The 55040-nt window shown below is 60.9% G+C and carries 56 protein-coding genes and 7 pseudogenes (1 of these 63 running past the window's edge); 38 read left to right on the top strand and 25 right to left on the bottom strand.

Annotated features, from left to right (window positions below; translation table 11 throughout):
* Positions 1–80, bottom strand: partial view of a BrnT family toxin gene (locus tag NKH60_RS25295; protein WP_352771283.1) — the 5' portion only. 223 nt of this gene lie to the left of the window's left edge; 80 of the gene's 303 nt are visible here — the first part of the coding sequence; the start codon lies at positions 78–80; its stop codon lies off the left edge, out of view.
* A gap of 369 nt (positions 81–449) precedes the next feature.
* Positions 450–815, bottom strand: a complete 366-nt coding sequence (locus NKH60_RS25290; RefSeq protein WP_352474899.1) for a hypothetical protein — start codon at positions 813–815, stop codon at positions 450–452.
* A gap of 25 nt (positions 816–840) precedes the next feature.
* On the opposite strand from NKH60_RS25290, the gene NKH60_RS25285 reads away from it, so the two are divergent.
* From NKH60_RS25285 to NKH60_RS35195, 4 genes and pseudogenes are all read left to right on the top strand, one after another.
* A complete protein-coding gene (locus NKH60_RS25285; RefSeq protein ID WP_352771281.1) occupies positions 841–1503 on the top strand; it encodes a sensor histidine kinase in 663 nt (220 codons plus the stop codon).
* A pseudogene (locus NKH60_RS25280) lies at positions 1500–1631 on the top strand (DNA-binding response regulator); the annotation flags it as partial. The gene NKH60_RS25285 and the pseudogene NKH60_RS25280, both read left to right, overlap by 4 nt.
* 647 nt (positions 1632–2278) lie before the next feature.
* Positions 2279–3271: a LacI family DNA-binding transcriptional regulator gene (locus tag NKH60_RS25275; RefSeq protein ID WP_352474894.1), complete on the top strand. Its 993-nt coding sequence runs from the start codon at positions 2279–2281 to the stop codon at positions 3269–3271.
* Between the two features lie 44 nt (positions 3272–3315).
* Positions 3316–3715, top strand: a pseudogene (locus NKH60_RS35195) (GlcG/HbpS family heme-binding protein); the annotation flags it as partial.
* A 43-nt stretch (positions 3716–3758) separates the two neighbouring features.
* On the opposite strand, the gene NKH60_RS25265 reads toward NKH60_RS35195, so the two are convergent.
* On the bottom strand, positions 3759–4790 hold the full coding sequence (locus tag NKH60_RS25265) for an L-idonate 5-dehydrogenase (RefSeq protein ID WP_352618595.1): 1032 nt from the start codon (positions 4788–4790) through the stop codon (positions 3759–3761).
* A 14-nt stretch (positions 4791–4804) separates the two neighbouring features.
* The gene (locus tag NKH60_RS25260) at positions 4805–5725 is read right to left on the bottom strand and encodes a 2-hydroxyacid dehydrogenase (RefSeq protein ID WP_352873737.1); all 921 of its coding nucleotides are present in this window, start codon (positions 5723–5725) and stop codon (positions 4805–4807) included.
* A gap of 172 nt (positions 5726–5897) precedes the next feature.
* Here NKH60_RS25260 and NKH60_RS25255 point away from each other — a divergent pair, with 172 nt between their 5' ends.
* From NKH60_RS25255 to NKH60_RS25220, 8 genes are all read left to right on the top strand, one after another.
* The gene (locus NKH60_RS25255; protein ID WP_352771297.1) at positions 5898–6635 is read left to right on the top strand and encodes an SDR family oxidoreductase; all 738 of its coding nucleotides are present in this window, start codon (positions 5898–5900) and stop codon (positions 6633–6635) included.
* Positions 6604–7182 (top strand): gluconokinase, encoded by a 579-nt coding sequence (locus NKH60_RS25250; RefSeq protein ID WP_352873727.1) that lies wholly within the window; start codon positions 6604–6606, stop codon positions 7180–7182. Before NKH60_RS25255 ends, NKH60_RS25250 begins: the two co-directional genes overlap by 32 nt.
* Entirely contained in the window at positions 7179–8063 is an 885-nt protein-coding gene (locus NKH60_RS25245) for an NAD(P)-dependent oxidoreductase (RefSeq protein ID WP_352873725.1), read from the top strand. The genes NKH60_RS25250 and NKH60_RS25245 overlap by 4 nt, the downstream gene beginning before the upstream one ends.
* Positions 8064–8145: 82 nt before the next feature.
* Entirely contained in the window at positions 8146–9642 is a 1497-nt protein-coding gene (locus tag NKH60_RS25240; protein WP_352873723.1) for a sugar ABC transporter ATP-binding protein, read from the top strand.
* A gap of 19 nt (positions 9643–9661) precedes the next feature.
* Positions 9662–10717 carry an ABC transporter permease gene (locus tag NKH60_RS25235; protein WP_352450612.1) on the top strand — a complete coding sequence of 352 codons (1056 nt, stop codon included), beginning with the start codon at positions 9662–9664 and terminating at the stop codon, positions 10715–10717.
* 29 nt (positions 10718–10746) lie between these two features.
* Complete coding sequence (locus NKH60_RS25230) at positions 10747–11682, top strand: SMP-30/gluconolactonase/LRE family protein (RefSeq protein WP_352850914.1); 936 nt, start codon at positions 10747–10749, stop codon at positions 11680–11682.
* 73 nt (positions 11683–11755) lie between these two features.
* Entirely contained in the window at positions 11756–12871 is a 1116-nt protein-coding gene (locus tag NKH60_RS25225) for an ABC transporter substrate-binding protein (RefSeq protein ID WP_352450614.1), read from the top strand.
* 132 nt (positions 12872–13003) lie between these two features.
* A complete protein-coding gene (locus NKH60_RS25220) occupies positions 13004–13339 on the top strand; it encodes a hypothetical protein (protein ID WP_352474892.1) in 336 nt (111 codons plus the stop codon).
* 64 nt (positions 13340–13403) lie between these two features.
* Here NKH60_RS25220 and NKH60_RS25215 read toward each other — a convergent pair whose 3' ends face one another.
* The 3 genes from NKH60_RS25215 to NKH60_RS25205 all read right to left on the bottom strand — a co-directional run bounded on the left by NKH60_RS25215 (position 13404) and on the right by NKH60_RS25205 (position 14688).
* Entirely contained in the window at positions 13404–13697 is a 294-nt protein-coding gene (locus tag NKH60_RS25215; RefSeq protein WP_352873720.1) for a histidine kinase dimerization/phospho-acceptor domain-containing protein, read from the bottom strand.
* A gap of 317 nt (positions 13698–14014) precedes the next feature.
* Positions 14015–14443, bottom strand: coding sequence for a type II toxin-antitoxin system VapC family toxin (locus NKH60_RS25210; protein WP_352873718.1), 429 nt, complete (start codon positions 14441–14443; stop codon positions 14015–14017).
* On the bottom strand, positions 14443–14688 hold the full coding sequence (locus NKH60_RS25205; protein WP_023722247.1) for a type II toxin-antitoxin system VapB family antitoxin: 246 nt from the start codon (positions 14686–14688) through the stop codon (positions 14443–14445). The genes NKH60_RS25210 and NKH60_RS25205 overlap by 1 nt, the downstream gene beginning before the upstream one ends.
* A 603-nt stretch (positions 14689–15291) precedes the next feature.
* Here NKH60_RS25205 and NKH60_RS25200 point away from each other — a divergent pair.
* The 6 genes and pseudogenes from NKH60_RS25200 (at position 15292) to NKH60_RS25175 (ending at position 18491) form a co-directional block, all read left to right on the top strand.
* The gene (locus NKH60_RS25200; RefSeq protein ID WP_352873716.1) at positions 15292–16527 is read left to right on the top strand and encodes a pilus assembly protein TadG-related protein; all 1236 of its coding nucleotides are present in this window, start codon (positions 15292–15294) and stop codon (positions 16525–16527) included.
* Between the two features lie 26 nt (positions 16528–16553).
* Positions 16554–16973, top strand: a complete 420-nt coding sequence (locus NKH60_RS25195) for a TadE/TadG family type IV pilus assembly protein (protein WP_352474371.1) — start codon at positions 16554–16556, stop codon at positions 16971–16973.
* Positions 16963–17106: pseudogene (locus NKH60_RS25190) on the top strand (TadE/TadG family type IV pilus assembly protein); the annotation flags it as partial. The gene NKH60_RS25195 and the pseudogene NKH60_RS25190, both read left to right, overlap by 11 nt.
* Positions 17107–17139: 33 nt before the next feature.
* Positions 17140–17367 (top strand): hypothetical protein, encoded by a 228-nt coding sequence (locus NKH60_RS25185; RefSeq protein WP_352474378.1) that lies wholly within the window; start codon positions 17140–17142, stop codon positions 17365–17367.
* Between the two features lie 631 nt (positions 17368–17998).
* Positions 17999–18286, top strand: coding sequence for a PilZ domain-containing protein (locus NKH60_RS25180; RefSeq protein ID WP_352474370.1), 288 nt, complete (start codon positions 17999–18001; stop codon positions 18284–18286).
* Positions 18279–18491 carry a hypothetical protein gene (locus NKH60_RS25175; protein ID WP_352873714.1) on the top strand — a complete coding sequence of 71 codons (213 nt, stop codon included), beginning with the start codon at positions 18279–18281 and terminating at the stop codon, positions 18489–18491. The genes NKH60_RS25180 and NKH60_RS25175 overlap by 8 nt, the downstream gene beginning before the upstream one ends.
* A 97-nt stretch (positions 18492–18588) precedes the next feature.
* On the opposite strand, the gene NKH60_RS25170 is transcribed toward NKH60_RS25175, so the two are convergent.
* Positions 18589–18756 carry a hypothetical protein gene (locus NKH60_RS25170; RefSeq protein WP_352474376.1) on the bottom strand — a complete coding sequence of 56 codons (168 nt, stop codon included), beginning with the start codon at positions 18754–18756 and terminating at the stop codon, positions 18589–18591.
* Positions 18757–19125: 369 nt separating this feature from the next.
* On the opposite strand from NKH60_RS25170, the gene ligD reads away from it, so the two are divergent.
* Positions 19126–20904 (top strand): DNA ligase D, encoded by a 1779-nt coding sequence (gene ligD, locus NKH60_RS25165; protein WP_352873712.1) that lies wholly within the window; start codon positions 19126–19128, stop codon positions 20902–20904.
* Positions 20905–20978: 74 nt separating this feature from the next.
* Here the strand turns inward: ligD and xth are convergent, their stop codons facing one another.
* Entirely contained in the window at positions 20979–21767 is a 789-nt protein-coding gene (gene xth, locus NKH60_RS25160) for an exodeoxyribonuclease III (protein ID WP_352873710.1), read from the bottom strand.
* Between the two features lie 603 nt (positions 21768–22370).
* A complete protein-coding gene (locus tag NKH60_RS25155; protein ID WP_352873708.1) occupies positions 22371–22739 on the bottom strand; it encodes a hypothetical protein in 369 nt (122 codons plus the stop codon).
* A 256-nt stretch (positions 22740–22995) separates the two neighbouring features.
* On the opposite strand from NKH60_RS25155, the gene NKH60_RS25150 reads away from it, so the two are divergent.
* Positions 22996–23217, top strand: a complete 222-nt coding sequence (locus tag NKH60_RS25150) for a KOW domain-containing RNA-binding protein (protein WP_352873706.1) — start codon at positions 22996–22998, stop codon at positions 23215–23217.
* Between the two features lie 489 nt (positions 23218–23706).
* Here NKH60_RS25150 and NKH60_RS25145 read toward each other — a convergent pair whose 3' ends face one another.
* The gene (locus NKH60_RS25145) at positions 23707–24129 is read right to left on the bottom strand and encodes a KTSC domain-containing protein (protein ID WP_352474364.1); all 423 of its coding nucleotides are present in this window, start codon (positions 24127–24129) and stop codon (positions 23707–23709) included.
* 540 nt (positions 24130–24669) lie between these two features.
* Here NKH60_RS25145 and NKH60_RS25140 point away from each other — a divergent pair.
* Together NKH60_RS25140 and NKH60_RS25135 are read left to right on the top strand one after the other, a co-directional pair.
* Positions 24670–24888, top strand: a pseudogene (locus NKH60_RS25140) (aminoglycoside phosphotransferase); the annotation flags it as partial.
* A 2-nt stretch (positions 24889–24890) separates the two neighbouring features.
* A pseudogene (locus tag NKH60_RS25135) lies at positions 24891–24971 on the top strand (carboxyl transferase domain-containing protein); the annotation flags it as partial.
* 362 nt (positions 24972–25333) lie between these two features.
* Here NKH60_RS25135 and NKH60_RS25130 read toward each other — a convergent pair.
* Complete coding sequence (locus NKH60_RS25130; RefSeq protein ID WP_352474362.1) at positions 25334–26560, bottom strand: pilus assembly protein TadG-related protein; 1227 nt, start codon at positions 26558–26560, stop codon at positions 25334–25336.
* 1242 nt (positions 26561–27802) lie between these two features.
* Between NKH60_RS25130 and NKH60_RS25125 the strand changes: the two are divergent.
* The 5 genes and pseudogenes from NKH60_RS25125 (at position 27803) to NKH60_RS25105 (ending at position 32608) form a co-directional block, all read left to right on the top strand.
* Positions 27803–28260 (top strand): annotated as a pseudogene (locus NKH60_RS25125) (cupin domain-containing protein).
* A gap of 833 nt (positions 28261–29093) precedes the next feature.
* Positions 29094–30236, top strand: a complete 1143-nt coding sequence (locus NKH60_RS25120) for a Fic family protein (RefSeq protein WP_352873703.1) — start codon at positions 29094–29096, stop codon at positions 30234–30236.
* Positions 30237–30658: 422 nt separating this feature from the next.
* Positions 30659–30907 carry a plasmid stabilization protein gene (locus NKH60_RS25115; protein WP_352455498.1) on the top strand — a complete coding sequence of 83 codons (249 nt, stop codon included), beginning with the start codon at positions 30659–30661 and terminating at the stop codon, positions 30905–30907.
* Positions 30904–31317 carry a type II toxin-antitoxin system VapC family toxin gene (locus NKH60_RS25110; RefSeq protein ID WP_352873701.1) on the top strand — a complete coding sequence of 138 codons (414 nt, stop codon included), beginning with the start codon at positions 30904–30906 and terminating at the stop codon, positions 31315–31317. The genes NKH60_RS25115 and NKH60_RS25110 overlap by 4 nt, the downstream gene beginning before the upstream one ends.
* 226 nt (positions 31318–31543) lie before the next feature.
* Positions 31544–32608, top strand: coding sequence for an AI-2E family transporter (locus tag NKH60_RS25105; protein ID WP_352873699.1), 1065 nt, complete (start codon positions 31544–31546; stop codon positions 32606–32608).
* 114 nt (positions 32609–32722) lie between these two features.
* Here the strand turns inward: NKH60_RS25105 and NKH60_RS25100 are convergent, their stop codons facing one another.
* Complete coding sequence (locus tag NKH60_RS25100; RefSeq protein WP_352873736.1) at positions 32723–33712, bottom strand: Tim44 domain-containing protein; 990 nt, start codon at positions 33710–33712, stop codon at positions 32723–32725.
* A gap of 353 nt (positions 33713–34065) precedes the next feature.
* On the opposite strand from NKH60_RS25100, the gene NKH60_RS25095 reads away from it, so the two are divergent.
* The 5 genes from NKH60_RS25095 to NKH60_RS25075 all read left to right on the top strand — a co-directional run bounded on the left by NKH60_RS25095 (position 34066) and on the right by NKH60_RS25075 (position 38937).
* Entirely contained in the window at positions 34066–34785 is a 720-nt protein-coding gene (locus NKH60_RS25095) for a FadR/GntR family transcriptional regulator (protein WP_352873697.1), read from the top strand.
* A 14-nt stretch (positions 34786–34799) separates the two neighbouring features.
* The gene (locus NKH60_RS25090) at positions 34800–36005 is read left to right on the top strand and encodes a mandelate racemase/muconate lactonizing enzyme family protein (protein ID WP_352503248.1); all 1206 of its coding nucleotides are present in this window, start codon (positions 34800–34802) and stop codon (positions 36003–36005) included.
* Between the two features lie 39 nt (positions 36006–36044).
* Positions 36045–37028, top strand: a complete 984-nt coding sequence (locus NKH60_RS25085; RefSeq protein ID WP_502895713.1) for a sugar ABC transporter substrate-binding protein — start codon at positions 36045–36047, stop codon at positions 37026–37028.
* 194 nt (positions 37029–37222) lie between these two features.
* Positions 37223–38203: an ABC transporter permease gene (locus NKH60_RS25080; protein WP_352873695.1), complete on the top strand. Its 981-nt coding sequence runs from the start codon at positions 37223–37225 to the stop codon at positions 38201–38203.
* 2 nt (positions 38204–38205) lie between these two features.
* Positions 38206–38937, top strand: coding sequence for an ATP-binding cassette domain-containing protein (locus tag NKH60_RS25075; RefSeq protein ID WP_023678772.1), 732 nt, complete (start codon positions 38206–38208; stop codon positions 38935–38937).
* A gap of 52 nt (positions 38938–38989) precedes the next feature.
* Here the strand turns inward: NKH60_RS25075 and NKH60_RS25070 are convergent, their stop codons facing one another.
* The 8 genes from NKH60_RS25070 to NKH60_RS25035 all read right to left on the bottom strand — a co-directional run bounded on the left by NKH60_RS25070 (position 38990) and on the right by NKH60_RS25035 (position 48602).
* Positions 38990–39988, bottom strand: a complete 999-nt coding sequence (locus tag NKH60_RS25070) for a sugar-binding transcriptional regulator (RefSeq protein WP_352775279.1) — start codon at positions 39986–39988, stop codon at positions 38990–38992.
* Between the two features lie 97 nt (positions 39989–40085).
* Positions 40086–41141 carry a hypothetical protein gene (locus NKH60_RS25065; protein WP_352873693.1) on the bottom strand — a complete coding sequence of 352 codons (1056 nt, stop codon included), beginning with the start codon at positions 41139–41141 and terminating at the stop codon, positions 40086–40088.
* Positions 41142–42224, bottom strand: a complete 1083-nt coding sequence (locus NKH60_RS25060) for an ABC transporter ATP-binding protein (RefSeq protein WP_352831915.1) — start codon at positions 42222–42224, stop codon at positions 41142–41144. It lies immediately after the preceding gene.
* A gap of 77 nt (positions 42225–42301) precedes the next feature.
* On the bottom strand, positions 42302–43627 hold the full coding sequence (locus tag NKH60_RS25055; protein WP_352873690.1) for an iron-containing alcohol dehydrogenase: 1326 nt from the start codon (positions 43625–43627) through the stop codon (positions 42302–42304).
* Positions 43620–45149, bottom strand: coding sequence for a xylulokinase (locus NKH60_RS25050; protein WP_352873688.1), 1530 nt, complete (start codon positions 45147–45149; stop codon positions 43620–43622). The genes NKH60_RS25055 and NKH60_RS25050 overlap by 8 nt, the downstream gene beginning before the upstream one ends.
* A 65-nt stretch (positions 45150–45214) precedes the next feature.
* Positions 45215–46744, bottom strand: coding sequence for an ABC transporter substrate-binding protein (locus NKH60_RS25045; protein ID WP_352873687.1), 1530 nt, complete (start codon positions 46742–46744; stop codon positions 45215–45217).
* A 47-nt stretch (positions 46745–46791) separates the two neighbouring features.
* Positions 46792–47691, bottom strand: a complete 900-nt coding sequence (locus NKH60_RS25040) for a carbohydrate ABC transporter permease (protein ID WP_352620264.1) — start codon at positions 47689–47691, stop codon at positions 46792–46794.
* Positions 47691–48602 carry a carbohydrate ABC transporter permease gene (locus NKH60_RS25035; RefSeq protein WP_352474341.1) on the bottom strand — a complete coding sequence of 304 codons (912 nt, stop codon included), beginning with the start codon at positions 48600–48602 and terminating at the stop codon, positions 47691–47693. The genes NKH60_RS25040 and NKH60_RS25035 overlap by 1 nt, the downstream gene beginning before the upstream one ends.
* Before the next feature lie 417 nt (positions 48603–49019).
* Between NKH60_RS25035 and NKH60_RS25030 the strand changes: the two are divergent.
* Positions 49020–49145: pseudogene (locus tag NKH60_RS25030) on the top strand (major capsid family protein); the annotation flags it as partial.
* A 98-nt stretch (positions 49146–49243) separates the two neighbouring features.
* Positions 49244–49462, top strand: coding sequence for a hypothetical protein (locus tag NKH60_RS25025; protein ID WP_352474340.1), 219 nt, complete (start codon positions 49244–49246; stop codon positions 49460–49462).
* A gap of 626 nt (positions 49463–50088) precedes the next feature.
* On the opposite strand, the gene NKH60_RS25020 is transcribed toward NKH60_RS25025, so the two are convergent.
* Entirely contained in the window at positions 50089–50481 is a 393-nt protein-coding gene (locus NKH60_RS25020) for a hypothetical protein (protein ID WP_353016357.1), read from the bottom strand.
* 812 nt (positions 50482–51293) lie between these two features.
* Positions 51294–51521: a hypothetical protein gene (locus tag NKH60_RS25015; protein ID WP_352850935.1), complete on the bottom strand. Its 228-nt coding sequence runs from the start codon at positions 51519–51521 to the stop codon at positions 51294–51296.
* Between the two features lie 305 nt (positions 51522–51826).
* On the opposite strand from NKH60_RS25015, the gene NKH60_RS25010 reads away from it, so the two are divergent.
* From NKH60_RS25010 to NKH60_RS25000, 3 genes are all read left to right on the top strand, one after another.
* Entirely contained in the window at positions 51827–52294 is a 468-nt protein-coding gene (locus NKH60_RS25010; RefSeq protein WP_352474337.1) for a hypothetical protein, read from the top strand.
* A gap of 639 nt (positions 52295–52933) precedes the next feature.
* On the top strand, positions 52934–53176 hold the full coding sequence (locus NKH60_RS25005) for a DUF982 domain-containing protein (protein ID WP_352745827.1): 243 nt from the start codon (positions 52934–52936) through the stop codon (positions 53174–53176).
* A 497-nt stretch (positions 53177–53673) separates the two neighbouring features.
* Positions 53674–53874, top strand: coding sequence for a hypothetical protein (locus NKH60_RS25000; protein ID WP_352850937.1), 201 nt, complete (start codon positions 53674–53676; stop codon positions 53872–53874).
* On the opposite strand, the gene NKH60_RS24995 is transcribed toward NKH60_RS25000, so the two are convergent.
* Positions 53854–54141, bottom strand: a complete 288-nt coding sequence (locus tag NKH60_RS24995; protein WP_502902746.1) for an exopolysaccharide biosynthesis protein — start codon at positions 54139–54141, stop codon at positions 53854–53856. The genes NKH60_RS25000 and NKH60_RS24995 overlap by 21 nt on opposite strands.
* A gap of 226 nt (positions 54142–54367) precedes the next feature.
* The gene (locus NKH60_RS24990) at positions 54368–54553 is read right to left on the bottom strand and encodes a hypothetical protein (protein ID WP_352873740.1); all 186 of its coding nucleotides are present in this window, start codon (positions 54551–54553) and stop codon (positions 54368–54370) included.
* Here NKH60_RS24990 and NKH60_RS24985 point away from each other — a divergent pair.
* On the top strand, positions 54502–54780 hold the full coding sequence (locus NKH60_RS24985) for a DUF4142 domain-containing protein (protein ID WP_352873681.1): 279 nt from the start codon (positions 54502–54504) through the stop codon (positions 54778–54780). The genes NKH60_RS24990 and NKH60_RS24985 overlap by 52 nt on opposite strands.
* The last annotated feature ends 260 nt before the right edge of the window (positions 54781–55040 follow it).

The following is a 55040-nucleotide window of genomic DNA, read 5'->3' as shown; positions in this document are numbered from 1 at the left end:
CTGACGTCGTGCTTGTCGATGCTCTTGCGGGCGTTGCCCGCATCCCAGTCGGAGCCGGCAATCCGTTCCCATTCGATCATCACTGTATATTGCCATAATATACACGGATTTCAAGCTCCGTCAGGCGTGAGCGCTCCGCCCAGCAGATTTGGACAGCGTGGGGAGAGGAAAATGGGGGGCAAGGAAAACCCGCTCGCTGATCGGTCGGACCGGTGGCGCTGACGCTCAACCGCCAGCCTCGCAATCCCGGCCGCGTCGTCCGGCCAGGGCTGAAAGCCCCGCTTGGCCTGCCGGGCAGGGAAGCTCACCAGGCAATTGCACCGGCCCGCCCGCTCCGCGGGCCGGGTGATGTCTTCGGAAAGAAGACGAGAAAGGACCGGTGAAAAGGCCGCGTCCGCAACCCTCCAGGAGCATTCCAATGGAACTGAAATTCGTTGATCCGCGCTCGCTCAAGGACAATCCCGACAAGGCGCGCCGTTCCAAGTCCAGCCCGCAGGCCCCCTGCTGCTGGCGACGATCAAGGCTGTTGGCATCGTGCAGCCGCCCGTCGGGTGCGCTCCGGTCGGGACAATCCCGAATACGACATCAGGCTTCTCATGGCTGATGGCAGGATTAAACACGTCAGAGTATTCGGCCGCGTGATAAAGCACGATACCGGTCGACTGGAATGCGTTGGCGCGGTTCAGGACGTGACACAAAGCCGGCTGTTGGCGCAGGCGCACGACAAACTTAGGTCGGAACTCGCCCACCTCACGAGGATAATGAGCCTCGGCGCAATAACGGGCTCGATCGCGCATGAGGTCAATCAGCCTCATTACCAATGCCAGCACGTGCCTTCGCATGCTGGCGGCCGACCCGCCAAACATCGAGGTCGCGCAAGAAACCGCGCGCCGCACCATCCGCGACGGCAATCGTGCGGCGGACGTGATTGCACGATTGCGCGCGCTTTTCAGCAAACGGCCCCCAACGATCGAACCAATTGATCTGAACGAGGCTGCGCGAGAGGTGATTGCACTGTCGTCCGGCGATCTTCAACGAAACCGGGTGGTGCTGCACACCGAGTTCGCCGACGGGCTTCCGCCGGTCGGCGGTGACCGGGTCCAGCTTCAACAGGTAATCATAAACCTGCTGCGGAACGCTTCCGATGCGATGAGCGGCGTCGATGACCGCGCGAAGCAGCTGGTGATCAGAACCGAATTGGACGAAGACGATCACGTGCACCTCTCCGTACAGGACGCCGGCGTTGGTTTCGGGCCGGAAGGAACGGCGCGCCTCTTCGAGGCGTTCTATACAACCAAGAGCGAGGGCATGGGGATCGGGTTGTCCGTCAGCCGCACCATCATAGAGAGCCATAACGGACGCCTGTGGGCTGAACGGAACCGTGGCCCGGGTGCTACGTTCTCATTCTCCATCCCGGAGTACTTCGGGGAAGGGCTTCGCGAGGTCGGCACCGTGCGCGCATCGGCTATGGGCAATGCGCAGAGTTCAGCGGGGATTCGATGAAAGTTGTGCAACCACTCGTGTCTGTCGTCGACGACGATGAATCCGTGCGCGAGTCCCTGCCAGACCTGCTTAGAGCGTTCGGTTTCAACGCGAAGTCGTTCTCCTCGGCGGAAGAGTTTCTAACCTCCGACAATTCGGCAGATAGGCCTCGTTATGCCCGCGGGATCCTGGTCGGCGGGGTCATCGCCGCCGCCGTCGGCAACGATCTGGTGCTGGCGCATTCCCATGATCCGCTCAAGACGGCCTAACCTAAGTCCTGATCCTCACTGGCGGACCGGCGATCTATCTGCTCGGGAGCGCCAACTACATGAAGGCGGTCTATCGTGTGGTCCCGGCATCCCAATGGCGGGCGTTCCTGCCCTGCTGCTCCTGATCCCGTCGCCTACACCGTCGACTTGCTCACTATGGGCTGGCTGACAGAGCTGGCGCACCCACGCCCGGCAGGCATCGAAGAAACGGTGTCCGGTCCTGTCGGGCGGACCTCATTCGGCAATCGTCGTCGGCAGTAGAGCCAAAGTGTGATCGCGGACCAAACCGGTGCTCATGACCATGTTTACGCTTGGGCCGTATGTGGCTGTTGTCTTTTGATATGGTATCGATAACATGCCTTGCGTGAAGTTGATTCCAACGGGTGGTTCATGAGCGATGCCGGACGCCGCAGAGACCTTGTGCCCGAGTGTCCAGCGTTTTGCTTGGGCACATCGCTGCCGGCTGGTGGAGCGGCATGATGGCCAAGGCAGCCTCATCGAGACCGGGCGAGAGCCACGCCCCGACGATGGTCGACGTGGCGCGGCGGGCAGGTGTGTCCACCATGACGGTTTCACGCGCCCTGAAAGAGGGCAGCCTCGTTTCCAAGGCGACGCGGGAAAAGATCATGGTCGCGGTCAACGACCTCGGCTACGTGCTCGACCAATCGGCCGGCAGCCTGTCCTCGCGCAAGACTGGATTTGTTGCCGCGATGGTTCCATCACTCAACAATTCCAACTTCGCCGATACGGCGCGCGGCATAACGGATGAACTGGAGAGCACGGGACTCCAGCTTCTGCTCGGCTACACCGACTATACGGTCGAGAAGGAGGAAAAGCTGATCGAAGCGATGCTCCGTCGGCGGCCCGAAGGCATCATTCTGACCGGCGGCGCCCATACGGAGCGCGCCCGCCGGCTTCTTAAAAACGCGGGCATCCCTGTAGTCGAAACCTGGGAGTTGCCGGCGAAACCCATCGATCAGGTGGTCGGATTCTCCAACGAAGAGGCGATGGGGCTTCTCGTCAAGACGCTGGCCAGAAAAGGCTACAATAAATTCGGTTACATCGGTGGCACGACCTCGCGCGACACGCGCGGCAGCCAACGGCGCGAAGGCTTTGTCAGAGCCATTGAGGAGCTCGGCCTGCCAACCGGGCGCCTCGTTTCCTTTGGCGTGCCGCCGATATCCATCGAGCAGGGAGGCCAGGCCGTCGTCAGCATGCTGGAGCGCTGGCCGGACACGCAAGCCGTACTCTGCGTTTCGGACCTTTCGGCCTTCGGCGCACTGATGGAATGCAAGCGCCGGGGCATGCGGATCCCGCAGGACATCGCCATTGCCGGCTTCGGCGACTACGAGGTAGCCGCCTTTTGCCATCCCGGCATCACCACCGTGAATGTCGACTGCTACGGCATCGGGCAACAGGCCGCCCGCAGATTGATCCAGGTGATCCGAGGCGACGAGAAACGACACGGCGAAGAAATCGTCCTCACAAGCTATCGCGTCGTCGAGCGCGAAAGCACCTGAGCTCCTGCATCGATTCAAACGCAGCGAAGGGCAGCCCAGCAGCGATGTTTCGCGAGACCATCACCCTCACGCATGACGGTGCCTTGAAAGCCGGAGCAGCGCGCGCCGTCACGATGGGCGTCGCAATGTCTCGTGGTCGTCGATGCGAGCGGCGAAGTCCTCGCCAGTCTGCGCATGGATGGCGCGCGGTTCCTCAGCATGCGTACGGCGCAGGCGAAGGCGCGCACCGCAGCGTCAATAAACGCCGCTACTGGCGGCATGGCGTTCGAAGCGGCGCTCTCAGCCGGTATCGCATCGCAGGGCGGCGTGACCAATTTGCCCGAGGGCTTGCCGATCCGCTTCGGCGGACGCCTTGCGGGCGGCATCGGCGTCGGGTCGGGAACTGGCGAGCAGGATTTCGATGTGGCACACGCCGCCTTGGCGGCGGTTGGCGCCGACGTGATTTCATGCGATGTGCCGATGCGCCTCCAGCGCAACCGAAGGATCTTCAGAACGCGATCTGAACCTTCATGGATTTGTTTCGGTCACCGGCGATGTCGAAAGCCGCGACCGCCTCGTCGAGAGGATAGATGCCCGTCAGTAGCGGTTTGACATCCACCCGGCGGCGATTGATCAGGTCGACGGCGATCCCAAACTCCTCGTGGAAACGGAAAGTGCCCCGCATCTCGATCTCTTTCGCGACGACGAGGTTCTGCGGGATCGACAGATCGCCGCCGAGACCGAGCTGCACGAGCACGCCGCGCGGCTTCAGGACATCGAGCCCTGCACGCACCGCGCGTTCATTGCCGGAGGCCTCGAACATCACGTCGAAACTACCCTTGTCGACATTGTAGGCGGCGAGCTCTTCGCTGTTTGTCGCGACATTGATCGTCCGGTCGGCACCGATCTCCAGGGCCTTCGCCAGCACGCCCTCCATGACATCGGTGGCGACGATCTCGCGCGCGCCGTGGGCTCGTGCGGCGAGGATGCAAAGCGCGCCGATCGGCCCGCAGCCGGTGACCAGAACCCGCTTGCCGAGCAGCGAGCCGGCGCGGTTCATGGCATGCAGCGTCACCGCGAAGGGCTCGGCGAAAGCGGCTTCGTTGATGGAGATGTGGTCGGCTATTCTGTGGCACTGCCACGCCTCGGCGATCAGGCGCTGGCGGAAGGCGCCCTGGATGTGCGGCATCGGCATGGCGCTGCCATAGAAGCGCATGTCGAGGCACTGGTTCTGCATGCCTTGCAGGCAGTAGCGACAGGCATTGCAGGCTCGGCTGGGCGAGATCGCCACGCGATCGCCGACCGCAAGTGTGGAGATGCCGTCGCCGAGGGCCCGCACCGTGCCCGCAACCTCATGGCCAAGAATCATGGGTTCACGAAGGCGGATCGCGCCGAAGCCGCCATGGTTGTAATAATGCAGGTCCGAGCCGCAGATGCCGCCAGCCTCGACCGCGATCTCGACCTGTCCGGCGCCAGGGGAGCCCGGATCGGTCTCCTCGATCCGCAGGTCTTTTGCCGCGTGGATGACGATCGACTTCATGATGTGATCCCTTCTCAGACGACCGGTGTCAGCAAGGTCTGTCCGCCGAAATGGGCCGCGAGATTATCGCGAACGAGCTGACCCATGGCCTTGCGGGTTTCCACCGTGCCGCTGGCGTGGTGCGGTTGCAGCACGACGTTGGTAAGCTTCAGGAAGCGCTCGTCGATGGTTGGCTCGTTCCAGAACACGTCGAGCCCGGCACCCTTGATGGCACTGGATTCCAGGGCCGCGAGCAACGCGGTCTCGTCGATCGTGCTGCCGCGCGAAATATTTATGACGATACCGTCTGCTCCGAGCGCTGCCAGGATCGACGCATTAATGATGTGTTTTGTGCTTTCGCCGCCGGCGAGCGTTACGATCAGAAATTCGCTGTCGCGCGCCAGTTCGACCAGATCGCCGACAAAAGCATAAGGAAGATCGTCGCGCTTGCGGTTGTCGAAATAGGAAATCGTGCAGTCGAATGCAGCGGCGCGCTTCGCCACCGCCGCACCGACGCGGCCCATGCCGACAATGCCCAGCCTTTTTCCACAGACACGCGTGACCAGCCCCATATTGCCCTTGCGCCAGCTTCCATCGCGTACATAGGCGTCGGCCTGCGGGATTTTTCGCGCCACGGCGAGCAGCAGCCCGATCCCGATATCGGCTACGTCCTCGGTCAGCACATCAGGTGTATTGGTGACACGAATGCCGTTCGCCCTGGCATAGGCAAGGTCGATGGCGTCGGTGCCCACGCCGTAGCAGGAAACGATCTCGAGCTGCGGCAGCTTTCCCATCAGCGCAGCACTAGCTCCAAGCTCGCCGCGCGTAGCGATGGCGCGGATCGCGCCGGCGTGGCTTGAGAGCAACGCGTCCTTGTCCTCGGACTGCCAAAGTTTGTGGACGCGATACTTCGCCTCAAGATCTGCCATGTCCCAATCCGGATAGGGACCTGTCATCAAAATGTCGGTCACGGCATCATCTCCTGTGCGGATTTATTTTCCATTGACTATGTTATCGATAACATCCATGTCAATAGGGACTGGCGGCGCTGCGCTGCAAATCGTGGCCGCTTCAGGAAACATTGCTCAGGAGGAGCATTTGGGCAGTTCATTGTTCGATTTGACCGGCATGCGGGCGCTGGTCACCGGCTCGGGACAGGGGATCGGCCTGGCGCTGGCCGAGGGGTTGGCGCAGCACGGCGCCGAAATCGTGCTCAACGGACGCAGCGCCGAAAAGGTCAAAACAGCTGCGGATGCACTGACAGCGAAGGGACACAAGGTCCATAGCGCCGTCTTCGACGTCACCGATCATGCTGCGGTGGCGAACGGCGTCGCGGAGATCGAGGCGACGATCGGCGCCATCGATATCCTTATCAACAATGCCGGCATGCAGTTCCGAATGCCGCTCGAGGATTTCCCCGCCGACAAATGGGAGGAACTCTTGCGCACCAACATCTCCAGCGTGTTCTTCGTGGGACAAGCGGTGGCGCGGCACATGATCCCGCGGCGGCGCGGCAAGATCATCAATATCGCCTCGGTGCAGAGCGAACTGGCACGGACGAACATTGCGCCCTATACGGCCACGAAAGGCGCTGTGCGCAACCTGACGCGCGGCATGTGTGCCGATTGGGCGAAGCATGGCTTGCAGATCAATTCCATTGCGCCGGGTTACTTCAAGACGCCGCTCAACCAGGCGCTGGTCGACAATCCCGAGTTTTCAGCCTGGCTGACCAACCGCACACCGGCGGGTCGTTGGGGCGATGTCGGCGAACTGGTCGGCGCGGCGATCTTTCTGGCTGGACCGGCCTCATCCTTTGTCAATGGACACACGCTCTATGTCGATGGCGGCATCACAACCTGCCTCTGAGTCCTGGTCCATCGTCGTGATGGGTGTCAGCGGCTGCGGCAAGACCAGCATTGGCATCGCGATCGCGGCTCGTCTAGGGCTCGCTTTTGTCGAAGGCGACGCGCTGCACCCGCGCGGGAATGTCGAGAAAATGTCGGCGGGCATACCGCTTGCCGACGAGGATCGTTGGCCTTGGCTGGACCTGTTGGGCGCAGCCTTGCGCCATGCCCATGAGGAAGGACGCGGGCTCGTCGCGAGTTGCTCGGCGCTGAAGAAATCGTATCGCGATCGTCTTCGCCATGGTGCCATTGGGCCGGTGCTTTTCGTATTTTTGGACGGTTCACGTGCGGTGTTGCAAGCCAGGCTCGCCGAGCGCCGCAGCCACTTCTTTCCGCCGGCGCTGCTCGACAGCCAGTTCGCCACACTGGAGCATCCAGGCGACGAGAAGCTGGTGGTCACAGTGGACATCGAGGCGCCTGTCGACACGATTGCCGATAGAGTGTTGCAGGGTCTGGGTGCACTTGGGGTCAGCCCTGTCAGCATCAAGGAAAAAGGCACGTTGAGATGACGCAACCAACAAAAGTCGCCGTTGTCGGTGCCGGCATCATGGGGTCGGCGATCGCCACACGCCTGATCGAGACCGGGCAAGCCGTAACGGTATTCGATCTGGACAAGGTCAAGGTTGCAGCGCTGACTGCCAAGGGTGCGGCTGCCGCCGCGTCGGTGGCCGAAGCAACGCGGGCGAGCAGCTTCGTCCTCCTCAGTCTCAACCATGCCGATATCGTGCGTTCGGTGGTGTTCGGCGATGCAGGTGTCGCTGCTGCCGCGTCGTCGGAAAAGCTGCTGATCGACATGTCGTCGATCGATCCCGTCGACACCGCGCAGATGGCCGGGAAGCTGTCAGCCGAGACCGGCATGAAATGGCTCGACTGCCCGCTTTCGGGCGGCGTTCCCGGCGCGCTGGGCGGCAGGCTGACCGTCATGGCGGGTGGCGAGGCTGAAGACTTCGAACAGGCGCGCACGGTGATGCGGCATCTCTGCACCAACTACACACTGATGGGGCCGAGTGGGGCAGGGCAGACGACAAAGCTGATCAACCAGCTGTTCTGCGCCGTACTGTTCCAGGCTGTCGCCGAAGCCGTGAAGCTTGCCGAAGCCGGCGGCGTAGACCCGAAGGCAATCCCCGCGGCACTCAAGGGCGGGCGGGCCGATTCCAGCATCATGCAGGAATTCATGGCAAAATTCGCTGCCCGGGATTTTTCAGCCACCGGCCGCATCGACAACATGCTGAAGGATCTGGATTCGCTGCAGGCCTTCGCGCTGAAAACCAAGACGCCGATGCCGATGACCGGGCAGGTGGTCGAGATCCATCGCCTGCTCTGCGCCGCTGGATTGGGGCCGAACGATTCGGCCGAGATGATGCGTCTGCTCGACGGCAAGACCAGCTGATCCGTTGGCCTTATTCTTTGATGCTTGACGCCTAGAAATGTTATCGATAACATCATTTGGGCGATCTCGGGAGGAACGCATTGTGACCGAGCAAAAACTGATCGAGTTCAAGTCAATTACGAAGGAGTTCGGCGGCACCCGCGCGCTCTCCGACGTGACGCTTGATCTGCACAAGGGCGAGATCCTGGCGCTGCTCGGCGAGAATGGCGCCGGCAAGTCGACGCTGATCAAGACGCTCGCCGGCATCTATCGGCCGGATGGCGGCCAAATCCTGTTTCGCGGCGAGCCCTACCATCATCGCCCGCCGCGGCCGAACCAGCGCCAGCCCGTCGCCTTCATTCACCAGGATCTCGGTCTTATCGAATGGATGACGGTCGGCGAGAATGTCGGCCTGGCCCAAGGCTTTTCGCTGCGCTCCGGGCTCATCGACTGGCGATCGACCGAGGCGAGGGCGCATGAGGCGTTAAAGCTGGTCGGCTGTGACTTCGACCCGACGACACGCGTTCAGGATCTGACGCGTACAGAAAAATCGCTGGTCGCCATCGCTCGCGCCTTGGCTACCGAGGCCGATGTGCTGGTGCTCGACGAGCCGACCGCCAGCCTTCCCGCCGACGAGGTCGAGCGGCTGTTCGACGCCATCCGTCCGCTCAAGCAGCGCGGCGTCGGCATGATCTATGTCTCGCACCGCCTGGATGAAATTTTCCGCATCGCCGATCGCGTCGCCGTGCTGCGCGACGGCAGGCTGGTCGGCGAGAAGAAAGTCGCCGACACAAAACCGGACGAACTGGTCGAGATGATCGTCGGCCGTCCGGTCAGCCAGGTTTTCAGCAAGGCTCAAACGCAGGCCGGCGAGACGATCTGCGCCGTGCGCGACCTGGTCTGCGCCGGTGCCGGCCCGGTGACTTTCGACGTGCGCAAGGGTGAGTTGCTCGGCCTGGTCGGCCTGCGCGGCGCCGGGCAGGAACTGGTTGGCCGGGCGCTGTTTGGCTGCCAGGCCTTTTCCGGCACGGTGACGATCCGCGGGGCTGTGCCGGACCTGTCCAGCCCGATCGCGGCGATGTCGTCCGGCATCGGCCTGATCGCGCGTGACAGGACCGAAGAATCAATCGCTGGATCCTTGTCGATCCGTGAGAACAGTTTCCTCAATCCCGGCGCCGGCAAGCGCGGCCTGTTTTCCTTCCTTGCGCCTCACAAGGAGGCTGCGCTGGCGCAGGCGATCGGCAGTTCCGTCGGGCTGCGCCCCAACGATCCGAACCTGCCGATAGAGGCGCTGTCGGGTGGCAACCAGCAAAAGGTGGTCGTCGGGCGCTGGCTGCACACCGGGCGTACATTGCTGATCGCCGAGGATCCGACGGCCGGCGTCGATGTCGGCGCCAAGGCTGAGGTCTACCGGCTGATCGGCCGCGCGCTTGAAGCCGGCCTCGCCGTCGTCGTGGTGTCGACCGATTTCGAGGAGATTGCCCACATCTGCCACCGCGCTTTGGTGTTTTCGCGAGGACGGATCGTTCGCGAACTCACTGGCAAAGACCTCACCACATCCGCCGTGATCACCGCGGCATCGGCTTCCGAAGCCGCCTGATCTTTCTGGGAGCGAACTCATGCAATCGATCGAATCCAGCGCCCTCGAACCGACCCGCGGCGAGATGGCTGATTTGTCCATGGGGCAGAAGGTCATCCGGCTGCTGCCGGTCTACGGACTGGTGATCCTGACGGTGTTGCTGATCCTGTTGTTTTCGATCCTGCTGCCGAACACGTTCCCGACGCTGCTTAACCTGCGCTCGATCATCTCCGACAAGGCGATTATTGCGCTGTTGTCGCTGGCGGCGATGATCCCGATGGCGTCGGGACGCATCGACCTCACCGTCGGCTACGGCATTGTGCTGTGGCACATCCTGGCCATTAGTCTGCAGACCATGTTCGGCATTCCGTGGCCGCTGGCAGTGATGATAGTGCTGGTTCTCGGCGCCGCGACCGGCTTCCTCAACGGCCTGCTGGTCGAAGTCGCCCGCATCGACTCTTTCATCGCCACGCTGGGCACCGGCACCGTGCTCTATTCCTTGGCGCTTTGGCACACTGGCGGCCGGCAGGTTGTCGGCGTGTTGCCCAACGGCTTCTACGCGCTCAACGGCACGATGGTGTTCGGGCTGCCGATCACCGGCCTCTACGTGCTTGGCATCGCCGTCGCACTGTGGATCATCCTCGAATATCTGCCGATCGGCCGCTACGTTTATGCCATCGGGGCCAACCCGAAGGCGGCTGCTCTCAATGGCATTCCGGTGCGCCGCTTCGTCATTGGGGCGTTCATCTCCTCGGGCTTCCTGACGGCGCTGACAGGAGTGTTGCTCGCCTCCAAGCTTCGCATTGGCCAAGCCAGCGTCGGACTGGAGTATCTGCTGCCGGCTCTCGTCGGCGCCTTTCTCGGCTCGACCACGATCAAGCCTGGACGAGTCAACGTCTGGGGCACGATGACGGGCGTCATCATCCTGGCGGTCGGTATTTCCGGCATTCAGCAGTTCGGCGGCTCGTTCTTCGTCGAGCCATTGTTCAACGGCGTCACGCTGCTTGTCGCCATAGGCATTGCCGGCTACGCGCAGCGCAAGCGCGGCGCAGCGCAAAGAAACAGGACCAAGACCGTCGCGCAGCCCTCGAAGTGACAAATCGAGCCAAACCCGTGGATCATGGAATGAACGACTACGAGGTTCTCGACGATCGGTTCGGCAAGCTGATGATCGGGCATGCCAAGCTCGAACGGCTATGGACCGGTAGCCGTTGGGCGGAAGGACCGGTGTATGTCCCCGCCGCAAGGCATTTGCTGTGGTCGGACATCCCGAACGATCGGCTGCTGCGCTACGACGAAAGCGATGGTTCCGTCAGCATCTTCGAGGCCCATTGTAACTACCAGAACGGCCACACACTCGACCGCGAAGGCCGCGTCGTTGCTTGCGAGCATGGCGGGCGCCGTGTCTCCCGGCTCGAGCATGACGGGCGTTGGCAGACGCTTGTCGAAACCGTTGCAGGCAAGCGGTTCAATTCACCCAATGACGTGGTGGTCAAATCCGACGGTACGATCTGGTTCACCGACCCGGTCTACGGCATCGAAAGCCACTACGAGGGCAAGATCGCCAGAGCGGAGATCGGCGGCTCCCATGTCTACCGGTTCGATGAGCTTTCGGGCGAGGTGAGCGCCGTTGTCACAGATATGGTGCAGCCGAACGGCCTGGCTTTTTCGCCCGACGAGACGATCCTCTATGTCTCGGACAGCGGCGCCAGCCATGTGCCCGGCCTGCCGCGCGCGATCAAGGCCTATGACCTTGCCGCCGATGGCCGCTCGGCGCTTGCAGGCGGCATCTTCGCCGAGTGCGGGGCTGGCCTCTTCGATGGTTTTCGCGTCGATCGCGACGGCAACATCTGGGCCTCCAGCGCCGACTCGGTGCGCGTCCATGCACCGGACGGAACCCTGATCGGCCGTATCCTGGTTCCCGAGCTCGTTTCCAATGTCTGTTTCGGCGGTCCCAAGCGCAACCGCCTCTACATCACCGCTCAGACATCCCTCTACGCCATCTACGTCAACGCACATCCGGCCGGTGTTGGTCCGGTGGCGGGCGACATCAGCCGGTGACATGTCGCCAACTCCAATCGAAAGCCGAGTTTGAAAGACCATGCAATTTCTTGAAACCAAGGGAGGTACCAACATGCAACGCAGAACATTCCTGAAATCATCCGTCGCCTTGATGGCCATGACAATCGCTGCTCCTGTCCTGTTCGCCGGCCAGGCACGGGCGGACGCCACAGCCGACGCCATGGCGGTGGTCCAGAAATATGCGCAGAAGGTCACGGCCTGGGATGGCCCGACCACCGGTCCGAAGGCGCAGCAAGGCAAGACGATCGTCGTGCTCGCCGGCGACCTCAAGAACGGCGGCATCCTGGGCGTCACCAACGGCGTCGAGGAAGCAGCCAAGGCGATCGGCTGGGACGTCAAGGTGATTGACGGCGCCGGCTCGATCGGCGGCCGCACCGCTGCCTTCGGCCAAGCCATGGCGTTGAAGCCGAATGGCATCGTCATCAACGGTTTTGACGCGGTCGAGCAGGCGCCGGCGCTGGAACAGGCCAAGGCCGCAGGTATCCCGTTGGTCTCCTGGCATGCCGGACCGGTGATCGGGCCCGACGAGAAAAGCGGCGTGTTCGCCAACGTGTCGACGGATGCCATGCAAGTCTCCACGGCCGCGGCCGACTGGGCCTACGCCGATGCCAAGGGCAAGCCCGGCGTCGTCATCTTCACCGATTCGACCTATGCCATCGCTATTGCCAAAGCCGACAAGATGAAGGCGGAGATCGAGCGGCTGGGCGGCAAGGTGCTCGAATATGTCGACACGCCGATCGCCGAGACTTCGCAGCGCATGCCGCAGCTGACCACTTCGCTGCTGCAGAAATACGGCGATGCCTGGACGCATTCGCTGGCGATCAACGATCTCTATTTCGACTTCATGGGACCCTCACTTGCCGCCGCCGGCAAAGCCGGTACCGACGCGCCGATCAATGTCGCCGCCGGCGACGGTTCGGAATCGGCCTATCAGCGCATTCGCGCCGGTCAGTTCCAGAAGGTGACCGTCGCCGAACCGCTCAACTTGCAGGGCTGGCAATTGGTCGACGAGCTGAACCGCGCCATCGCTGGCGAAAAATGGTCGGGCTATCTGTCGCCGCTGCATGTGGTGACGGCCGACAATGTCGAGTTCGACGGTGGGCCGAATAACGCATTCGACCCCGGCAATGGCTACCGCGACGCATACAAGAAGATCTGGGGCAAGTAGGAGCCCGGCGATGCGGGCGCAATACGCGATGCGCCCGCATCTCATTCGCACGACAAATCCACGGATTGCACCGCGACCTGCCCTTGCCGGCCGGCGGCCATCCCAAGCGCAGAAAATCAGGAAACCCTCGCCATGATCATTCGCTACGCCCTGTTCGAAGGCGAAATCCACCCCGGACGCGAGAGCGAATTCCGGCGCTTTGTCAGGGAAAGGCTAGTGCCGTTGTGGACGCAATTCCCTGGAGCCGAGGAGGTGCGCGTTCTGGATGGCACGGCACGGGATGAGGGCGCCCCCGTCTATGCCATGGCGCTCGCCATCCGTTATCCCGACATGGACGCCTGCAACAAGGCGCTGCATTCCGACGTTCGCTTTCAGAGCCGCGATGTGACCGGAGAGCTGCTCAAGATGTTCACCGGCCGTGTGCATCACCATGTTTTCGAGGCCAACGAGTTTCCAACCGCTCGATAGGATGATCAAAAAAGCTTCACACGACATCGCCGACGCACGTCCAAAACTGGACACCAACGGCATCTTAGACGGGTTCACGCGTCGGCGGTGGACCAGTCCCCAGGGCTGCCAGAACTCGCCGCCTTTTCGCTCGTGCCAGCGGCTCGACAGCCGTAACGGTCAATCGAACAATCTGCGCGACGGAGTAGTCCTCGATCGCCAGCGTGAGCTGGCCGGCTTCGATCTTGGAAAGGTCGAGTACGTCGTTGATGAGCCCGAGGAGGTGGCGGCCGTTTGCATGCACGCGCGCGACGGTCGTCTTCGCCTTGTCCGGGAGTTCGCCGTAGATGCCGTCGACCAGCAGTTCTGTGAAGCCCAAGACTGAACGCGGTATCCTGAGCTTCGTGGCTCATATTCGCGAGGAACTGGGACTTGTGGCGGCTAGCTGCCTCCAGCTCCCGGCCTTTCTCCTCGATCTCGCGGAACAGCTTGGCATTCTGGATCGCGAGCACCGATTGGGCTGCGAAGGTCTCCAGCAGATGGACAACTTGCTCATGGAAGGCACCTGGCTTGTGGCGCCTGACGACCAGTGCACCTACGATCTTGTTGCGTTTAGCCATGAAAGACGACGATTCGCCCAAAGCATGCAAAAGGGGCCCATCGGCTCTCGCGCCGCGATGCAAGGCCAGGAAAGCCTTACGCCAGATCAGTTTGTGAAAAGTCATTGCCCTTGTAAAGCAGGGCAAGCCGATGAGCCTTCGCGCAGGCGTAGGCAAAACAATCGCCGAAATTGAGATCGGCTTTGTGCCCGACTGCTTTGCCGTATTTCATGCTGGCTTCGATCGCCCGGTCGCCGATGTCGCCGGATATCGTGATTTCCTTGCCGGCGATCTCGATCAAAAAGGCGTCGACGGTATCACCGGCTTGCGCCAGCATGTTGGCCGTGGGCTTGGCGTTCTTTTTGATGGCTTCGGCCGACGCTCGCGCGAGTCCCTGGACTGCCTCGAACCGGACGAGCGGGGAGATATACAGCGGCTTGGTCGCGGCCGCGAGCCGCTTTTCCAGTTCTTCCGCGCCAGGTTCCTCGTTCAGAATGGCAACGATCACCGAGGCATCGACGAACATTAGTCGTCGCTCCACATTTGGTCGGTGAATTTCTTCATATCGAAATCAGGATTGGCTGGCCCGATCCGCCGCGCCATTTCCTTGACTTTGGCAAGTCTCTCGCGCAGCGGGACGCTGCCGCGGTTGCGCTCGATCTCGTGGCGCAAGGCAGTTCTGACGGCCTCGGTCTTGCTGCGCGCGTTGGTAATCTGCTGCAGCTCGACGGCCATGGCATCGACGTCGGGATCGCGAATGAAGAGCGGCATTTGTATATCCTCTGAGTGATATATGTATATCATATCGGAGATATACTCGCCAGCGAATTCGCGAGCGGCGGTTTTGATAAGGAGGGAGGGAGGAATCCAGCTCGCGAAAATCCGTCGGGAGGGTCGGTTCTGGTGCTCAGTCCTTGGAATTGCTCGGCGTCTGAAACACGTCGCTCCGGCCATGTCACTGTCAACGCCCACATGCCCAAGGCGTATCGACGCTGCGTGCGCCGACGCATGCGCATCCCAACATCCGCGGCAGTAACTATGACCAGTGAAGGAAAGGAAGAAAGAATGCTGAAAACCCAGCACTTGATCAGATGCATGCCCTCGGGTTCGCCGGCATGGCGGCCGCCTGCGGGAGCTTGCCGAGCAGGACAGTGCTGGCGACCTAAGTCGCGACGAGTGGCTCGGCCTGATGCTCGATCGCAGCTCCAACTGATCCGCACGATTAGAAATGCAAATCTGCATTACCATCAATAGCAGAGGCCCGCGTTGTCGAGCAGTTGCCCCGGAGCTCGTGCCGGCCGCCCAAGGAGCGTACCGGTAAAATGGAGTGAAATCCTTAGCCGTTCCTTCATTCATCCCGGCTTTAATACTTCCATGGAATGGGGTGGCCGTATCTTGAGGCGGTTTGTTAGCCGTCAGCGACAAACAGGCGAGAGCGGCAACATTGCTACTATTTTTGCCCTGTCGTTGCCGATTGTCGTCGGCGCAGCGGGTCTCGGTATCGAGACCTCCTACTGGTATTTTAGCAGCCTGAAATTACAGGCGGTGGCGGATGCGGCGGCCTATGCTGGCGCTTTGGAAAAGGTTTCGGGATCTGACAAGCCAACGATTGTCTCCGCCGCGACACTGTCAGCGACGACGAACGGCTGGGACCCGTCAACAGGCACAATCGAAATCTTCACGCCCCCGTCCTCTGGCCCGAATGTCGCCCAAAAGGCCGTCGAGGTCATCGTCCATCAGAACCTCGATCGGTTTTTTACATCGATATTCACGCAAAACCCGGTCGGCGCACGGGCAAGAGCGGTGGCTCTTATCACGGCTGCTTCAAAGGCCTGCCTTACGGCGCTCGATCCTTCCGCTTCGAAAGCGGCGCTGTTTTCCGGCAGTTCCAACCTCAAACTGACCGGCTGCGTCATAATGTCGAATTCGATAGCCGCGGACGCCATCAAGCTTCAGGGATCGGCAAGCCTTCAGGTCGATTGCCTAATATCGGCAGGCGGTGTTTCGTTGAGCAACCCCGTGACGACCGTCTGCGCCAGTCCGATAACCCAAGCGTTGCCCGCTGCCGATCCTTTTGCCGACTTGCCGGCGCCACCGGCCACGAACCCCTGTCAAAACAGCAACCAGTCGACGTTGCAACCTGGAACATACTGCAGGGGGCTCAGCTTGAGCGGCAATGTGACGCTCTCGGCCGGGGTATACGTCATTCAGGGAGGAGATTTCAAAGCGAACTCGAATGCAAATATTTCAGGCGAGGGAGTCATCATCTATCTGGCCGGCAGCGCGGGCGTCAGCATGAACGGCACGGCCACCGTCAAGCTCAGCGCACCGACGTCAGGCACCTATTCGGGGGTGCTGTTTTACGGCGACAAAGCTAACCGGACGGGATCGAACACGTTTAATGGCACGGCAGATTCGCTTTTGACCGGCGCTTTGTATTTTCCAACACAGGATGTCAATTACCTCGGCAATTTCTCGGGCAAAGGTGGTTGCACTCAGGTCGTCGCCAGTTCCGTGCAGTGGTCCGGCAATGCGAACGTCAATCAGGATTGCACGAGCCTTGGAATGCGAGACATTCCGGCCACGCAATCGATAAAGCTTGTCGAGTAATCTTCGTGGCACGGTTACCAGCCCGAATGTTCGGGAGCGATTCGGGTATTGCCTCGGTGGAGTTTGCGCTGGTTGTGCCGATCCTTTGCCTGGTACTTCTTGCCATCATTGACGGCTGGTCTTTTGTATCAAGCGCGTTGTCGATGCGCGCGGGCGTGAAAACGGCGGCCAATCTCGTGATGCAAGGGGCAGCCGACGACGCGGCTACCCAGACCGTCGCCCTTTCGAGCTGGGAAAATCATCCCGATGACGCGCAGGTGACGCTGAGCCGGAAACATATGTGCGGGATCACCGTGGTCGATCCATCTGTGCTGTGCGACAGTTTGAAAGCTTCCGCGGTTTTCGTTGAAATACAGGCGACGGCCACCTGGTCGCCGCCCTTCAGTTTCGGCGAGTTTTCCCTCTCGCGCGAGCTCAGCCACAAACAGGTGATACGTGTTCGCTAAAGGGAGAGCCTTCATACGTGGGGCATCAGGCGGAGCCGCACTGGAGTTCGCGCTGATCGCGCCTATTCTGATAATGCTTTTGATCGGCATCTTCGCATTCGGCTGGGCTCTGAATGCCATGTCAAGTGTTCGCTATACTCTGGAAACGTCCTCACGAGCGCTGCAAATGAAGAATTCGCTGACCGAAGCCGAGATAAAAGCGATCGCCACGGCAAAATTGCTGAGTTTGGGATTAACCGACGTCGACGTAACAATAGCAATCGACGCCCCCAGCGGCGGCTTTCGAATGGCCCATCTGACCGCCAAATATGCGTTCGCGATCGAGTTTCCGTACTTCGACCGATACTCGATAAATTATGCGACAACTGTCACAGTTCCGTTGGTTGCGTCATGAGCGCACCCAATAGTCTCCTTACGCAACATGCGCAGTGATCGGCTTGTTCTTCTTTGCTTGCGTTCAGGTCTGCTTCACCGCCACCAGCCAGAACGTAGGCTTCGGCGCGGGCCTTCATCCTAGATCGGGGACGGCATGTATGATCACGGCCTTTGCCCCGGCAATGCGCGGCTTGCCGTCCCTCACCTCGGCCGCTATTCCCTGCCTAACGCCATCGCCCGCGCGCTGCACAGCGCGGACCGACGGCAGAGACTCCCTGATGGAGATAATCCCGGCCGCGCCGGCTCCGCGCTCGCTCACGATCTCGCCAGCGGAAAGTCCATGCACAGCGGGCGCTATCGCTTGACGGCGGTCGGCACCGGCCTGGCGACGAAGAACTTGGCGCAACGTCTGAAGGCGGACGTTGGCACCCCCTTCCGGGCGGACCCATCGGCTACCCGGAAGGGCAGCTCAAGAATCCTGACAGGGCGCTGTATCCAGGCCGAGGCAAGGGGCCGAGGCATATGGAAACCCTTTTTGACCCGACTGGACAGCGATCGCAGCTCGACGCGGGTAACAACGCTCCGCGATTTAATCCGGCTCGCGCGTGGGCGGTTGTGATATACAAGTGGGGTGCCTAACGGAGGTCACAATGGTTGAAGAAGGCGACAACCGCCGCGAACGGAGACAGCGCGTCCTGAAGGGTGCCGCGATCATTAACGGCATCAACAACTCCGAAATCACCTGCACCATTCGAAACCAGAACGTCGGCGGAGCCGAACTCAAGGTGCCGGTCGAAGCCCTGGTGCCGGAGCATTTCCTTCTCTACGTGCCGACCGATGGCGTTGCCTATCGGTCTGTGTTGCGCTGGCGCAGGAACGACCGTGTCGGTGTGCAGTTCACCGAAACAGTGCCCAAACCGCGCCTTCACTATGGCTGAAGTTCTCGTTGCACCAGCCGAGCACCACCGGCAGCAACAGTTGGCACTGACCTTCAACACAGCAAAGGAAGCCGCCGTACTGCCATGGGCAAAGGCTCAACTCACACAAGCCGTCGATTGTCTCGTCGACCTTCAGGTTCTGACCGCTCAGCGCGGCATCGCGCCAAAATGTCGCCGCATCACGTTCATCGGGAACGGACAATGATTGGAACCGAACTCGCCAGCGCGGGCTCGCGGCGGTAGACGACCGAGAGGCTCTGCCGCCCCAGAATTTCCCGGTCAACCGCCGCAACCCCGGGTCGCTATGCTATGATGCGGGCCAGCACCGCGAGGCCGGGCCCCGCCACGGCCGCCGCGGCCATGTCGGCCATCACGCGATTGACCAGCACAATGCTGGCGCCTGCCCCGTACTCGGCAATCCATTTCGCGCCGGGCGTGCCGGAAAGCCTTGCATCGAAGTAGATCGACAATTAGGTCGACGTCGTCAGTTGCCCTGACATCCTCGAACGTGACGGCATCGGTGATGAAAAGAGCGGTCGTCCATCCGCCGACGAGTACAAGGGCGCTCGCGCAGGTCGTCGCGTCCGCCAACGGCCGATCAGTTGGCAGGCCGCGGGCGCGGTCCCGGGCCGGGCTCGTAAAACACCAACAAGACCTTCGACGTTGTTGCATTGATCGGCAATGCCAGCGCAAGCGACATTCGTAGATAAGAGTTCCCTCAACCACGCCCGGTTCGAGCAAGGATCGGGTAAACCGGCTCGGGACCCTACTCCTCGGCCAGCTCTGTTCCGGAACCTATTCAGCGGCACCAAAGTTGGGGTGGAGGTCAGGAGTGTGCGATGAGTTCCAAAACTGGGGATGGTCGGCTCTCTTTCATTGAGTTTCAGTCGCCCACGCTGGTCGAGAACGCGCCTGAGGACAGCGAATGGCTTCATGAGATCAAGTACGATGGCTACCGCACCGAACTGATCATTGAGGGCGGCAAAGCGCGAGCCTTCACGCGCCGTGGCTACGACTGGTCGCACCGATACCGACGAATTGTTCAAGCGGCGGCGGATTTGCCGGTGAAAGCGGCGATCATCGACGGTGAGGCTGTCGTTCTCGGCGACACTGGCCTGCCGGATTACCAAGCGTTGGAACGGGAGTTGGGCAGTCCAGACTCGGCGAGGCTCATCTTCTATGCATTCGATCTGCTGCACCTCAACGGGCGCGATCTGCGGCAGCAGCCGCTGGTGAAGCGCAAGGCAGCCCTTCAGAAGTTGCTGAAGAACTCAGCGCCGACATTGACCTACGCCGAACATTTGGAAGTGGGCGGCAGGGACGTGTTTGAACATGCCTGCCGTATGGGGTTGGAGGGCATCGTCTCCAAGCGCACCAATGCCACCTACCGCTCAGGGGTCCAGACCAGTTGGCTCAAGGTGAAGTGCATCAAGAGCGACACTTTCCCCATCGTGGCATTTGTCGAGAAGCTGGGCGCTCACCCGCGCCGCATCGCATCCCTCTACATCGGTCGCCGCGAGGGCGACCGACTGCTCTATGCCGGGAAGGCTCGCAGCGGCTACACCTTGAGCGCTGCGCACCTGGTTCGAGAGCGGCTCGACCCGCTGATCATCAGCAAGTCGCCTCTGTCAGAGCCCATCGTGAAGCCGAAGGCGACGTGGGTCAGGCCAGAGGTGCTGGCCGAGGTACAGTTCAGCGGCGTCACTGATCGCGGCGTGTTGCGCGAGGCAGTATTCAAGGGTCTGCGCGAAGACCTCGTGCCGATCCCGGCCAAGCCTCCGGCGCCATCAAAGCGGCGTGGGCCAGCCCGGAAACATGGCGCTCCCAGCGAGAACATCCTGCAATTGCTGCCTGACGCGGTCTCGCCCTCCAAGGACGAACTTGCGCGCTATTGGCAGAGGGTTGCCGATCACGCACTCGTCCATCTCGGCCACCGACCGCTGAAGCTGGTCCGCCACGCACTCGGCGCAACCTTCTATCACAAGGGCGCGTTGCCGAAGATCCCGGCCGCCGTGCATCAGTTGCGACTCCAGAAGCGTGAGGGTGGCGAAGGTGTGCGCGTGTGGGTGGACGACCTTGCCGGTTTGCTGGGGCTGGTCGAGATGGATGCGGTAGAGCTGCACCCTTGGAATGCCACCGTTGACGACATCGAGCATGCCGACCGCATAGTTCTGGACCTTGATCCGGGCGAGGGGGTCGAGTGGGATGAAGTCATCGAGACCGCGCTAACGCTTCGCGACATCATGGAAGCGGAAGGTCTGCAGAGCTGGCCGAAGGTGACGGGCGGCAAGGGAATTCACCTGATGGCCCCACTTGGGACGAAAATCACGCATGACAATGCCCGGCTCCTTGCCCGATCGTTCGCTAAGCGCCTCGCTGAAGCTCATCCTGATCGCTATCTGCTCTCCGCCGCGCCGGCAGCCCGAAAGGGCCGCATCTTCATCGACTACCTTCGCAATGGGCGCGGCAACACGGCGGTCGGCGCCTTCTCCCCACGGGCGCGACCCGGGTTCCCAATCGCCCGTCCCGTGACCTGGAGCCAGGTTGAGGCAGCCATCCGTCCAGATGCGTTCACCATTGACCGTCCGTTTAGGGCGGCTGCCAGAAAAGCAGCGTGAGCAATCTCGCAGCGCATTCTATTAGCAGTGGGCGAAGACGCCCAGCGATTCCGCCGAACATTCGATCATGTCAACTACTTGCCGGACGGGTCGATCTCTATCCAGGCGGGCACATGATCACTCGGCTTTTCCCAGCCTCGCAGGTCAGCGTCCACGCCCGCGTCACGTAACCTGTTCGAAAGTGATGGGCTGACGAGGAGGTGGTCCATCCGAAGGCCGGAACTCCGATCATAAGCGCCTCGGTAGGAGAAGTTCCAGTACGTGTAGATGCCTTTCTCCGGATGAATGCAGCGGACGGCATCCATCCAGCCACTGTCTAGCATTTCGGCGTAGGCCTGCCTGCTCTCCGGAAAGTAGACTGCGTCGCCCGTCCAACGTCTCGGTACCACGGCATCGATCGGCGTTGGCACGACGTTGTAATCGCCGCACAGAACGCTTGTGATCCCCTCCTTGACCAGTAGCTGGCCGTAGCTGATCAGACGGTCGAACCAGCGGAGCTTATAGTCGAATTTCGGGCCGGGCGCTGGATTGCCGTTGGGCAGGTAGATGCACCCCACGACGATCCCATCCACCTCTGCCTCGATATACCGGCTGTGAGTGTCGTCAGGGTCACCCGGCACGCCGCGTCGACGCTCCAGGGGCTCCTTTCCCCGTGCGAGTATAGCTACACCGTTGTAGGACTTTTGCCCGTGCCAGATCGCGCCATAACCGGCGTTCCTGACGGCTTCCGCGGGAAATTTCTCATCCGAAGTCTTCAATTCTTGAAGGCACACGATGTCATAGTCGGTCTGACCCAGCCACTTGATGAGCAAGGGCAGGCGACCGTTCACGCCGTTGACGTTAAAGGTTGCGATACGGGTCATCCGAAGTTCTCAACATCCCTTGGCGATTCGAGCATGGAAGGCTCAGATGTTGATGCTTGCATCATGCCGGCAAAGGGAGGCCTTGTCAGTCGTCTTTCTAGGCCGGTGATACCACGACATAATCTGATCCGCATGGGCTAGGAGCGCTCCTCGACCTTTCCGTGGCAATGCGCTCGCTATCCACTTCGGCGACCTTCAGCATCGGCACCTCGGCGACGCGCAGGCCCGCGCCAGCGCCCGCCGCTTCACCCGTCCAGCAGGGCACAACCCACGCCGGAAACGAACTCAAAACTGGATAGAAACTGGGGGCAACGTCACCGGCCGCAACGATCAGCCCCCACCTACGTTGTCCGATGTAGGGGTTCGTATCTCTGAGCGCGGCCGCAGCTCCCTTCAGGCAAGATGCGCGAGCAGATGGATATCTATCTGACCGAAAGCAAACAGAAGCCAGGCGTGCCCACTGAAAGCACAAGCAAGCGCAAAGGTTCCTCAACTGATGCTCGGCTGGCGGCAATTTGATCGCCAGCCGAGTGATTTTGGCCGGTGGTCGGGGGAGACTGGCCAGCCACACGCTGGTGATTCCAACCTTTGCCGATGTGCCAATCAGCAACCTTGGTCGGTCTTTTTCACCTGACCCGGCGCGGCGGTTTTGGCTGTCGTGTCCTGCTGACCTGGCGCCGCCTGCTGAGCGCTGCCAGTCTGCTGGCCGGGCGCGCAGTCTCTGGCCGAGTTCGAATTTGTGGTGCCGCTGGTCGTGGTCGTGTCGGTGCCTTGATCGCCGGACATGTTGGTGCCGCTGCTCGTCGTGCCGGTGCCCTGATCCGTCGTGCTGGGCATGGTTGTCGTGGTCGAGGTGCCGGTCATCGAGGTTCCGCTCGTCGACGTTCCGCTCGAAGTTCCGCTGGTCGTCTGGGCAAAGGAAAGCCCGGCCGACACCGCCAGCACGGCCGAAGCCAAAAGGATGCGTTTCATGTTCTTTCTCCTGTCTGAATGCGCGGTGTGCGCTGGCAAATCCAACAGGCAGATAGAAAGAGTGTTCCCCCAAGAAGCTCAACTTTTGTCACTCTGGTCGTAGGCCAGCCTTAAAGTGGCGGACGTATATTAGAAGCCTCTTGAAGAAGACGCTGCCCGCACCAGAATCCGTGGCATGGCTCGGGGAATAGACATTGGTGACCAGGTGGCCATTACGGCCAGGGTTCGAAGGCGGATAACAGGGGACCGCGTAAGCGTGTCGATCCCAGGCTACGACTTCCCACATTCCATCATCGACCACAGCAAGGTGAACCGAGGCCAGCAGATCAACCTCAAAGGCGAGGTCACGCGCATCGACGAGGACACCGTGACGATCGACTTCGGGCCGCTGGTCACGGTCGACCGTGACAAGGTCCGGTTGGTGGAGAAATATAGGCCGCCAAACCGACGAAAGGCACTTGTCGTTGCCCCAGATTAGAACCGACAACATCGCGACGGGCTATGAGGGCAGGCCGCATGACGGGCCGGTAGAGGACGAGTCGAAGCACTTGGTCTACTGCCCAGTCTGCGGCCAAACGTTCGACGCGCGCGATCTTGGACAGGTCTTCCACCACGCTGAGTCCCAGCACGAGCCCCTTCCGGTCGAGCAATAGTCCAGCTAGTTGAGCTCCGGCGGCAGACCGACGTTGAGACCCTTCAGCGCGCCACCGCGTACGTTGGATGAGAAAAGGTGCTGCGTGCACCGCGCCTTCCCCGCGCGCCGATGCTCCACCTGGACCGCAAAAAAGTCCCGCCGCACTGCCAGAACGGCGGGACCGATCAAACGCTTTGCACCAGGCGGGGGGATGCGGGGGGTTGGGCTTGCCAGGTGAGCGCGGACCGTAACCAACCCTAAGCGCCACAGCGGCAACGCGTCCACCAACCGCCGGTTGGAGCGATAGGACGACTGAGCCGCCGGCAGGTCAGGTCATCCCGGGTCGCTATCGCTCGCAACCAGACGGTAGCGGAAATTGTTGCGGATGTGGTCGTTGAAATAGCGGCCCTTGGCGAACGCGGCCCGGAACGCGGCAAAGGTTTCCGGCGGTACCCCCTCAAACTCGTACCGTTTACGGCTGGCGACGAACCACACCGAGAGGGTTCTTCTATCCCGATCATATTCCATCTTGCGGATCGAAGTAGATGGCATGAGCACCACAGCCCCAGGGCCCGCGCCTTGCGGGGAGCGCGGGCCGATCGGAATACCGATCTGCAGCAATACCTGGAGGGGGAGGATTCGCTGCGTGCACCGAACTTTCGCGGCGATCCCGTGTTCCATCGAGATGCACAAAAAGCTAGCTGCACCTTTCGGCATCACGTGGACGTTGGATTTGTGAGAAAGCGCGAGCGTCAATACTTGCTTCTGGTGATGGAATTTTCCCGTGAGACAGGCACGCTCCACGGCGACAGGAGTGCCCCGCTATGACCATCCTCGCCTACAACCTTGCCAATGACATCAAAGGCTCATGGAGGGGTCGTCTTCCTGCCGAACGAACTGCATCTGTATGTGGATGTATGTGGAATTCAGCCAGCCAGACGCCGATACAAACCCGGCTGATTGGATGAGCGTTGATGATTTCCTTGCATGGCGGCCGAAAGGCGCACTCCACGAGCGAGCGCGCGACAGCTTGGTCTCGCTCATTTGCAAGGCGCTGACAGGCGATGAGACAAGGGAAAACCCGCGCCGAGATCGATTGCAAGCGCCATGGGTGGGCGGCTATTCGACGTTCCGAAGGCACCGCGACGATGCCGCCAACGCGATAGCTAAAGCTCTTATCGGTGACGCGCGCGGGCTTGGCTTTGAAGCGTCAGCGGAGCGACATTTGCACCTTTCGCTCGGTGATCGCATTTTCGATGTCAATGTCGCTGACGTAGCTAAGCTTTCTCACGAACCCCGCGTACGACAAGGCTGGCGTCGTCAATTGACCTCCTGCAAGCCGAGACCGGAACCGGGATCGACCTTGCCGCGAAGCCGCCCGACCGCGTTGCCCGATGTAGGGCAGCGTGGTCGCGGCTCGTCGCGCACAGGACATGTGTTGTTCATGGCGACCCTAACAATGCGGCTGGTCTCGAAGAAACCGACCATGACATTGCCGCTCAGGCGTCAGCCGCCACTATGGCGGGGCATATGACGTCATGGCTCCCAAGCATATCGGCGCGGACGTCAACTACGCGTGGCCGACAGCCGAGATTGCAACCGGGCATTCGGGCCCACATCCCGGAGCGGCGTCGAGAACGCGCTTCGGCGTCTCTCGCCAGCGTGGGCGAAAGCCCGCTCGACCTCCGGGCGCCAATCGCCCGGTCCGGGCTGTCCCAAGCGCATCACCTCGTACATACGGCGTCTACTCAGTGGGATCGGCACAGTGCTTCACTACCAGGCAGGGACTGACGAGCCGCTTCGCTGCGGGTCAATCAAGCAACCGATACAATCCGCTGATTGACCAAATTCGTTACCACTCGAGGTCCTGCGTTGCCTTCGATATCCGCTCCGTCCAACACGGAAGCAAGCGAACTTCAAATGAGTCTGTACCACAACACCGCGCCGGCTATAGCTAAGTTCAATTCATCAGTCTCGTTGCAGAATTCGTTGTCAATAAGTCACTTGCGCCAGCAAGATAAATTGAGCCATTGCCGTTCATCTCGATCCGGTTGACCACAAAGATGCGAGGCTTACTGTCCGTCGACAATGCACCCCCACCTGTAAGAAAAAGCTTTTGTGACGGCAGATAGACTATACCGCCTAGATCTGTATCGCCACCGCCAATGAGCGTGGAGGTTCTCTCCACGCCTTGGGGTTTTTGAGCTAGCGCGATCCCCATCCACGGGCCGCTGGTCGGCGCCGTCAGGCGTAGCTTGGCGCCGGCCTGCATTGTAGTGGTGGCCTGATCGTCGAGTAGAACGATGGTGGTACCGTCAGCTGCATCGAGAACCGCGCCAGAGGAGAGCGAAAGCCCTCCCGTCCTGATGACATACGTTCCCGCAGCAAGATTGACCACCGCTCCGACCGACAGGATGAGCCCTCCACAAAAAGTGCCGGGAACGAGATTTGCGGTGGCGTTTTTGATCACCAGGTTATTGTAGGTGCAGACATTGTCTGTTGGCCAGACCACTCGGGAGATAATGGGATCTGCCAGCTCTTTCTGATCGAAAAGCGGTTGAGGGTTGAAGCCGGCAGACGGCCCGGAGGGGCCGACGACTGACGTCACCAATGTCCTGATGGACGATGCGCCATTCGTGGCTAGCGCAGACCCCGATCTTGAATTCACCTGCGCAACGCATTTCTGGCCATTTATCGAGGAAGACCCCGAATTCGACCATGCGTTCGAGGCGGACCGATCTAGCACGAGAAGACAGACTGGGTATCGCGGATAGGCAATCGCGGTTGCGCTTCGGCTAATATCAAGTTTAACGACGCCAAGGATTGCCGAGAAGGCCAATTCCTGGGGTTGGTGCAATAGAACCGTCACAATTGTGGGATTGGTTGAACCAACCGTCTGGTGGGCGTCACCACTATAGGGACTTCGCGTGGCCACAAAGGTGGGGCTGGCGAAAGTATCAACGTTCTGCTGACGCTGCTCCGACGTCATATCGCTGCTGTTCGCGCTTGCCACGGCTAACTGAAGGGCCGTGGAGTCGGCTCCCTCCTGCAACTGTTGGGCAGTTCGGCTCACGCGCGCAAAGTCTATCGCCACTCCGACGCCCAACAGCACGACCGGCAAGACCAACGCAAACACCACGGCGAGGTTGCCGCGTTCTGAACGCCAAAATCGTTCGGTCACCCGCATGAAAGCCCCCTTCATTTAGCTGGGACTAACCTAGAGGCAGCATATTGAGGGTCCGTTTCCCCAGCGGGTAAAGTTGTCTCGATCGCAAATCAGCTTGCGGGGAGCAGCTGAATCAGCGTCTCAAATTCACCACGATGACGCCGCCGAGCGCCGGCGACCACGCCCCGCCGTCTGGCGCCGGTCTGGCGATCGTCAAGGCCGGCCCGCGCGCATCATCGCGCGCGGGATGGCGTCTCGCGGTCGCGTACTCGCCATGTCGCCTTGGCGGACTGATCATTTTCGAATTGCTCCTCAGAGATATGCATCGCCGTCGGCGCGGTATTCAAAACAGGACCAATGCGATGGCTGTCTGGACTTGGCAAATCCCTATCCGGCATCCTTGCCGCAGTCGAGATGCTCGCACCTGACGGCGCTCATGGTGAAAAACGCCTGCGCCCGGTAGAGTTCTGCCCGGAAAACGCCAAACTAGAAGAAGGAAATCGGGCGTCAGGTATTCGCAACGTTTGGTCGAAGCAATTGATTGACAAGGCTTCGAGTTGGCACGCCTCGTGTGCTTGGGAGGGGCCGGGCTACAGATGAAAATGACGGATGCCCTTACACAGCGCTTAATTTCTCATTGAGTTCGCCATGGACATTTCCGGCATGCCTTCCGGGGACGAGGTCGACAGCTTCATCATCCCGCCGCCGTCAGGCGCGCGGTCGCAATCGGCCGTGCGCGGGGCTGCATAGCATGTCTGAAACTTGCTCTCGCTCGCTCCAAAGACGTGCTCATCAATCCTCACTTCCCCATCGCAACGCCGGCGGACGTACGGTAGCCAGCGGTCGAAGGCATAGCCGACACGACCACGGATCGTTCCGAAAGCATCCAAGCCAGCCGCTCATCCATTTTGATTGGATAAACCGTGATCGCGCGGCGCCAACCTGGTCGCGATATCTGGCGTTGCCCGCTCTATCGATCTCGACATCCGGGATAGCAACAATCTGAGCTTTCGCGAGGAACCGCATGCGGTCGACGCGGTCGCTGCGGGCCAGGGTATCGCTATCTGCAGCGACGTAATGGTCAGGCACCGAAGCGATGGTCAAGTTATGCGCGCCAAACGCAAGAGTTGTCGCCATTCCCGAAGAAGATACCGTTTGTGAATTTTTCGCAACGATTTCGGAGCCGCTTCACGACTTGTCGAAATGGCGAGGGCAACCTGAGCCGGTGCTTGCGGAAGAAGCGCCGAGCCAATGGAGGATCAGATGAGCGTCGCTCCCGTCATTCGCATGCCCGACCAGAATAAGGGGGTCATGCTACGTGGCTATCCGATGGTGTTCCTTGTCACCGGCAAGGATACGAAACACACGAGCATGTTCGACTGGACGATCCCGAGCGGGTTCGCTACCGGCCTTCATGTTCATCGCGTGCAGGAGGAAACCTTCTACCTTCTTGAGGGCGAATGCGTCTGGCATGTTGGGGACAAGACGATCCGCGCGACCGGGGGCACCTACCTGTTCATTCCACCGGGCATTCCGCACAACATCACCAATGTCAAGAGCCGGCGCGGGTGCTGATGACCGTCTCTCCGCCTGGACACGAACACTATTTTGAAGAGCTTGCCAGGCTCGCTGCGCACGGCCCTCCGGATCCGAAAGCGCTTGCAGACTTGCGGAACCGTTACGACACTGACCAGCTCTCTACCTTGACAACAAGAGCCTAAGGTCGATTTGCGATGTCGGGTGATGGCGCAGCGCCGCTCATGGCGTCGGCACCTGCGATGTCCTCTGTTGTGGCGCGTTGGTCGGGTGCAGTCGTCTGTCCGGCCTGTAGATGCAGCCATTCGACGCTGCTGGCCCTGATGGGGTCGGCGAACTGGGTCCCAATCTGCTTTGCAGACTATGATGCCTTCGACATGGCACGGTCATCCCTGTTCCCGGCCTGACCGGTGTCGCCAACAGCTATGACGACACGCCGGTAGTGTTGGGCTGATAGCCATGGGCGACCAAATCGATAGGTCGCAGCAACAGCAACTTGATCCTGCAGCCGACTGGGAGCTTGCGGCGGACGAAGCCCTCGCGGCCCGTGGTGGGCCAGAGAAGCAGCAAAGGCGCTTCTTGTCGCCAACGCTGCCCTGGAGCGTGAATTGGCCTTGGCGGCCCCCGCTGTGAGCCATGGGTTTAGCCGAAGATGGCACCGCGGGTCTTGCCCGACCGGACGCGCAGCTTGTGCTGGTCGGCATCCTTGCCCAGCCCCGCAGTTCGGCCGGGTTCGTCGCTCGTCGTGCGAAAGGATCGGCAATCGTGCGCGGAGCGAAGAAGCCATTCTCGGAGTACTGGACCAGTGCCATTCTCACTGCCTAATCGCAAAATGCCTCATAACCTGACGAGATATAGCGTCAAAATGGGAGGTCTTTGAGAGAAGAAGCTGACAATGGGGAATAATAAGCCGTGACCATGCGGTGTTTAGCTGGTCTATTCACCGCATAAATTGCGGCAAATGATCTTGCATATACGACGATTGAGGCCCATATTCGACGCAAAAAGTGCGGAGAATATGGCGACCTATATCTACGAGCTTGAAAACTGGCCGCAGTTCGAGTGGCGCAGCCAGGACCTTGCCGATCAACTGGCGACGGTGCGCCATCGGCAGGGCCGGCTGCTGGGGCGGATGGAGGCGCTAGGCTTCGAATTGCGTGCCGAGGCGATGCTTCAGACCCTAACGGAGGACGTTCTCAAATCCAGCGAAATTGAGGGTGAAATTCTCGACAAGGAACAGGTGCGGTCGTCCATCGCCCGCCGGCTGGGCATGAATATTGGCGCACTGGCGCCGGTCGACCGCGATGTCGAGGGCGTGGTCGAGATGATGCTCGACGTAACTCAGAACTATCAGGCGCTACTTACGGGTGAGCGGTTGTTCGCCTGGCATGCGGCCCTGTTTCCGACGGGTCGCAGCGGCATGACGAAGATTATCGTCGGTGCGTGGCGGCATGAAGCCTCTGGTCCGATGCAGGTCGTCTCAGGTCCCATCGGTCGGGAGAAAGTCCACTATGAAGCTCCAGAAGCGGCCCGGCTTGAGCTTGAAATGGCCTCGTTCATCGACTGGTTCAACGGTTACGCGCCGCTTGATCCCGTTCTGAAGGCGGGGGTCGCCCATCTATGGTTCGTCACCATCCATCCCTTCGAGGATGGCAACGGCCGTATCGCCCGCGCGATCGCCGACATGATGTTGGCGCGATCGGAGGGCAGCGCTCAGCGGTTCTATAGCATGTCCGCGCAAATCCGGGCGGAGCGGAAGGACTACTACGCGATCCTCGAACGGACGCAGAAGGGCAGTCTCGACATCACCCCTTGGCTGCAATGGTTTCTAAGCTGCCTCGACCGCGCCTTCAGCGGGGCCGAGGAGATTTTGGCCAATGTGCTGCGAAAGGCCCGTTTTTGGGAGGAGATGGTCCAACGACCTCTAAGCGAACGCCAGCGCAAAGTCGTCAATCGGCTCCTGGACGGCTTCGAAGGCAAGCTCACCTCCTCGAAATGGGCAGTGCTGACCAAGACCTCACCTGACACGGCCTTGCGCGATATCAATGATCTCCTGGCGCAAGGGATACTCGTGAGAGATGAAGCCGGTGGGCGAAGCACGAGCTATTCGCTGGCAGGATTGGATGACGGGCCGGATCGCGCGCCTCGGCGACATCGTTGAAACAGGAGCGCGAGCCAACAGCGCGCGCCCAAAGCATGATTGGCCCGCTCGATTGGTTCGGAGAATGCGTCTATGCCGTTTGTCGCTCGGCACTGGTCCATCGGGTTCGGTCGCAAGCCGTTAGGGCCAGTCATTGACGAACTTTCCGCCTTGATAGCCGCCATTGAAGCCCCAGCGAGCGGTTTGATAGGCTGCAAAACCCCTGAATCGCGCTTTGGCTTTGCCTAGGCACCCAACGCCTTCTGGTTTCGCCATCCTGACAGCACCACAACCCGTACGGCAACCGACGCTGGGCCTGACATTTTATCTCCTATTTCTGCGCAGCCGCAACTCGCTGCAACATCGGTTTTGACATCAAGCCATCAGATGCCATCTTGCTAGCAGGCGAAATGAGCCTATACATGGGTGCCAAGGAGTCCGATATGGCCGAGCCACAACTCTCAGTCCGCAGCGCCAAGGCGCGTGATCTTGCACACCGGCTTGCCCGTCGTGAAAACCGCTCGATTGCGGAGGTGGTCGAGCGCGCCCTCGAATCTTACGAGGTCCGCGAGGCCGGTCGTGAGCCTGCTTCTGCCTTCTACCCGCGGCTTTCAGCGCAATCCGGCACAGACATCGACCTTGAGGCGGTGATCCGTGAGAGTCGCCGGCCGAATCGAGGCGTCGAGCTTTGATCTTTGTCGATACGAACGTCGTTTCCGAAACGTGGAAAAAGACCCCAGACGAGGCAGTCATTGCCTGGCTGATCCGATACGATGCCGAACTCGCGCTTCCAACCGTGACGATTGCCGAGATCGCGTTCGGCATCCAGAAGATAAGACCGGATCAACGTGCCGAACGGCTGGAGCAAGGGTTGTCGGACTGGCGCCGGCGTTTCGCAGACCGCATCTTCGGTCTGACAGAAGAGGCTGCGCTGGTTTATGGGGAAATTATGGGTGCTGCTGCTCGCCAGGGACGCGGCATGTCGGCACCCGATGGCATGATCGCGGCGATCGCTCGAGTAAACGGGGGCCGCCTCGCCACGCGCAATCTGACTGACTTCGAGACGGCAGGACTCGTTCTGACATCTCCGTGGGAGTTCTGAAGCGTTTTCCTGTCGTCGCTTTTGTTCAAGCCCCCATCTGCCTGTCAAAGACGGGCTGAAAGGCCGTCAAAGCGCAGGCGAGCGATATCAGGTCAATTTGCATGTCGTCAAAATCCCCTGAAGGTCGCTCGAAGCGCCTCAGCGGCAGCCTGACCGGGTACGGCAACCGACCTGCCTTTTCTTCGCGAAAACCATTAGGCTCGCTGGGCTTGCGAGACGGCGAGAGATGCCCGATCTGAAACAGATGCCGGATGTGAAACAATTGAAATTGCTCGGCGTCCTGGCAGCGACGGCGATCGGTCTATATGTCTGTTATCTGCTGGCGTGGCCTTTTTTGCCGGCATTGACCTGGGCGCTCGTCCTGGCAATTATTCTGTCTCCGGCTCACCGGTGGGTTGAGAGACGGGTCGGAAATCGAAACCTGGCAGCGCTGATATCGGTAAGCGTCGCGGCGATCGCCGTCGGCCTGCCGCTGGCGCTCGTCGCACAACAGCTCGTTCGCGAGGCGGTAAACGGAGCGACTTATCTGGAGGAGGTCATCCGCGGTTGGGACGCAGTCGGCTTCATGTCTGGCTATCCCACGCTTTCGGCCATTGCCCAATGGATCGAGAACCAATTCGATCCGGCCGGCTCAGTCGCCGCATTCGTGCAATGGCTGACGGGACAAAGCACATCGCTATTGCGTGGCTCCATCTATCAAGTCGCGATGTTCGGCCTGACATTTTATCTTCTGTTCTATTTTCTGCGCGACCGCCAACATGGCCTGCAAGCCGTCGCGGGCCTTTCGCCCCTGCGCGCTCCGGAGACAGCCTACATCTTGTCTCGCTTTGCGGAGACCGTCTATGCAACACTGCTCGGCACCGTGTTCGTCGCCGCCGTCCAGGGAACATTGGGTGGCCTGATGTTCTGGTGGCTCGGCCTGCCGACGCCAGTCTTTTGGGGCCTTGTCATGGGACTTCTTGCCATCGTGCCCGTGCTCGGGGCGTTTGTGATCTGGGTGCCCGCAGCGGTCTATCTCGCACTGGAGGGAGCTTGGGCCAGCGCAGCGATATTGACCGTCTGGGGCGGCGTCATCGTCGGCGGCATCGACAATCTGCTCTATCCGATGCTTGTCGGGAATCGGTTGCGCCTCCACACGGTGGTGGCCTTTATCGGCGCGGTCGGCGGCATCGTCTTGTTCGGAGCATCCGGCCTTGTCCTCGGACCTGCGGTGATCGCCATCACAATCAGCCTCATCGACGTGCTAAAGACTCGATTGACCGACCGGCCGGACGCCGCCGCGCGCTGGTGAGCTACCGCATCAGTCCGTGACGGATTGATCAAGCGCGAAAAGGGCGCTGGTCTTCGAGTGGTAGCGCGAAACCTGAACAACCTCTGGGCAGAGATCTCAACGAAGGCAAGCACATCAGCCAGGCTGCTGTATTGCGGCAAGCTTCCAGTCACCGCCGTTCTGCCGCGTAAAGGTCCACAGTTCGGCCGTCTCCGTCGGCTGATCGGCCCCGCCCTCAACGATCTTGCCGCTGATGCGGTCGCGGGTCACGTCGCGAGACTCATAGCGCAAAGCAGCCGTCGCGTAGTCGCGATCACCCTCCCGCCAACTTTCCGCAATATCGGCCTCCAGCAGGCTGACGTCCGACACGTCGTTCCTGACGCCCTTTTTGGCATTGTCGGCAAGTTCCTCGGACAGATAGGACACCATCTCGGGTGTCACCAACCGGCGCAATGCAGCATGATCTTCGCGCCCGAATGCCTCCTGAACTTCCGTCAGCCGTTGCTGGAACGTGTCGAGGTCGGTTTGGGTGAGTGTGATCTCATCGGAAGCGTTGGCTTGGCTCGTTCCGCCAAATCCTGACCCGATGCCGGTAATGGAGGAAGTCGGGCCGTTGCTCGGCTCGTGCCGCGCTGCTGCGTTTCGCGCAAAGGTCCCGGTGCCCCGCGAGGCACCAGCCGTAACGGACGCTGGGCTTTGCGCCGACTGCAAGCGGAAAAAGCGGATCGCCAGCATGATCGCGCCGCCGAACAGCAGTACTTGCAGCAAAAGACCCAACATGCCGGCCAAGCCGCCGAACCCATGACCCAGAAGAACGCCGATCAAACCGCCGAGAAGCAGCCCACGTATCATCGATCCGCCGAGGCCGTTGAAGAAGCCCGGGCCCTGGAATGCCTGCGGCTGACGGGCCGCATTGTTCGCGGCCGCATTGGGCGTCATCGAGCGCTCGACCGGTGCGGCCGGTTGCGGCGCAACTCTGGTCGGCGGGACCGGCTGGAAAGTGCGCATGCCGCGACTGCCGAAGCTGCCGCCACGGCGCGCATCGGCGTGATCCACAGCGACCATGGAAAATGCCAGGAACAACCCCGCAAACAAAACTGCAAACCGTCCCCAACGCGAAATCAGCATAGGCAAGTCCTCAAGTGACACTCTTTCCGCTCATATGGGGTGCGTCGATCGAAATAGCAGTGAATCGTCCGTCGAGATATTTTCGGGCGGCATGGTCGGCCGCCCGCCAGTGTTCACGACGAGAATGTCTGCCCTACCCAAGCGCGATGATCGCTGTTCGACCACGCAGGCTCCCGCACCCGGTCGAGTCAACAGCATCGCTCATGCAAGCCTGTGGTCATCGATCTCCCCGGCGATGATGCCGAGGGTCTCCCGGCGAAGACTCGATTGACTTACAGCTTTCCTGTGTACTATCAACATATCTGGAAAACCTGCCATACAGGTTTGCCCACTCCTGAACTGGAGATTGCGTGAGCACGGCCGTATCCGCAAAACATTCCGACGCAGCGAGCCTGGTCAGCAATACGATCGGCGAGATCACGCGCCATATCCGCGCGCATGAGCTCGGGCCCGGCGACCGGCTGCCCAGCGAGGCCGCGCTTTCGAGACAATTGAGCGTCTCGCGTACCGTGGTTCGCGAGGCCTTCAGCTCGCTCGCCGCCATGCGGCTTATCGACCTGAGGGCGGGCAGACGGGCTACCGTCGCCGAGCTGGATTATGGCGCCATGTCACTGGTGATCGAGCATGGCGTCCACACCGAGCAGATCACGGTGCAGCAAATCTACGACGTGCGCCGCACGATTGAGACCCGCACTGCCATGCTGGCGGCCTTGCGCAGAACCGCCGACGAAGTGGAAAGGATCAGGAAGCACGCGCTCGCCATGCGCGAGAATTTCCAGCGGCCGGAACAGGTCATGGAGCACGATCTCGCCTTTCACCTCGAAATCGCCAAGGCTGCGAAGAATCCGGTTTTCAGCCTCATCGTCGGCGCGTTCGAGCGCGTATCGCGCCAGACCTGGCCGATCGGCTGGCGGACCCGCCCTTCGGATGCCGAGCAGTTGGCGATGATCCAGATCCATATCGACCTCGCCGAAGCAATCGAGACCGGTGATCCCCAGTCGGCGCGTGACCTGATGGCGAGGCATTTTGACGAGAGCGTCAAGGCCCTGCTGGCGGCCGGCATCGCCTGAGGAGCAGGGGCGCAATGAAGATCACGAAACTGGAAACGCTGCGGCTGAAGGAGCGGCCGAACCTTCTGTGGGTCCTGGTTCACACGGACGAAGGCCTCGTCGGACTCGGCGAGACCTTCTTCATGGCTGAAACCGTCGAGACCTATCTGCACGAATATGTCGCGCCGTGCGTGATCGGGCGCGACCCCTTGCAGATCGACCTGCTTGCCGCCGACCTCGTCGGCTATCTCGGTTTCCGATCGACGGGCGCGGAAGTCAGGGGCAATTCCGCTTTCGATATCGCGCTTTGGGATCTGTTCGGAAAGGCGACGGGTCAGCCGATCGCACAACTCCTCGGCGGGTTCACCAGGCACGAGATCAGGACCTACAACACCTGTGCCGGAACCGAATACATCAAGAAGGCCACCGGGCAGACGACTGCCAACTACGGGCTCGACAAGCCCGGCGACGCCTATGATGATCTGAACGGCTTCCTTCACCGCGCCGACGAACTGGCGCATTCGTTGTTGGAGGAAGGTATCACGGCCATGAAGATCTGGCCCTTCGACATGGCCGCCGAGAAAACGCGCGGCCAGTATATATCGCAGCCCGACTTGAATTCCGCGCTGGCGCCGTTCGAGAAAATCCGCAATGCGGTCGGCGACAAGATGGACATCATGGTTGAATTCCATTCAATGTGGCAGCTGCTGCCGGCCATGCAGATCGCTCGCGAGCTTGCCCCCCATAAGACCTTCTGGCACGAAGATCCAATCAGGATGGACAGCCTGTCCAGCCTGAAACGCTATGCCGAGGCTTCGCTGGCGCCGATATCGGCTTCGGAAACGCTCGGTTCCCGGTGGGCCTTCCGCGACCTTCTCGAAACCGGAGCGGCCGGTGTCATTATGCTTGATATCAGCTGGTGCGGCGGGCTCTCGGAGGCGCGCAAGATCGCTGCCATGGCTGAAGCATGGCACCTGCCGGTCGCGCCACACGACTGCACCGGTCCAGTGGTGCTCGGCGCATCGACCCACCTGTCGCTGAATGCGCCGAACGCGCTTGTCCAGGAGAGTGTCAGGGCCTTTTACAAGACCTGGTACCGCGATCTTGTGACCGCTTTGCCGCAGGTGAAGAACGGCATGATCACCGTGCCCCCCGGACCGGGCCTCGGCATGGAACTGAACCCGGAGATCGATCGCGCCTTCACGGCGCTTCGACGGGTGAGCGACGCATCTACTCTCTGAAAATGAACCTGAAGCAGCTTTCTACGGAGGAGGAGAATCATGAAGAAGCTACTTATCTCGGCAGCCTTGGCAGCAGTACTGGCTGGTGGCTCGGCAATCGGCTCACGCGCACAGGAGCCGATGAACATCGTCTTCACGCATCATTCGTCGGCGTCGAACCCGTTCTGGCAGGCGGTGAAGAAGGGCTTTGACGACGCCTGCGCCAAGATCCAGGCCAATTGCCAGATGGTCTTCACGCAGACCGAAGGCTCGATCGAGCAACAATCGGCCAACATGCAGGCGGCGCTCGCGGCAAAACCGGACGCGCTGATCACCTCGATCGTCGACAACAATGCCTTCGACCAGATCATCGCCGACGCCCGCGCTGCCGGCGTCACGGTCATCGCGTCCAACGTCGACGACACCGAGGGTGCAGCCGGCAATGCCCGCCAGGCTTTCATCGGCCAAGGCTTCATTCCCGCCGGCTACGAACTCGGCAAGAAGATGTCCGAGTTCTTCCCCAAGGAAGGCAAGATCAGGGCGCTCGTCGGCGTCTCCGCGCCCGGTCAGAACTGGTCGGAACAGCGCGCTGCCGGCGTCATGAAGTTCCTTGAGGAATACAAGGCCGCGAATGCCGGACGCGAAGTGGTCATTGAACGGCTCGACACCGGCACAGATGGCGCCGTCGTCGCCGATCGTGTTGGCGCCTATCTGTCCGCCCACCCGGACACCACCGTGTATTTCGACACCGGCCTTTGGCATGCCTACGTGGCCCAGGTCCTGATCGATCGCGGCATCGAGCCGGGCAAGGTGCTGATGGGCGGCTTCGACATCGTCTCGGAAGTCCTGCAACAGATGGAAGCGGGTTACATCCAGGTCCAGGTCGACCAGCAGCCCTACATGCAGGGCTTCATGCCGGTGATGGAAGCCTATCTCGCCAAGAACGTCGGTCTGCTGCCGGCAGACATCGACACCGGCAAGGGCATCATCGTCAAGGAAGACGTGCCAAAGCTCAAGGAACTGGCCGCACAAGGCGTGCGGTAGGCGCGAAGCCGGCGTCCTCTCCTCGTTCTTTACGCGGAGAGGGCAAGGGGAGGGCAGGCAGCACGGCCTTGGGCGTCGGCTCCGTCCCATCCTCCAACGGCATCTCCCTTGTCAGGGGCGGTAGCAGACAGACTGCCGCCATCCCCTTGCCGATGCGACAAGCCAGCGCAAACAATCCCAAGCCGGAGCGAATGATGAAGCGCTTGATGAAGATCTATCTGGAGAAGCCGGAGCTTGCGGCGGTCGTGTTCCTGCTCCTCCTCCTCCTCGTCTTTCAGATTCGCTCGAACGGCGTATTTTTGAACGCACAGAACGTGCGCGGAATGCTTGGGCTGCTGCCCGAAATGGGGCTGGTCGCGATCGGCGTGACCCTGCTGATGATATGCGGCGAGTTTGATCTTTCGGTAGGCTCGGTATTTGCGCTGACCCCGATGACCATGGCGGTGATGCTGGCGGCAGGCGTGCCGTTCGCGCCGGCCTTTGCCGCCGGGCTCGCGATCGCCGCCCTGATTGGCTTCTTCAACGGGTTCATAACGATTCGTTTCGCGATACCAAGTTTCATCACCACGCTTGGCATGCTGTTCATCGCGCGTTCGCTGACGGTGGTAATCTCCGGTGGCTTCCCTCCTGTCATCCCGGCCAACGCTCTGCCGAAATGGCTGTTTACGATCTATGTGGGGCCGGGCGACCTCTTTCGCATGTCGTTCTTCTGGTTTCTCGCCGTGGCAATCCTGGTGACGGTGCTTCTGTCGCGCACGAATTTCGGCAACTGGGTGCGCGCCACCGGCGGCTTTCTGCCCGCCGCGCAATCGATGGGCATCCCGACGGCCCGGGTGAAGGTCGCCTGCTTCATGATCTGTTCGGTGCTCGCCGGCTTTGCCGGCACCATTCAGGTGATGCGGCTCGGCGCGCCGCTGCCTTCGATCGGCGAGGGGCTGGAGTTGCAAGCCGTGTCGGCTGCCGTCATCGGTGGCGCCTCGCTGACTGGCGGCATTGGCACCATCTTCGGCGGCATCATCGGGGCTGCCCTGATCCGCGTCATCGACAACGGACTGGTGCTGAGCCAGGTTGACGCCAACTGGTTCAAGATGGCAATCGGCTTCCTGACTATCTTCGCGGTCGTCGTGAACGCCTGGCTTCGAAAGCGGGGCAGGGCAATGAAGGTGGAGACCTGATCATGGCGGCACCCATCATCGCGATCAAGGGACTCCAGAAATGGTATTCCGGCGTCCACGCCTTGAAGAACGTCACTCTCGACATCTACCCAGACGAGGCGCTGGGCCTCGTCGGCGACAACGGCGCCGGCAAATCGACGCTGATCAACATCCTGTCAGGCACCCAAAAGCCCGATGGCGGCGAGATCAGGATCGACGGTGAACCGGTCCGATTCTCGAACCCGCGCGACGCCATGGATCGCGGCATCGAGACGATCTACCAGTACAATTCGATGGTCCCGACCATGACCATCGCACGCAACGTTTTCATCGGACGCGAACCGGTGAAGGGCTCGGTTTTCGGCATCGGCATCCTGGACCAGAAGCGCATGCGTGACGAAAGCGTCAAGGCGATCGCCGACGTCGATCTGCATCTGAGGTCGCCCGACGCGCTGGTCGGCGAACTGTCGGGCGGCCAGCGCCAAGGCGTGGCGATCGCCCGGGCCATGCACTTCAAGTCGAAAGTCATGATCCTCGACGAGCCGACCAATCATCTCTCGGTCAAGGAGACGCGAAAGGTGATCGGCTTCGTTCGCGCCCTCAAGGCCCAGAACATCACCAGCGTCTTCATCAGCCACAACATGCATCATGTTTTCGAATGCTGTGACCGGGTCGTGGCGATGGCGCGCGGCGAGATCGTTCTCGACAAGCGGATCGGCGAGACTTCGATCGAGGAAATCCACGAGGTTCTGTGACGCGAAGAAGCGATCACTCGCGAGCCGCTCTGCTGGTAGAGGTCAGTCTGCGCTACGGCTTTTCCGCAAGGATCGCCTCAGCGGTTTTCTCGTCGGTGATCAGCACATCGACGACGCCGAGACGCAGCACGGCACGCAGCACCGGAACCTTGTCGAGGCCGCCGGAGGGCAGGATCACAGTGTCGACGTCGCGCAGATGTTCGGGGGCGAGGCCGATGACACGGCTGTTTAGCGGGTGATCGACGAGTTGTCCGTCGGCGCCGATCCAGTGGCCGCAAATATCGCCGACGGCTCCGGCTTTTTGGAGCGATCTGAGATCATCGTCTCCTACCAGTCCGATCCGAAAGATGGTGGCGTCCTTGTGCACCGCGCCCACCGAAACGAAAGCGGCGTCAACGTCGCGGGCATGGGTGAAGGCGTCTTCCAGAATGGACTGGCGCATAAGCAGATCGCGCGTGGCCTCCGTATCCGTGAACACCGGTGCTGCGATGTAGTAGCATTCCGCGTCGAAAAGCGCCGCGAGCCGCGAGGCGATTTCATAGATGTTGATCGCCGATCCACGCGTGAGCCCGCCAAGCAGGGAAACGACCGACATCCCTTTGACGGGGCGTACGGTCACTGAGCGCAGACTAAGCTGGAGCGTCCGTCCCCATCCCACGCCCACCGATATCCCGTCACGGATTCTATGCGACAGGGCTTCACCGGCAGCGGCTGCGATCACCTGTGGCACCAGGGCGGGATCGGGCGGTGTCGGAACCACGATTGGGTCGGAAACGCCATAGGCGTCCCGCAGCCGGTGCTCCAACTCGATGCAGTTCGCCACCTTGGAATTGATGCGAATCTGAACGATCCCGCGCTGACGGGCATGCGCCAGCATCCGGTTGACGCGAAGGCGTGTCAGGCCAAGAGACTTGGCGATTTGTGCTTGCGTCAGGTCACCGACATAAGCAAGCCAGGCGGCGCGTACGAGCAGCCCTTCCTCGCGATCGGCCGTGACGGAACTCGTTACGGCTTGGCGGCCATCGCGTTTCTTTCGCGCTGGTTTCTCCATCAGATCATCCTGTCCACTCCGCGGCAGCGGGTCCAGAGCGGCTCGGCGGAGCCATGTGCTCATCGATATGAGGCATCAATCGAGTTTCCCGGCTCCGCTAGCCTCGATGATAGCGGTCGAAGGACAAAACCAGCGGAGCATCATGGCAAATTGCGTCGATGATGGCGCTCGTCAGCGGCAGGCGATCGTGGGGAAGTACACCCCGGGCCATCATATTCTTCAAAGTCGGACCAAGGTCCAGCGCCAGTTGCGCGCCCTCGACCGTGTCTGAACTCATATGTTCGCGCTTCGCCACGGAATAGGGCAGGCCGCGGCCGAGCAGGCGCCCCATGCGACCGTTACGGCCCGCCTGGCAGGTCACGTAAAGATCGCCGGAGCCGGCCAGCCCCAGCACTGTTTCGACCTTTCCACCCAGGGCTTCGACCAGAATCGCCATCTCGGCGAGGGACTGCGAGAATAGCGACGAGGCAAGATTGTGCATCAGTGCGCCATTGGGCGCCTTGCCGTCGCGCTCGAGCAGCCCGACGGGAGCCCCAACGGCGAGTGTGTAGAAATTCTTGAAAGCGGCGCAGATCTCGACCCCAACGAGATCGGGTGACGATCGCGCATGATAGAAAGGCGCGCGCAGAATGCGGGACGCCGCGGCGACCTGGTCGGGATCATGCCCGGCCATGATCACAGAGGTGTCGCGCTGCGCCGCCAGTTCGCCGGCAATGCACGGTCCGCCGACGGCCATCACCGGGACCGACAAGCCGGTGCGTTGCTCGATCTCGCGGGCAAGCAGATGTGGCAGGATTTCCACGCCTTCGTCGCTTGCTGCAAGCCCTTTCGTAATCATCAGTATCGGCACGGGCGACTTGATGCTTTCTGCAATGCGGTCGATCGCCCAAGGAATGCCGGCCGACGAGACGCCGAGTACAAGCAGATCGGGTCCATCGTTCATCGCCGCAGCGAATTCGGTCCAGGAACAGGCGGTTACCACATCAGGCAGAGCGATGTTGAGGCGTGGGTGATGACTTGTGCTGGCCACCGAGCCGACGATCTCCTCATCGAGATGGGTCCCGACAAGAGTGATGCGGTTACCAGCGTGAGCGGCCGGAAGCGTCATGGCAGAGCCCATGACGCCGGCGCCGAGGATGATGATCCGCGCCATTCAGCTTCTTCCCTTGTCCAGCCGCTCGCCGCTACCTTGGTCGAACAGGTGGATTCGCTCAGGCGCCGGCTCCAGATGGATCACAGCTCCAGGAGAGAGCTCCATGCGGTCGTGCAGCACCGAGCAGATTGCGGTGTTGCCCATGCTGGCAAAGATGTGAATTTCGGGGCCAGTCGGCTCGACAACCGTAATCCTCGCCGGAATGCCGCGCCCGTCGGCCACTGGTCGAAGATGTTCGGGGCGAATGCCGTAGATCACCTTTTGGCCGGGCCGGACCGCAGCCCCTGGCGGCAGCGGGAGGGATAGCTCGTCGGTCCGCACCACCCAGGCGTCGCGCTCGGAAGCCACCTCGCCATGGAACATGTTCATTGCGGGCGAGCCGATGAAGGAGGCGACGAAGAGGTTTGCCGGGCGATCGTAGACATCGAGCGGGCGCCCGATCTGCTCGATATGGCCGTCGCGCATAATGACGATGACATCGGCCATGGTCATGGCCTCGATCTGGTCATGCGTGACATAGACGGTGGTGGTCTTCAGCCGCTGGTGGAGCTCCTTGATTTCGGTGCGCATCTGCACCCGCAGCTTGGCATCGAGATTGGACAGCGGCTCGTCGAACAGGAACACAGTTGGGTCCCGCACGATGGCGCGACCCATGGCGACGCGCTGCCGCTGGCCGCCCGAAAGCTGGCGGGGATACCGTTCCAGATAGGGTGTCAGGTTGAGGATCGATGCCGCCCACCCGACCTTCTGTTTGATTTCTTCGTTGGGGCGCTTCTTCAACTGCATGGAAAAGGCCATGTTGTCGAAGACGGTCATGTGCGCGTAAAGCGCGTAATTCTGGAAGACCATCGCGATATTGCGGTCTTTGGGATGGAGCATGTTGACGACCCTGTCGCCTATGGCGATCTCACCGGACGTGATGGGCTCGAGACCGGCTATCATGCGCAACAGAGTGGACTTGCCGCAGCCGGACGGCCCCAGCAGAACGACGAACTGGCCATCCTCGATCGAGAGATCGAGTCCATCGATAATCGAGAGGGCGCCATAGTCCTTCTTTATGTTGCTGATGGTGACAGACGCCATAAATTGCTACCCTTCGATTGCCCTTGCCGGTTGGATCTCATTTTCGCCATGCAAGCGATTGGCGATCGGATGCGCTCTCACCATTCGCTCTCCAGAAACTCTTCCAAGAGTCCCGCATCGGCGGCCAGGTTGACAAAGGACCATCGGCCGCGGATTTCTCGCGAATAGCGAATGGCGTCGTGCCAAAGCGCGCGCGGCAGGTCTAGTTCCGCGCCGGTGACCGGCCCTCCCGCAGCCTTGAGGGCTGCCTCCATGCGGGCGACCGGCATTGCCATGGGCCGAACCTCCTGGCGCAGCGCCGGCCAGATTTCCGCAAGCCTGCGGTTGAAGATTTCCGACTGGCTGGCGTCGAGTGCCGTCTTCTTCATCTCGGCAATGCAAAGTGGTCCAAGTTGCGCGCCATAACGGGCCAGCATCGCCGCCTCGTCGATGGCGGTCGGCTTCACCTGCGGCGGCTTTTCCATGTCCAGCAGCCGCGCTTGCAGCCGCGCCATGACCAACGAGGCAACCCCGACCTGCTGGCCGTGCGTGGTGCCGGGATGATGGTCTTGCGCGAACATGTCGACCCAATGGGAAATCTGGTGCTCTCCCATGGACCCGGGATGGGAAACGCCGGCAAAGCACACGCCCATCGAGCACAGCGTCAGGACGCGCTGGAGATGCCCGACAGCGGTGACGTCATGCCTGGCAAGGCCAGGCGCATGGGCCAGCATCGGCTCCTCATCGCCCGCCTGCAGCTGGTAGGGCACCTCGGAATAGTAAGTGTCGAACAGCCGATGCGAAGCCCACCAGTCGATCTGGGCCGTGGAGCGGCAGAGGCTGTCGCCAAGCCCGGCGGCGCTGAGCCAGGCGGGCGCTGCGGCCGACACGCCAAGGTCCAGGAAGATGCCCCGGGGCGCGTGTGAGGGCAGCGAGATCTTGAGCCCGGAGGCCAAGGTCACCGACGCTGTCGAGGCGCCGTAGCCATTCATCGAGGCGGCCGTGCCGAAGACGGCATAGGGCCGCTCGTCGAGGAAGGTTGCATGCTTGCAGCTGTCATTGAGGACGCCCGACCCGACGGCCACGACCCCGTCGGCGTGACGCGTCTTCTCCCTGACCACCTGGATCGTCGCCTCATCACAGTCGAGGCCGTCAGGCAGCACGATTTCGTCGATGTCGGCGATGGCACGCAGCGCCTTCGCGACGCGCCTGCCCATCACATCGACGGTGTTGATATCGGAGACCACGGCGATGCGGCTGCCTAGCTTCAGCGGCGCAACGAGATCCGCCTCGCGGCCTTCCGTCGTCTCGAGCAATTCGATCGTCTGGAACGGCAGGACCGCGGCCGCGCCTGTCTTGGGATCTGTCCAGCGTCCAGCTACAACGTCCTCGATCAACGCGTTCCAGTTGGTCGTTTCAGCCATGATCGGCCTCCATGAAGGCCGCGAGGCGCTGGTTCCAGGCTGAAAGCGTTGGCCAAAGATCGGCATGGATCGCAAGAAGTTCGGCGTAGAGCGCGGCCCGTTTCGTGTCCGGTTCGAAGGTTTTGGCCGGCTCGCTGGCCATTGCCAGCGACGCTTCGGCGATGGTGGAAAACCAGCCCACCCCCTTTGCCGCCGCCATCGCCGCGCCAAGCGAGGAGGCTTCGACGGTCGTCGAACGTTTTACGGGACGGCCGAGTGCATCCGCCAGAATCTGCATCCACAGGTCGGACTTCGCTCCTCCGCCGATGGCTATGAACTGGTCGATAGTCTGGGCGGCAGCCGCAGCCGCCCGCTGACTTGTCGCGGCCTGATGCAGTGCTATGCCTTCCAGCACGGCGCGATAGATGTCGCCGCGGCGGCTCGAGCCCGAAAGCCCGGCAATCACACCACGGGCCGCACTGTCCCAGTGTGGGTCCATGACGCCCTGCCAGTAGGGCAGGAGCATTATGCCGCCTGCGCCGATCGGGCTGGCAGCGGCTTCGGCCTCGAGCGCCTCCAGGGCATCGCTTGCGCCATGCAGATCGACGCCAAGCATCTCGCGCGCCATCCAGTCGACAAGAAAAGTGCCGGCGCGAAGGCACGTCTCGTAGATATAGCCATTGTCAGCGACCGCCGTTTCGGTGCGGAAGGCCTGGTCGTGGACGTAGTCCGTGCCGAAGCTGCCGGAGACGACCGCCGTGCCGAGGTTGATGTAAGCGCATCGCGGCTGCAACACACCAGCGCCCGTGCCGGCGCATTGACCGTCGCCGCCGCCGGCGACGATCGGCGTGCCCTCGCGCAGGCCCGTCGAAATGGCCGCTTGCGACGTCAGTTGGCCCAGAACGGTGCCGGGCCGCGCCACTTCTGGCATCATGCGCCGGGCGACGCCCGCCGCCTCCAGTATATCGTTCGACCAGTCCATAGCCCGCATATCGAGTATGCCCATCGGGTCGGCGGATGCGGTGGACGTCACCCACCGGCCGCTCAAGCGAAAGACCAGATAGCCGTGGACTTCGGCCATCCGCTCCACGCGGGCAAAAATCTCGGGCTCTTGCTCGCGGAACCAGATCATGCGGTAAAGGCAAGGAATGACGTCCAGCGGCTTGCCGGATATTGCGTGGACGCGTGCCGCGCCGAAACTCTCGCCGAAGCGGCGTGCTTTGCCACGGGCGCGCTCATCGAGCCAGAGCGTTGCCGGCCCGACCGCCTGGCCTTGCTCGTCGAAAAGGCCGAAGCTTTCGCGTTGGTTGGCAATCGCAAGGGCGGCAATGCGTGCCGGCGAAACCGTTGACGTCACGGCGCGCAGCGCTGCGACCGTCGAGGTCCACCACTCGGCCGGATCCTGCTCGAAATACCCCGAACGCGGTTTGGACATTGCAAGCGGTGCACGACCTTCGGCCACGGCCAGACCATTGCGGTCCCAGGCGATCGCCTTGGTTGCCGAGGTCGAGGAATCAATACCGATGACGAGATCAGGAACCATTGCCGCCACGTTGCCAAACGGCGAGGGCGGCCGAAGCCGCCTTCGCCCAAATCACCGACTAGCCGCTAAAGACCGGCGTCCTTGACTTTGCCGTCGACAATGCCGGCAATGGCATCGAGGCACGCCTTGGCATCGCCGCCATAGTCTTGGCCCGTAAGCAACTTGCCGAGCTCAACCGGAATGTCGTTGTTCGACAGATCCGCCCAGATCGGCATGTCCGGCTCCGATCCCATCTGATTGTCGATCGTGTATTTGATCGCGTCGAAATGGCGTGTCGTTCCGGGGCCGACAACAGCCTTCGCCTTGACCCGAGGATCTGTAAAAGAGGAATTGCGCATCGGCGAGGCGCCGCCGCCGAGCGTCGATACCCGCGCCATGACATCCTTCGAGCAGACCCACTGCATGAACAGCCATGCCGCTTCCTTGTTCTTGGAATATTGCGACAGCGAGATCGTCGAGCCGCCCTGGTGGCCGACGGCCGGGATTTCGTTGAAGCCGCAATCGGCAGCGGCGCGACGACCAGGAACTTCCTTGGGCGCGGGCAGGGCCTCGAACAGGCCTTTGACCTTGGAATCCTTGGCATCGAAGCCGGGGAAATCTTCGCCCCAGGTGATTGCCATGGCGGCTTGTCCCTGTGTCAGGGCCTGTCCTTGGCCGTCCCAGGTCCAAGTCGTCGCCGACGGCGGCGAGTTCTTGACCAGCTCCTGATAGAATTTGAGCCCGGCCACGCCGCGCTCGTCATTGCCGACAAACTTCTTGTCCTTGTTGAAGACAGAACCGCCATGGCCCCACAATGCGAAGGTCCAGTCGCATTCCAGCGAATAGTGGCCGGACTTCGCCTGGCACGCGGTGCCGAAGATGCCGTTGCTCTTTTCTGCCTCTGTGAGCGCCTGGACGGCCTTGAGGTAGGCGTCGAGGTCTGTCGGCAGGGCAATGTTGTGTTTGTCGAAGAGATCCTTGCGGTACATCAGGATGAAGATCGGAATATCGAATGGAATTCCGCACTGCTTGCCGTTGTACATGGCGATGCCCTCGACCAGCGGCTTGGAGAAATCGTCCCAGTCGAAGTTGGGCATCGCCAGTTCTTTGTTCTGGTCGTAATACTCGCGCGGATCGACGACATCCTGGGCAAATGTCGCCATCCAGGACTGGTCGAGATAGTAGACGTCGTAGGTGCCAAGCTGGCCCTGTACGTCTTGCGTCGCCTTGGCGAGAACCTGCTCCAGCGGCACGATCTCGACTTCAACCTCAATGCCCGTTGCCTTGGTGAATTCACCCGCGACAAGCTGGTTGGCAACAATCGTTGGCGGCGTCGCTTCCGAAGTGTAGCGGATTTTGGTGCCGGCATATGGTTTGCCGACGTCGGCCAGCCACTTCAGCATATCGGCGTCCTGGGCGCGGGCTTCTTCAACCCCGAGGCCCAGCATCCCCCGATTGGTGCGGCCACCACCTAGCATGGCCGATCCGAAGGCGGAAAAGCCGACACCGGCGAGCGCCATCTTCCTCATGAAGTCGCGTTTGGTTATCCGGCGCGCCGTAAAGTCATTGCAGGTATCGGCGACGAATGTCTTCTTGTCGTGTTCACTGAAGCTCATGATCGTTCCTCCATTGCGTTTCTGTCGTCGTTCTTCTCGTCTGCGCCTCACTCCTTCAGCGATCCGAGGGTGAGGCCGCGGACCAGATGCCGTTGAACCAGCAGGATAAAGATGAAGCTGGGTATGATCGCGGACGTGCCGAGCGCTGTGATGTAGCCCCACTCGGTCGCGGTCGAGGTGACAAAGGTCGAGATCTTCACCGGCACAGTGCGGATCGACGTTGTCAGGAACAGTGAGAGCAGGAACTCGGTCCACGAAAAGATGAAACACAGCACCGCCGTCGCAGCGATGCCGCCCTTGACCATGGGAAGGACCACGCGTCGGAACGTCTGCCAGCGCGTCGCGCCGTCAATAAGCGCCGCCTCGTCAACCTCGCGCGGAACATCGTCGAAGAACGACTTCAAAAGCAGAACCGCCAGCGGCAGGTTGATCAAACTGTGAACGAGGACGAGGCCCGTATAGGTATCGCGCAAGCCGAGATCGCGGAACATGAAAACGATCGGAATGACGATCGCGATTGGCGGCATGAAGCGCTGCGACAGAATCCAGAACAGGAAGGACTGCTGGCCGCTGAACTGCATTCGCGACAGGCAATAGGCGGCCAGCGTGGCCAGCAGCAGCGTCAGCGCAGTCGATCCGACGGCTATGATGGCGCTGTCGAGCAACGACTGGCGCGAATCGTAGGAGCTGGCGCCCCCCTTGATCACCCCGGCCGCCTCGCCGCCCTGTTCCATGCCGATGTCGACGCGTGAGACGCCAAGCAACGTCACGCGGTAATTGTCCGGCGTCGGCGTGAAACCGGTGTAGACCGGTCCGCTGCGGTCGAAGATCGCCGAATAGGGTTTGATAGACGACAGGGCCCACCACGCGATGGGGAACATGAAGATCGCCACCACCAGGACGGCGAGCACGTCGCGGGCGATCGTTTGGGCGCGCGACGACTCCATCAGAACCTCACCTTGAACAGCCTGACGAAGAGGTTCGACACGACGATCAAGACGACGAGCACGATCAGCGACAGGGTTGCGGCATAGGGGAAGTCTCCGGTGAAGTAGATACGGCCAGCGTAGAACGAAAGCGTCTCGGTGGCCGTGCCTGGCCCGCCGGCGGTGATGATGTAGACGTAGTCGTAGATGCGAAAGAGATCGACGCCGCGGATCAGCACCGCGACCGCTATCACCTTGCGCAGCATCGGCAATGTGAGCCGCAAGAACGTCTGGATGCCGTTGGCACCGTCGATCGCGGCTGCCTCGAAAGGTTCCTTCGGCAGCGCCCTGAGCCCTGCCAGGATGATGAGCACCATGAACGGCGTCCATTGCCATATGTCCGCCAGCAGGATCGCCGCCAATGCGGTTCCGGGCTGCGTCAGGATCGGCTGTGCCGGCGAGATCAGGTCGAGGGCATACAGGTAGAACGACAGGACGCCGAAAGAGCCGTCCTGCATCAGCAGGAACATCATTCCGGTCACCGCAGGCGGCACCACCAGCGGCAGTGTCATCAGCGCCCGCAGCACCCCGTAACCTTTGCGATCGGTGTCAAGCAGAAGCGCGATGAGGATGCCGAGCGCAAGCTGAACCGCAAGCGCGACGAAGGTATAGATCAGCGTGGTTTCCAGCGAATGCCACATACGCGCATCCGAGAAGGCGCGCGTCCATTGGTGGAGCCCGGCGAAGTCGAGCTGCCGGGAGACGACATTGCGTTTGTGAAGCGACAGCCAGACCGAATAGGCGAGGGGATAGATGCCGAAAACGAGAAGCATCACCGTGATCGGCGCGAGCCAGGGGAAAGGATGCTCGGCCGTCATGAACCGGGGAAGGGCCCATCTGGGCGCTTCGCGGGTCACGGTCACCGTGCTCACGCGCAAATCTCCGCTCGGTCACACAGACGCATCGGCCTTCTCCCTATCGGCCAGATTGTGCCAACTTGAACTTTTGTAAGTTTGTTGTGCCTTTTGTTAAGAACGTGTCGGACGGCCGCCGAATTGTCAAGTCGGTTCCGTCAGCGCTCAAGGGATTTGCTCGTGGTCCCAGAGGATGCCGTGATCGCCGGGTATGGAGTCGTTTTGGAGGAAACGCCGCCGGCAAATGCCGTGCACCAGCCTCAACCGCGCTCAGGGCCGCCGCCAATTTTGGCTGCAACATCCTTGGCCCTCGAACTGCGCAATTAGCGCTAAGATGCGATAAACTGCGCAGTTACAATAAGACCCTTTTTCTTACGAATTTACAAATGCTTAACCCTGATGCCGTTTCGAGCTTAGTTGTCCGCGGACAACTCACCGACGCCCTTCCGGTTCCTGGCCCGCATGGCAGACCCGATCAAGTTTGACGTGCCCGGCATCTTCCGTCTCGGCGTGGTCGATATCCGCCGGCCGAAGTCGATCCGCTATCTCGACGGCATCTAAGGAGGCGATGATGAAACACCAACAACCAGGCAGGCCCGCGGTATCAACACCACCAGCGGTCCGGTTTTCCTCGATCCGGCCAGACCGCCGATGTCGACGTGAGCGCAGCCGAAGTGGAAGTTGCCAAGGCAACCGGCTGGTTCCCCTTTGCCGGTAAGAATTCGTCCCAATCCGACGAATTCCTCCAAGGCAAGGGCACCGACACGGAACGCGAGGACCTCACCAAGCAGGCGAATCAGCTCGGCATCGACCATGGCAAGAACGTCCCGACCGACAAGCTTAAGGAACTCGTTGACGCGAAGTTGCGCGGCCGCTGATCGATTGCTATCCGCCGGAGGGCCGCGAGACCTATCAGCGCTCCATCACCATCCCGCTGGCGACCGCGCTCGGCCGGGCGCATTAAGAGGCGCGCTTCACCTACACCTGCGTGCAGAAGCTGGCCTTCCCGATCGAGGTGACCGCGCCGACCGTCTATTTCGACATCGTTCCGGCGCCGGCAACGCTGACGCCGCTGACCCCGGAAGCGCCTTAGCAACCCGCGCCCGGCGGTTCCGGGCAATCTCTCAAATAGCAACTCGAAAGGAACGGCCAGGACAGTCACCGTCAAAATCCTTGTGGGCGGCAACTACCGTGCCACAATCAAGCCCACCATCGACGGTGCCGAAGGCAGCGTTCAGATCGGCCCTAAAGAAGAAAAGCCGGTCTGATATTTCTGAGAGTGATTAGAAATGGTAGTTCAGACCGACGCGGACAATTTGCCCATCATTGCTGAACTCGTAGGTCCCAATTCGCCCTTGCGGGCCACCGACGCGGTAAAGAGCTTGATATCAAACATTCTTTTTGGTTCAGACTCGTGGGACATTCAGACTCGTGGGACATGACCCACACGACGCGCTACCGTGTGTCTCGCCATCACGCCACCGCCATCCGACTTTGAGAAAGATCAGGTAGACCGGTCGAAACGGCCCGATTTGCGAAGCTTCGCAAGCAAGCTCTCTGCCGCGCCGTGGTAGTTGGCAGAGGCCTGCTCGGCCATCGGCAGCGAACTCCACACGGTTAGTTCGGCCACCAGAAAGTCGTTGTCTGCGTCCACCGGCGCGGATCTAAGTTGTCCGTTTTTATCCATCATGATTGCTACCACGGTGTCGTTTGCGCCGTACCCAATCGCCGCCATCCTCTGAATGCGAGAATCGCCGTCCACGCGAACGTCGAACAAGACGGATCCGCCAGTTTTCTCCGCGATGTCATCCACTCGGTCGGAAAACGCCCGATTCATACCGCCTGTATTGGCAAGTGATTGCTCCAGCAAAACCAGTTCAACATACTCCGCCTTCATGCCGTGACTATGGGCGCACAGGCCCAATCGGCAATCCTACCCGCATCTTTTCACACAGGAATCCCAATGACATCCTCCAACGCGCCGCGGCGTGCGCGGCGAGATCAAGGTGAGACCGAACCAAGCACGAGACAGATGATATTGGTGATGATTGCGATTTCGACGCTGTTCCAGGTGGCTGCGATCAAGCGGTCGTTCTGCCATAACGAAGCGTACCACTCCGTCGTCCCTGATTGTCCTGACCCAAAAGCTCCTCCCCAGGAAGAAACTAAGCCTTGAGCGGGCGCGTGGGCGGCTGCAGCATCCGCAGACAACCCTCCGATCTCTTTCCGCTTCCTCGCAGGAGCGCCAGCTCCATGTTCGGCGTTTGCGCCGATTGCTGAGGGACGGAGACAAGGAACGCGACTGCCTCTCCGCTCGTTGACCGTCTCGACCCGAGTTGCCGTCATGCCCTCCACCTCCATACGCAAAACGGGGTCTGATCCGGAAAGAAGAATCCTCTCGGTCTGGTTTGTAGCCAGCGCCAAGGCATACCGAGTTTGACAGCGTTCCGCCGGAGACCTTTGCCGCGTTCCGGGTCGCATCCAGGGTCGCTATTTCGACGACACATCGGCAACAACTTCCGGTACCACCTTGTTGCTGCCGGTAGCGACCGGGGGACGACCTGACATTTCGGTGCCGAGTTCGTCCTTTACGCTCCAACCGTCGGTTTGTGGACGCATGGAAGCTCTGGAATACCAGTGGCCCGCCCTGAGCGCGCATCGCGCGGAAATTTGCGGCCTGTTGCGATGCTCCACCAAGCGGCCGGATGTTCAGCGTGTCAGACCGCAGTCCGTGCAGGTGGAATCTATCTTGACCAGACGTTCTCTGGCCTCGGCCAGTCGACGTTGTGCAGACCTAATCCTGTCGCACAGCGCGATGTTAATGCCGACGCCGCAGTCTTTGTCCAGGATTTCGGTCGCACGCTGGAGGGACAGCTCCACTCGTTTCATGCGCTGCCTGGCTTTAGGCAACTCCACGTTCAAAAGATCGACCATCATTCAGGATCCGAGGGGGCCCCTTCGATTGTTAACCGGCCCCGGTCGCATTGGTTCCAGTGGGAATCTGCACAGGGATTGGACGCGAGGACTCGTAAGCCTTGGATTGCCGACCAACTGCGGCCACAAAATCTTGCCATCGATTGCGTGCGGCGGCGCTGGCCAGCCGCAGCTCACTAACGGCGCCACATCGGGCCAAGCGGCGCCGCCGGCGTCTGCGACTAACCCAGCTTGCCGATGCTAGGGCGGCTTGGCAAAAAACTCCGGCATGATATGGACGGTATATTACTCGACCCTAATTAAGCGCCATGTTCCGCTTGCTGCTTAGCTTCGTCTCATTGTTATTTTCCACCACGCTTCTTTATGCGCAAGAGTGGCAGCCCTTCGGCATCAAGCAGTTTGGCTTTGTATTCGATGCGCCCCCCGGCTTTGTTTTAACTCAGCGTTCCGACCAGGGAGCAGCTTTTCAGGGCAAAAACGAGGCCTTTCTTGCTGTTTGGGGCGCAAGGCTCGGAAAGGCCAGTTTCCGCGCCGAAATAGAGCATCGAATTGTCGAGGATGAAAAGGCGGGCTGGAAAGTGACCTATCGGCGCGTTAAGCCGACGTGGGCCAGTTATTCCGGTATCAGGGACGGGCAAATCCGCTACGTACGCGTCATTGCCGTCTGCAATGACGGTGCGGCGCTCTTTATAATGAACTACAGCAGATCCGAAAAAATCGCCTACGATCCCGTCGTCGTGCGAATGGTGCGATCCCTACGGGCGGAAGGCTGCTAAAGCCTGAGACTTTCAGAAATGTGTGTGGACGTTGATCGCGCTGGCCTGCAGCGAAGACTGACATTTAACGGCAACAGCGGTTCTCGGTCGCCCCGTTCCACCGCCGCACCGCCAACGTGAGAGAATCTGCCGTTTTCCGTGGCTCCGCAACGGCGAAACCGAACCAGGCTGGGCGCCTATCCCTCACCGCGACCGCGGCGCAGACGAGGAGATGGGGATGTTACGGTCCTCTGTTTAGGGCCGATGGCCAAAAAGTTTACCAGCTCCCGACCGGAAGCTGGTCGCAGAGGAAGTCCTTCTCTAAATTCCATGGCAATCCTTTGGTTCGCACCTCCAGTGTACGTCAAGACGGAGCACGACGGCTTCCGCTAGGGGTCCACCACGTTCACGCTGCAGCCAAGGAGCTCCTGAAGTGGACCAATCGTGGCCCTGACTGGAACCTCGCGGTGCGCGTTTGCGTGGCTGTTATTGCCGACGAGATGAGCCTGAGGAGTGCCGCAAGGCGCTCCTAGCCGCTGCCATGGAGGAGGGGATGCTTTTTCCTGATTAGCAGGTCGTGTGGCTCTTCGCACAAGCCAAATTCGATCACCGGCTCAGACATCCCTTCCAAACATTTCCACCCCCTCTAATTGTCCCTCGATGGCAACCCATTGGTTCGTCCCTCCGGTGTTCGTGAAGACTGAAACCGGCGACAGGCATGGCTGCAACAATGCGAGGGCAGCCCTTGAGCAGCTCAAGAGGTGGACCCGCAGAGGACCTCGCTGGCACAAGGCGGTGACCCTCTGCCTGTCAGACCTGGAGGGCGATCCGATTGACCCTCAGGTGGTCCGAAAGGCCTTTGAGGCAGCCGCTAAGGAAGCCAAGATGTATCTCTCCCCGTAGGAGGAGAATTTCTCCCAAAGATTCAGTCCTTTATTCAGTACGATTCGAACATTGATTTGTTCGAGAGGTGACCTAAGTGGCCGCTTGGGTTCTCGCTGAGGTGGGAGGCCTCGTATGAACGTTTGGACGGACTGTCGACCCGATAAGGTGACGGCCAAATAGCTTGTTCACGAGCTAATCCTGCAAGCCCCTCGCGGCCAAATCATCTCCGTCAAAGATACTATCGCAGCGGTGCGCCGAGACGGGCCGAATCTGGTGGAAAGTGACTGCGCGTTGGTCGAACTTATTGTCGAGATTGCGCCAGCCGTTGGCCTGTTTGTCGGGTTCGATCTTCGCGAATAGCCGCATGGCTCTCCACTGGTTCAACCCTATAGGATCGTGAGCGGCACGGGGAACTTAGCGAGCTGGTTACGAATCCCCGCTCGGTAGTTCGACCAAACATTCTGGACCCTTTTAGAAACTGCTATTACTGGCGTTATGGCTCTGCGGGTACCGACATGGTTGTTGCCTATGTGGCAGGTCATATTTCGATTGAGGATGTTCAGATGACGCACCGCGTGATGAGCGAGTTGCGGCGCAGACTTGAGGCAGATGAAAATGTCGAAGAGCAGGCCTGGGCCGTCAGTGAGCGGCCGGTCTCAGACTCCATGCCTGACGACGCGCCCGTGATCTCGCGCTTAGGACGTCGGGACCGCTGATGCCACAACAACAAGCAGAGCCGCAGTCGCGACAAACGACGTCGAGGCGAGCAGCAGTCCAATCAGGGTTACGAGACCGTCGCGTTCCATCAATGCGACGGCCAAGACTACCAGTGAGAGCACCGGCAGGATATTCCCGAAGGGAATCAGCAGCGCGATAACGACGGCGAGCAGGAAGATCGGAACGCCGAGCGGGGTCTGCACCGTCGAGCCCGTCAGGATCTGCAGCCGACCGGTGCGCACAACTTTCTCCACCCGGCTGATCATCGGCACCGAATGACGGACTATTAGACCGAACGACACAGGCGAAAACTGGCGCTCTCTGATGATGGCACAACCAGACCCTCCGGCTGCCCGCGACGATCTGGAGCGAGACCCGCGCGAGCCCGCTGCCGAAAACCGTGCCGAACGGCCCCGGGATCGGCGTCAACGCTGGGATGGCTCGGACATCTCACCCACGCAGCCGCTCCTCACGCATCCTCGCCGGCTCTGTTCAGAGCCCGGACAAGGGCGCTGCGCATTGCGGGTCCTGGCTATCCAGAAGCTCCGCCGGCGCGGTACGGCCAATCGCTATATTGATGGCGGTGACCGTCGCCCAGCCGTAGTCGCCGGCGGCGCGCTCGATGAGTGGCGGGTCCTGAGACGTCAGGCAGTTCTGAGACTGGCGAACGATCTCCACGGAAGCTTCGCGCGCTCTCCGACCAACTCAAGGAGGCCAGCGGGGACAGTTTCCAATCGAAATATATCGACATGCAGACCCAGGCGCATAAGGAAGCGGTGGCGCTGTTTTCCGCTTACGCGAATTCTGGCGACGATCCGGCGATGAAGGAGTTTGCCAAGAAGACGCTGCCGGTGCTGCAAATGCACGAACGTCACGTCAAGGACCTCGCTGCCGCCCATCAATGAGAGCGCAGGCAGTTTCGCCGACAGAAGACGCGCCACATCGGGCTGAGTGAAGCGGCTGTCGTCGGGCCACACAGCCGGGAACAAAGCACCGAGAGTGCCGTTATTTATCCGGCTTGTTCGGGAGGACCCAATGAAAGGCGGCATTTGCGGCGCGCCAAGGACAGTAGCGCCGGCCTTCGGCGCCGTCCTGGTCGCCGCTGTCACAGGCTGAAATCGCTTTCCGAACGGGACAGGCTGCCTTCATGCGCTACGGCGAGATA

It is taken from the genome of Mesorhizobium sp. M1006 (assembly GCF_040318825.1).
GTDB lineage: Bacteria > Pseudomonadota > Alphaproteobacteria > Rhizobiales > Rhizobiaceae > Mesorhizobium.
Note: the sequence above shows the minus strand (reverse complement) of the source record. Positions and strands in the feature narration are given on the sequence as shown.

Excerpts from the sequence above, each read along its gene's own strand:
- NKH60_RS24995 (WP_502902746.1), bottom strand. The coding sequence starts at position 54,141 with ATGATCAGCCGGGTGGAGAAAGTTGTGCGCACCGGTCGGCTGCAGATC.
- NKH60_RS25220 (WP_352474892.1), top strand. The coding sequence starts at position 13,004 with ATGATCATTCGCTACGCCCTGTTCGAAGGCGAAATCCACCCCGGACGC.
- NKH60_RS25195 (WP_352474371.1), top strand. The coding sequence starts at position 16,554 with ATGTTCGGGAGCGATTCGGGTATTGCCTCGGTGGAGTTTGCGCTGGTT.
- NKH60_RS25290 (WP_352474899.1), bottom strand. The coding sequence starts at position 815 with ATGAGGCTGATTGACCTCATGCGCGATCGAGCCCGTTATTGCGCCGAG.
- NKH60_RS25250 (WP_352873727.1), top strand. The coding sequence starts at position 6,604 with ATGTCGATGGCGGCATCACAACCTGCCTCTGAGTCCTGGTCCATCGTC.
- NKH60_RS25260 (WP_352873737.1), bottom strand. The coding sequence starts at position 5,725 with ATGACAGGTCCCTATCCGGATTGGGACATGGCAGATCTTGAGGCGAAG.
- NKH60_RS25060 (WP_352831915.1), bottom strand. The coding sequence starts at position 42,224 with ATGGCGTCTGTCACCATCAGCAACATAAAGAAGGACTATGGCGCCCTC.
- NKH60_RS25050 (WP_352873688.1), bottom strand. The coding sequence starts at position 45,149 with ATGGTTCCTGATCTCGTCATCGGTATTGATTCCTCGACCTCGGCAACC.
- NKH60_RS25020 (WP_353016357.1), bottom strand. The coding sequence starts at position 50,481 with ATGAAGGCGGAGTATGTTGAACTGGTTTTGCTGGAGCAATCACTTGCC.
- ligD (WP_352873712.1), top strand. The coding sequence starts at position 19,126 with ATGAGTTCCAAAACTGGGGATGGTCGGCTCTCTTTCATTGAGTTTCAG.
- NKH60_RS25055 (WP_352873690.1), bottom strand. The coding sequence starts at position 43,627 with ATGGCTGAAACGACCAACTGGAACGCGTTGATCGAGGACGTTGTAGCT.
- NKH60_RS25245 (WP_352873725.1), top strand. The coding sequence starts at position 7,179 with ATGACGCAACCAACAAAAGTCGCCGTTGTCGGTGCCGGCATCATGGGG.
- NKH60_RS25155 (WP_352873708.1), bottom strand. The coding sequence starts at position 22,739 with ATGAAACGCATCCTTTTGGCTTCGGCCGTGCTGGCGGTGTCGGCCGGG.
- NKH60_RS25175 (WP_352873714.1), top strand. The coding sequence starts at position 18,279 with ATGGCTGAAGTTCTCGTTGCACCAGCCGAGCACCACCGGCAGCAACAG.
- NKH60_RS25235 (WP_352450612.1), top strand. The coding sequence starts at position 9,662 with ATGCAATCGATCGAATCCAGCGCCCTCGAACCGACCCGCGGCGAGATG.
- NKH60_RS25285 (WP_352771281.1), top strand. The coding sequence starts at position 841 with ATGCTGGCGGCCGACCCGCCAAACATCGAGGTCGCGCAAGAAACCGCG.
- xth (WP_352873710.1), bottom strand. The coding sequence starts at position 21,767 with ATGACCCGTATCGCAACCTTTAACGTCAACGGCGTGAACGGTCGCCTG.
- NKH60_RS25015 (WP_352850935.1), bottom strand. The coding sequence starts at position 51,521 with ATGATGGTCGATCTTTTGAACGTGGAGTTGCCTAAAGCCAGGCAGCGC.
- NKH60_RS25000 (WP_352850937.1), top strand. The coding sequence starts at position 53,674 with ATGGTTGTTGCCTATGTGGCAGGTCATATTTCGATTGAGGATGTTCAG.
- NKH60_RS25040 (WP_352620264.1), bottom strand. The coding sequence starts at position 47,691 with ATGGAGTCGTCGCGCGCCCAAACGATCGCCCGCGACGTGCTCGCCGTC.
- NKH60_RS25090 (WP_352503248.1), top strand. The coding sequence starts at position 34,800 with ATGAAGATCACGAAACTGGAAACGCTGCGGCTGAAGGAGCGGCCGAAC.
- NKH60_RS25115 (WP_352455498.1), top strand. The coding sequence starts at position 30,659 with ATGGCCGAGCCACAACTCTCAGTCCGCAGCGCCAAGGCGCGTGATCTT.
- NKH60_RS25230 (WP_352850914.1), top strand. The coding sequence starts at position 10,747 with ATGAACGACTACGAGGTTCTCGACGATCGGTTCGGCAAGCTGATGATC.
- NKH60_RS25200 (WP_352873716.1), top strand. The coding sequence starts at position 15,292 with ATGGAATGGGGTGGCCGTATCTTGAGGCGGTTTGTTAGCCGTCAGCGA.
- NKH60_RS25180 (WP_352474370.1), top strand. The coding sequence starts at position 17,999 with ATGGTTGAAGAAGGCGACAACCGCCGCGAACGGAGACAGCGCGTCCTG.
- NKH60_RS25085 (WP_502895713.1), top strand. The coding sequence starts at position 36,045 with ATGAAGAAGCTACTTATCTCGGCAGCCTTGGCAGCAGTACTGGCTGGT.
- NKH60_RS25120 (WP_352873703.1), top strand. The coding sequence starts at position 29,094 with ATGGCGACCTATATCTACGAGCTTGAAAACTGGCCGCAGTTCGAGTGG.
- NKH60_RS25075 (WP_023678772.1), top strand. The coding sequence starts at position 38,206 with ATGGCGGCACCCATCATCGCGATCAAGGGACTCCAGAAATGGTATTCC.
- NKH60_RS25005 (WP_352745827.1), top strand. The coding sequence starts at position 52,934 with ATGGCAACCCATTGGTTCGTCCCTCCGGTGTTCGTGAAGACTGAAACC.
- NKH60_RS25275 (WP_352474894.1), top strand. The coding sequence starts at position 2,279 with ATGGTCGACGTGGCGCGGCGGGCAGGTGTGTCCACCATGACGGTTTCA.
- NKH60_RS25080 (WP_352873695.1), top strand. The coding sequence starts at position 37,223 with ATGAAGCGCTTGATGAAGATCTATCTGGAGAAGCCGGAGCTTGCGGCG.
- NKH60_RS25210 (WP_352873718.1), bottom strand. The coding sequence starts at position 14,443 with ATGTTCGTCGATGCCTCGGTGATCGTTGCCATTCTGAACGAGGAACCT.
- NKH60_RS25205 (WP_023722247.1), bottom strand. The coding sequence starts at position 14,688 with ATGCCGCTCTTCATTCGCGATCCCGACGTCGATGCCATGGCCGTCGAG.
- NKH60_RS25225 (WP_352450614.1), top strand. The coding sequence starts at position 11,756 with ATGCAACGCAGAACATTCCTGAAATCATCCGTCGCCTTGATGGCCATG.
- NKH60_RS25185 (WP_352474378.1), top strand. The coding sequence starts at position 17,140 with ATGAAGAATTCGCTGACCGAAGCCGAGATAAAAGCGATCGCCACGGCA.
- NKH60_RS25045 (WP_352873687.1), bottom strand. The coding sequence starts at position 46,744 with ATGAGCTTCAGTGAACACGACAAGAAGACATTCGTCGCCGATACCTGC.
- NKH60_RS25070 (WP_352775279.1), bottom strand. The coding sequence starts at position 39,988 with ATGGAGAAACCAGCGCGAAAGAAACGCGATGGCCGCCAAGCCGTAACG.
- NKH60_RS25255 (WP_352771297.1), top strand. The coding sequence starts at position 5,898 with ATGCGGGCGCTGGTCACCGGCTCGGGACAGGGGATCGGCCTGGCGCTG.
- NKH60_RS25105 (WP_352873699.1), top strand. The coding sequence starts at position 31,544 with ATGCCCGATCTGAAACAGATGCCGGATGTGAAACAATTGAAATTGCTC.
- NKH60_RS25265 (WP_352618595.1), bottom strand. The coding sequence starts at position 4,790 with ATGAAGTCGATCGTCATCCACGCGGCAAAAGACCTGCGGATCGAGGAG.
- NKH60_RS25065 (WP_352873693.1), bottom strand. The coding sequence starts at position 41,141 with ATGGCGCGGATCATCATCCTCGGCGCCGGCGTCATGGGCTCTGCCATG.
- NKH60_RS25130 (WP_352474362.1), bottom strand. The coding sequence starts at position 26,560 with ATGCGGGTGACCGAACGATTTTGGCGTTCAGAACGCGGCAACCTCGCC.
- NKH60_RS25010 (WP_352474337.1), top strand. The coding sequence starts at position 51,827 with ATGTTCCGCTTGCTGCTTAGCTTCGTCTCATTGTTATTTTCCACCACG.